Annotated in this window: 51 protein-coding genes, 1 tRNA gene and 1 other RNA gene; 20 read left to right on the top strand and 33 right to left on the bottom strand. The window is 51.3% G+C overall.

What is annotated here, in order from left to right:
• Nucleotides 1–144: 144 nt before the first annotated feature.
• The 14 genes from cyuA to garP all read right to left on the bottom strand — a co-directional run bounded on the left by cyuA (nt 145) and on the right by garP (nt 17327).
• Nucleotides 145–1455: a cysteine desulfidase gene (cyuA, locus tag BEA93_RS19645; RefSeq protein ID WP_000483437.1), complete on the bottom strand. Its 1311-nt coding sequence runs from the start codon at nt 1453–1455 to the stop codon at nt 145–147.
• Between the two features lie 27 nt (nt 1456–1482).
• Nucleotides 1483–2814 carry an amino acid permease gene (locus BEA93_RS19640; RefSeq protein ID WP_000401606.1) on the bottom strand — a complete coding sequence of 444 codons (1332 nt, stop codon included), beginning with the start codon at nt 2812–2814 and terminating at the stop codon, nt 1483–1485.
• A 278-nt stretch (nt 2815–3092) separates the two neighbouring features.
• Nucleotides 3093–4457 carry an L-serine ammonia-lyase gene (gene tdcG / locus BEA93_RS19635; RefSeq protein WP_000622150.1) on the bottom strand — a complete coding sequence of 455 codons (1365 nt, stop codon included), beginning with the start codon at nt 4455–4457 and terminating at the stop codon, nt 3093–3095.
• A 69-nt stretch (nt 4458–4526) separates the two neighbouring features.
• Nucleotides 4527–4916 carry an enamine/imine deaminase gene (locus BEA93_RS19630; protein WP_000719985.1) on the bottom strand — a complete coding sequence of 130 codons (390 nt, stop codon included), beginning with the start codon at nt 4914–4916 and terminating at the stop codon, nt 4527–4529.
• A gap of 13 nt (nt 4917–4929) precedes the next feature.
• The gene (gene tdcE / locus BEA93_RS19625; protein WP_001517141.1) at nt 4930–7224 is read right to left on the bottom strand and encodes a 2-ketobutyrate formate-lyase/pyruvate formate-lyase; all 2295 of its coding nucleotides are present in this window, start codon (nt 7222–7224) and stop codon (nt 4930–4932) included.
• 33 nt (nt 7225–7257) lie between these two features.
• A complete protein-coding gene (gene tdcD / locus BEA93_RS19620) occupies nt 7258–8466 on the bottom strand; it encodes a propionate kinase (RefSeq protein WP_010379154.1) in 1209 nt (402 codons plus the stop codon).
• Between the two features lie 25 nt (nt 8467–8491).
• Nucleotides 8492–9823, bottom strand: coding sequence for a threonine/serine transporter TdcC (tdcC, locus tag BEA93_RS19615; RefSeq protein ID WP_000107717.1), 1332 nt, complete (start codon nt 9821–9823; stop codon nt 8492–8494).
• Nucleotides 9824–9844: 21 nt separating this feature from the next.
• On the bottom strand, nt 9845–10834 hold the full coding sequence (gene tdcB / locus BEA93_RS19610; RefSeq protein WP_000548354.1) for a bifunctional threonine ammonia-lyase/L-serine ammonia-lyase TdcB: 990 nt from the start codon (nt 10832–10834) through the stop codon (nt 9845–9847).
• A gap of 98 nt (nt 10835–10932) precedes the next feature.
• Nucleotides 10933–11871: a transcriptional regulator TdcA gene (gene tdcA / locus BEA93_RS19605; protein ID WP_000104220.1), complete on the bottom strand. Its 939-nt coding sequence runs from the start codon at nt 11869–11871 to the stop codon at nt 10933–10935.
• A gap of 765 nt (nt 11872–12636) precedes the next feature.
• Nucleotides 12637–13013: RNase P RNA component class A (gene rnpB / locus BEA93_RS19595), an RNA gene on the bottom strand.
• Nucleotides 13014–13045: 32 nt separating this feature from the next.
• On the bottom strand, nt 13046–14191 hold the full coding sequence (gene garK / locus BEA93_RS19590) for a glycerate 2-kinase (RefSeq protein WP_105224984.1): 1146 nt from the start codon (nt 14189–14191) through the stop codon (nt 13046–13048).
• Between the two features lie 92 nt (nt 14192–14283).
• Nucleotides 14284–15177, bottom strand: a complete 894-nt coding sequence (gene garR / locus BEA93_RS19585) for a 2-hydroxy-3-oxopropionate reductase (protein WP_000178109.1) — start codon at nt 15175–15177, stop codon at nt 14284–14286.
• A gap of 29 nt (nt 15178–15206) precedes the next feature.
• Nucleotides 15207–15977: a 2-dehydro-3-deoxyglucarate aldolase gene (gene garL / locus BEA93_RS19580; RefSeq protein WP_105224983.1), complete on the bottom strand. Its 771-nt coding sequence runs from the start codon at nt 15975–15977 to the stop codon at nt 15207–15209.
• Between the two features lie 15 nt (nt 15978–15992).
• A complete protein-coding gene (garP, locus tag BEA93_RS19575) occupies nt 15993–17327 on the bottom strand; it encodes a galactarate/glucarate/glycerate transporter GarP (protein WP_000599621.1) in 1335 nt (444 codons plus the stop codon).
• A gap of 372 nt (nt 17328–17699) precedes the next feature.
• On the opposite strand from garP, the gene garD reads away from it, so the two are divergent.
• A complete protein-coding gene (gene garD, locus BEA93_RS19570) occupies nt 17700–19271 on the top strand; it encodes a galactarate dehydratase (RefSeq protein WP_001273732.1) in 1572 nt (523 codons plus the stop codon).
• A 51-nt stretch (nt 19272–19322) separates the two neighbouring features.
• Here the strand turns inward: garD and agaR are convergent, their stop codons facing one another.
• Nucleotides 19323–20147: an aga operon transcriptional regulator AgaR gene (gene agaR / locus BEA93_RS19565; RefSeq protein ID WP_000072182.1), complete on the bottom strand. Its 825-nt coding sequence runs from the start codon at nt 20145–20147 to the stop codon at nt 19323–19325.
• A 248-nt stretch (nt 20148–20395) separates the two neighbouring features.
• Here agaR and kbaZ point away from each other — a divergent pair, with 248 nt between their 5' ends.
• The 11 genes from kbaZ to BEA93_RS19505 all read left to right on the top strand — a co-directional run bounded on the left by kbaZ (nt 20396) and on the right by BEA93_RS19505 (nt 29987).
• Complete coding sequence (gene kbaZ / locus BEA93_RS19555) at nt 20396–21676, top strand: tagatose-bisphosphate aldolase subunit KbaZ (RefSeq protein WP_016262581.1); 1281 nt, start codon at nt 20396–20398, stop codon at nt 21674–21676.
• Between the two features lie 26 nt (nt 21677–21702).
• The gene (agaV, locus tag BEA93_RS19550) at nt 21703–22176 is read left to right on the top strand and encodes a PTS N-acetylgalactosamine transporter subunit IIB (RefSeq protein WP_016249235.1); all 474 of its coding nucleotides are present in this window, start codon (nt 21703–21705) and stop codon (nt 22174–22176) included.
• Nucleotides 22177–22186: 10 nt separating this feature from the next.
• Nucleotides 22187–22966 carry a PTS N-acetylgalactosamine transporter subunit IIC gene (gene agaW / locus BEA93_RS19545; RefSeq protein ID WP_000406200.1) on the top strand — a complete coding sequence of 260 codons (780 nt, stop codon included), beginning with the start codon at nt 22187–22189 and terminating at the stop codon, nt 22964–22966.
• Nucleotides 22956–23834, top strand: coding sequence for a PTS N-acetylgalactosamine transporter subunit IID (gene agaE, locus BEA93_RS19540; protein WP_016249236.1), 879 nt, complete (start codon nt 22956–22958; stop codon nt 23832–23834). Before agaW ends, agaE begins: the two co-directional genes overlap by 11 nt.
• A 17-nt stretch (nt 23835–23851) precedes the next feature.
• Complete coding sequence (gene agaF / locus BEA93_RS19535) at nt 23852–24286, top strand: PTS galactosamine/N-acetylgalactosamine transporter subunit IIA (protein ID WP_000948828.1); 435 nt, start codon at nt 23852–23854, stop codon at nt 24284–24286.
• Nucleotides 24287–24750: 464 nt separating this feature from the next.
• Entirely contained in the window at nt 24751–25905 is a 1155-nt protein-coding gene (locus BEA93_RS19530) for an AgaS family sugar isomerase (RefSeq protein WP_001114899.1), read from the top strand.
• A gap of 12 nt (nt 25906–25917) precedes the next feature.
• The gene (gene kbaY / locus BEA93_RS19525) at nt 25918–26778 is read left to right on the top strand and encodes a tagatose-bisphosphate aldolase subunit KbaY (RefSeq protein ID WP_105224981.1); all 861 of its coding nucleotides are present in this window, start codon (nt 25918–25920) and stop codon (nt 26776–26778) included.
• A 167-nt stretch (nt 26779–26945) separates the two neighbouring features.
• Entirely contained in the window at nt 26946–27422 is a 477-nt protein-coding gene (agaB, locus tag BEA93_RS19520) for a PTS galactosamine transporter subunit IIB (RefSeq protein ID WP_000098037.1), read from the top strand.
• Between the two features lie 38 nt (nt 27423–27460).
• A complete protein-coding gene (gene agaC, locus BEA93_RS19515) occupies nt 27461–28264 on the top strand; it encodes a PTS galactosamine transporter subunit IIC (RefSeq protein ID WP_000544465.1) in 804 nt (267 codons plus the stop codon).
• Nucleotides 28254–29045, top strand: coding sequence for a PTS galactosamine transporter subunit IID (agaD, locus tag BEA93_RS19510; RefSeq protein WP_000534352.1), 792 nt, complete (start codon nt 28254–28256; stop codon nt 29043–29045). Before agaC ends, agaD begins: the two co-directional genes overlap by 11 nt.
• A 228-nt stretch (nt 29046–29273) precedes the next feature.
• Nucleotides 29274–29987: a galactosamine-6-phosphate isomerase gene (locus BEA93_RS19505; protein WP_001194135.1), complete on the top strand. Its 714-nt coding sequence runs from the start codon at nt 29274–29276 to the stop codon at nt 29985–29987.
• Between the two features lie 65 nt (nt 29988–30052).
• Here BEA93_RS19505 and rsmI read toward each other — a convergent pair whose 3' ends face one another.
• Complete coding sequence (gene rsmI / locus BEA93_RS19500) at nt 30053–30916, bottom strand: 16S rRNA (cytidine(1402)-2'-O)-methyltransferase (protein WP_000809251.1); 864 nt, start codon at nt 30914–30916, stop codon at nt 30053–30055.
• Between the two features lie 64 nt (nt 30917–30980).
• On the opposite strand from rsmI, the gene lpoA reads away from it, so the two are divergent.
• The 4 genes from lpoA to dolP are packed head-to-tail and all read left to right on the top strand — an operon-like array spanning nt 30981 to nt 34565.
• The gene (gene lpoA, locus BEA93_RS19495) at nt 30981–33017 is read left to right on the top strand and encodes a penicillin-binding protein activator LpoA (protein ID WP_105224980.1); all 2037 of its coding nucleotides are present in this window, start codon (nt 30981–30983) and stop codon (nt 33015–33017) included.
• Nucleotides 32975–33370, top strand: coding sequence for a YraN family protein (locus tag BEA93_RS19490; protein WP_000246845.1), 396 nt, complete (start codon nt 32975–32977; stop codon nt 33368–33370). The genes lpoA and BEA93_RS19490 overlap by 43 nt, the downstream gene beginning before the upstream one ends.
• A gap of 19 nt (nt 33371–33389) precedes the next feature.
• Nucleotides 33390–33980 (top strand): DnaA initiator-associating protein DiaA, encoded by a 591-nt coding sequence (diaA, locus tag BEA93_RS19485; protein WP_000893477.1) that lies wholly within the window; start codon nt 33390–33392, stop codon nt 33978–33980.
• A gap of 9 nt (nt 33981–33989) precedes the next feature.
• Nucleotides 33990–34565 (top strand): division/outer membrane stress-associated lipid-binding lipoprotein, encoded by a 576-nt coding sequence (dolP, locus tag BEA93_RS19480; RefSeq protein WP_000646038.1) that lies wholly within the window; start codon nt 33990–33992, stop codon nt 34563–34565.
• Nucleotides 34566–34677: 112 nt separating this feature from the next.
• Here the strand turns inward: dolP and BEA93_RS19475 are convergent, their stop codons facing one another.
• From BEA93_RS19475 to BEA93_RS19465, 3 genes are all read right to left on the bottom strand, one after another.
• A complete protein-coding gene (locus BEA93_RS19475) occupies nt 34678–35718 on the bottom strand; it encodes a permease (protein ID WP_105224979.1) in 1041 nt (346 codons plus the stop codon).
• 72 nt (nt 35719–35790) lie between these two features.
• Entirely contained in the window at nt 35791–36426 is a 636-nt protein-coding gene (locus BEA93_RS19470; RefSeq protein WP_105224978.1) for an NAD(P)H-binding protein, read from the bottom strand.
• Between the two features lie 42 nt (nt 36427–36468).
• Complete coding sequence (locus tag BEA93_RS19465; protein ID WP_000449448.1) at nt 36469–36891, bottom strand: YhbP family protein; 423 nt, start codon at nt 36889–36891, stop codon at nt 36469–36471.
• A gap of 50 nt (nt 36892–36941) precedes the next feature.
• Here BEA93_RS19465 and yhbQ point away from each other — a divergent pair, with 50 nt between their 5' ends.
• A complete protein-coding gene (gene yhbQ, locus BEA93_RS19460; RefSeq protein WP_000189335.1) occupies nt 36942–37244 on the top strand; it encodes a DNA damage response exodeoxyribonuclease YhbQ in 303 nt (100 codons plus the stop codon).
• Here yhbQ and BEA93_RS19455 read toward each other — a convergent pair.
• Nucleotides 37231–37734 (bottom strand): GNAT family N-acetyltransferase, encoded by a 504-nt coding sequence (locus BEA93_RS19455; RefSeq protein ID WP_105224977.1) that lies wholly within the window; start codon nt 37732–37734, stop codon nt 37231–37233. The two genes, yhbQ and BEA93_RS19455, sit on opposite strands and share 14 nt — an antisense overlap.
• A complete protein-coding gene (ubiT, locus tag BEA93_RS19450) occupies nt 37728–38252 on the bottom strand; it encodes a ubiquinone anaerobic biosynthesis accessory factor UbiT (protein WP_001517154.1) in 525 nt (174 codons plus the stop codon). Before ubiT ends, BEA93_RS19455 begins: the two co-directional genes overlap by 7 nt.
• 208 nt (nt 38253–38460) lie before the next feature.
• Here ubiT and ubiU point away from each other — a divergent pair, with 208 nt between their 5' ends.
• From ubiU to BEA93_RS19435, 3 genes are all read left to right on the top strand, one after another.
• Complete coding sequence (gene ubiU / locus BEA93_RS19445) at nt 38461–39456, top strand: ubiquinone anaerobic biosynthesis protein UbiU (RefSeq protein ID WP_001517155.1); 996 nt, start codon at nt 38461–38463, stop codon at nt 39454–39456.
• An 8-nt stretch (nt 39457–39464) separates the two neighbouring features.
• Nucleotides 39465–40343 (top strand): U32 family peptidase, encoded by an 879-nt coding sequence (locus tag BEA93_RS19440; protein ID WP_001517156.1) that lies wholly within the window; start codon nt 39465–39467, stop codon nt 40341–40343.
• 80 nt (nt 40344–40423) lie between these two features.
• Complete coding sequence (locus BEA93_RS19435; protein WP_016262586.1) at nt 40424–41431, top strand: luciferase-like monooxygenase; 1008 nt, start codon at nt 40424–40426, stop codon at nt 41429–41431.
• A gap of 129 nt (nt 41432–41560) precedes the next feature.
• Here BEA93_RS19435 and mtr read toward each other — a convergent pair whose 3' ends face one another.
• The 12 genes from mtr to BEA93_RS19375 form a co-directional block, all read right to left on the bottom strand.
• Nucleotides 41561–42805, bottom strand: a complete 1245-nt coding sequence (gene mtr, locus BEA93_RS19430; RefSeq protein WP_001517158.1) for a tryptophan permease — start codon at nt 42803–42805, stop codon at nt 41561–41563.
• A 154-nt stretch (nt 42806–42959) separates the two neighbouring features.
• Nucleotides 42960–44843 carry an ATP-dependent RNA helicase DeaD gene (gene deaD, locus BEA93_RS19425; RefSeq protein ID WP_010379192.1) on the bottom strand — a complete coding sequence of 628 codons (1884 nt, stop codon included), beginning with the start codon at nt 44841–44843 and terminating at the stop codon, nt 42960–42962.
• Entirely contained in the window at nt 44836–44916 is an 81-nt protein-coding gene (gene yrbN / locus BEA93_RS19420) for a protein YrbN (protein WP_010723222.1), read from the bottom strand. The genes deaD and yrbN overlap by 8 nt, the downstream gene beginning before the upstream one ends.
• Nucleotides 44917–45022: 106 nt before the next feature.
• Nucleotides 45023–45907 carry a lipoprotein NlpI gene (nlpI, locus tag BEA93_RS19415; protein ID WP_000802080.1) on the bottom strand — a complete coding sequence of 295 codons (885 nt, stop codon included), beginning with the start codon at nt 45905–45907 and terminating at the stop codon, nt 45023–45025.
• A gap of 108 nt (nt 45908–46015) precedes the next feature.
• A complete protein-coding gene (gene pnp, locus BEA93_RS19410) occupies nt 46016–48151 on the bottom strand; it encodes a polyribonucleotide nucleotidyltransferase (RefSeq protein WP_000933928.1) in 2136 nt (711 codons plus the stop codon).
• A gap of 247 nt (nt 48152–48398) precedes the next feature.
• Entirely contained in the window at nt 48399–48668 is a 270-nt protein-coding gene (gene rpsO, locus BEA93_RS19405) for a 30S ribosomal protein S15 (protein WP_000059469.1), read from the bottom strand.
• A gap of 148 nt (nt 48669–48816) precedes the next feature.
• On the bottom strand, nt 48817–49761 hold the full coding sequence (gene truB, locus BEA93_RS19400; RefSeq protein WP_000089692.1) for a tRNA pseudouridine(55) synthase TruB: 945 nt from the start codon (nt 49759–49761) through the stop codon (nt 48817–48819).
• Entirely contained in the window at nt 49761–50162 is a 402-nt protein-coding gene (gene rbfA, locus BEA93_RS19395) for a 30S ribosome-binding factor RbfA (protein ID WP_001040205.1), read from the bottom strand. The genes truB and rbfA overlap by 1 nt, the downstream gene beginning before the upstream one ends.
• Before the next feature lie 162 nt (nt 50163–50324).
• Nucleotides 50325–53021 carry a translation initiation factor IF-2 gene (gene infB, locus BEA93_RS19390; RefSeq protein ID WP_105224976.1) on the bottom strand — a complete coding sequence of 899 codons (2697 nt, stop codon included), beginning with the start codon at nt 53019–53021 and terminating at the stop codon, nt 50325–50327.
• Nucleotides 53022–53045: 24 nt separating this feature from the next.
• Nucleotides 53046–54533: a transcription termination factor NusA gene (gene nusA, locus BEA93_RS19385; RefSeq protein WP_001031045.1), complete on the bottom strand. Its 1488-nt coding sequence runs from the start codon at nt 54531–54533 to the stop codon at nt 53046–53048.
• 27 nt (nt 54534–54560) lie between these two features.
• On the bottom strand, nt 54561–55013 hold the full coding sequence (gene rimP / locus BEA93_RS19380; protein ID WP_001300397.1) for a ribosome maturation factor RimP: 453 nt from the start codon (nt 55011–55013) through the stop codon (nt 54561–54563).
• 206 nt (nt 55014–55219) lie between these two features.
• Nucleotides 55220–55296, bottom strand: a tRNA-Met gene (locus BEA93_RS19375).

The raw sequence follows: 55296 nt of genomic DNA, 5'->3' as shown, positions 1-55296 counted from the left end.
CCGCAGGCCGGATAAGATGCGCCAGCATCGCATCCGGCACCGGGTACAAAACCCAACAAAACCAACAAATTGCACAACCCGTAGGCCGGATAAGATGCGCCAGCATCGCATCCGGCATCAGGTATGACATCCGAAATCCGGCGCTTATCTGGCCTTGCTCGCCATAATCTCGATAATCTGCCGATCCGTTTGCTGCATCGAATGGCTTGCCAGCGCACACAGATTGGCAATCGACTGCTCAACATCATGCGCCACAATGCCTTCATTGCCGGTCACGGCGGTATCATCCAGCGCCATTAACACCGCTTTCCATGCTGCCGAAGCACTGGTCGAAACCTTCATAGCACAACTGTTCGATGCGCCATCGCAAATCATACCGCTAACATCACCGATCATACTGCTGATCGCCATTGAGATCGTTTCATAACGCCCATCCACCAGCCATGCCATCCCGGCGGCGGCCCCCATTGCAGCCGTCGTTGCAGCACACAGCGCAGACAATCGCGGCAACTGGTTATGGATGTAAATCGCGCTCAAATGCGAAAGCATCAACGCGCGCGCCAGACGCTCATCATCAGCACCGAAGTGTTCCGCTACCACTACCACAGGCATTGTCGCGGTGATCCCCTGATTACCAGAACCCGAGTTACTCATCGCCGGAAGCGTTGCGCCGCCCATACGCGCATCAGATGCCGCGCTGGTACGAATCACAATTGACGAAGAGAGATCTTTCGCCAGCAAACCGCGTGCACACTGTTTTTCCAGCGTCGCGCCAATATGCAACCCCCAGTTACCGCTTAAACCTTCCTGCGATAATGCGCAATTTAACTTCGCAGAATCGAGAATAAAGCGAATCGCCTCAAACGGCACTTCATTGACGAACTTCAGGATCTCTGCCAGCGTCGTATTAGACAGCACCGCCAGCGGCGACTCTTGCTCGCCCTCGGCCACACACGCCTGCTGAGTAAACACCACGCCATTGTGCGTCTCAATATGCACAATGTTGGTATGTCCGCCGACGATGGTGACACAAGCCCACTTCTCACCACTCCAGACTTTGGCGCGAGAGAAGAGGATTTCATCGCAAGGCTCCTGGATCTTAACCGACACTTTTCCCGCCGCCAGCAACGCTTTGGCATCGGCAATCGCCTGTGCTGTCGCATCTTTCAGCACTTCCAGCCCAGCTTTGGCATTTCCGCCTAACGCTCCCAGCGCCGCTGCAATCGGCAGCCCCACCATTCCCGTACCGGGAACGGTGACCCCCAGACCGTTCTTCATCAGATTTGGCGAAACCCAGGCTTCTACACGTTCAACCGGACCTTCCAGTTCTGCCGCAGCAACCGCCGCTGCCAGCGCCAGTGAAATAGGTTCAGTACATCCCAGCGCCGGTTTTACCTCCTCCTGTACTGCGAGGATGTAACGCTGCCATAACGGATTTAAAGTCGAATTAAACATAATAAAAACCTTAAAATTTCAGGTAAATCAAGAAAATGCCAGGAACGGTGAAACACAGAGCAACAAACCGGTGACGATAATCAGGTACAGAGAGGCACCTTTGTATTTGTGCAATGCCGGTACTTTGTAAACCAGCCACGCCGGGATCAGGCACCCCACCATGCCGAAAATCGGGCTACAGATAGAGGTGAAGCTCAACACCGGCGCGTTCAGTACGATGGCGCTCCAGGCCAGTAAAATAGCGAAAATCATGATGCCGCGCTGGACGAGATTTTCGTTAATCTTCTCGGCTGGTATCTTGCGGCGCAGGATGTTCATTACTATCCCTTGCGTGGCTTCGCGAAAGCCTAAATAGACGCCAAAGAACGCGGTCATTACGGCAAAGATATTGAGAATGACGCTGACCACTTTTACCCACGCTGCGCCATCACCGCTAATAAACTGCGCGGCAATCGCCAGGGCAGAAATATTCTGCTCATAGGCTTTTACCGCTTCGTCATGTCCCATCGCCAGGGTGAACGACACGGCATAGAAAAAGACAGTGACGAACAAAATGCCAAATGCAATGTTCATTGCCCGTAGCGCTTTATGTCGCGCCACTTCAATCGATTTTTCCCGCGAGCGATAGGAAATCACCATCGGGCTTAAAGTCTGAATAAACAGGATTGAGGTCAGAGTAAACGGCAGCGTAATAATCGCGTTTTTCACCAGCAGCCCCAGCGGCGGCAGCGAACCCACGTTATACAGATGCCACATTCCGACCATCGACACGCCTAATGCCGCGACTACCAACAGTTTGGTCAGCACCATGCCGGTTGAAATTTTGAATAACAGTTTCTCGCCGCGTGAGGAGATCGCCACCAGAATACAAATCAGTACCAGTCCATAAAACGGATTGTCTGACAGCACGCTTTCGGTCACGCCAAAAGTATGCAGATAGGAGGCACTATCGTTGGTGATGGCGGTGGAATAGACGAACATCCAGATCACCAGCATCACGAAATAAAGTGCACCTAACAGGATGCCCCAGTTTTTGCCTAAATAGCCACTGATGACGCTCGGATAATCTTTACACTCCGGCGATTCGGCCAGCGTATTAATAAACAACCGCTGAAACAGATACATTGCCGGGTAACCAATCACTGATGAGAGCAAAAATACCCACAATCCCATCAAACCGACCTGCACCGGGAGAAAAACAATCCCCGCGCCAATCGCCATCCCAATACTCATAATCACCCAACCGGTGTCGGTACTGTCGAATTTGATTGCTTCACGCCACTCACTTTCGCTCATTCCAGCACGACCCGCCGGGGTCGAAGCGTCTGCAATAACGCCTTTATTCGATGCAATTTCCATAATTTCTCGCTCAATATTTTGTAGGGCTTATTATTTTTTTCCGAGCCGCATCAAGGCGATATGCGGTCTACGTTTTTTGCAGGCGAGTTATTAGAATAAAGAAATGATACGCGTGAGGTCAGAGAAAATCTTCACAATCAAGACTTTGAAATAACGGTGATGGATAATAATTTTCTACCAAATCGATAAATAGGAAATGGTTATTCTCTATTTGCGGTAGATCACAATAAAAAAGGGTGCACATTTTGTGCACCCAAGGATGAAAGCTGACAACAATGTCAGCCGCAGACCACTTTAATAGCCAGTCCTCCGCGTGAAGTTTCGCGGTATTTATCGTTCATATCTTTGCCAGTCTCATACATCGTCTCGATCACTTTATCGAGCGAAACACGTGGTGCAGAGGTACGCTGCATCGCCATCCGCGCTGCGTTCACCGCTTTCACGGCATTAATCGCATTCCGCTCAATACACGGAATTTGCACCTGCCCGGCTACCGGATCGCAGGTCAGCCCAAGGTTATGCTCCATGGCGATTTCCGCCGCATTACACACCTGAGCCGGGCTACCGCCCAGCAGTTCGGTTAGCCCTGCCGCTGCCATCGAACAGGCCACGCCAATTTCCCCCTGACACCCCACTTCCGCACCGGAAATGGAGGCATTCATTTTATATAGCGCGCCGATAGCACCAGCCGCCAGTAGAAAACGAGCGATAGAGCGCTCATTGAGCGGACGGCGGAATTTATCGTAATAGGCCAGCACCGCCGGAATAATACCGCAAGCGCCGTTAGTGGGTGCCGTCACTACACGTCCACCAGCGGCGTTTTCTTCACTGACCGCCAGAGCAAACATATTGATCCAGTCGATCACATTCATTGGATCGTTAGAGATATTGTCACTAGAAAGCAGCAAGCGGCGCAGCGCCACCGACCGGCGTGGGACATTGAGCGGGCCAGGCAATACGCCTTCGGTATTCATGCCGCGTTCAATACCGTCAGACATCACCTGCCAGATACGCGCAAAACCAGCGTCAATTTCCGCTTTGCTGCGCAACGCCAGTTCGTTTTGCATCATCAGACCAGAAATAGACAGCCCATTGTAATCACACATTTTCAGCAGTTCGCCTGCCGAATGGAAGTCATAAGGTACTGGCATTTCGACATCATGCGTCAGGCCGAAGTGTTCGTCTTCAACAATAAAACCGCCGCCGACAGAATAATAGGTTTTGCTTAAGAGTTCTTTCTGCCCTTTCCAGGCAGTAATCCGCATTCCGTTCTCATGACGCGGCAACATTTCCGGATGAAAAATAATGTTTTTTGCTACAGGAAAATCAACCACATGTGCGCCTGCCGCCACCGGGAGTCGACTACTGCGCGTCACAAGTTCAATAAATGCAGGGATCTCATCAATAACAACATCCTGCGGACTGTTCCCTGCCAGTCCCATGATGATAGCGATATCCGTGGCATGGCCTTTGCCCGTCAGTGACAACGACCCGTAAAGATCGACCACAATGTGGCTCGTTGCGGTTAATAAACCACTACTTACCAGCCGATCGATAAAACTTTTTCCAGCATTCATTGGCCCCACGGTATGCGAACTGGAGGGACCAATACCAATTTTGAAAATATCGAATGCACTAATCATAACCACACTCTCGGATTGCCACTCTGTGAAGAGGAGTGGGACGACTCTGCGGCCGCCCCACTCCGGGCTTTACACGCTACGTACTGCGATAGCTTCGATTTCCAGCTTCACATCTTTCGGCAAACGCGCGACCTGCACGCAGCTACGGGTCGGGTAGGTCGCCTGATGCTCATCAAAGAACTGCTTATAGACTTCATTGATGGTGGCGAAGTCGTTCAGATCGGTGATAAATACCGTCATCTTGACGATATCGCCCACGGACAAACCGGCAGCGACAACAATCTCTTTGACGTTTTGCAGGCTTAAACGTGCCTGATCTTTCACATCAGCCGGGATCTCGCCGCTCTGCGGGCAAACCGGAATTTGCCCGGAAGTGAAGACCATGCTGCCTAAATCCACACCCTGAACATAAGGGCCGATTGCCCCCGGGGCACGTTGCGTTTCGATAATTTTTTTCATACATCCTCCGGCGTCAGAGCGCCTGGGTAAAGGTACGTGAAATCACATCCTGTTGCTGTTCACGGGTCAGCGCGTTGAAGCGCACAGCGTAGCCAGAGACACGGATTGTCAGGTTAGGGTATTTTTCCGGGTGCTCGATGGCATCCAACAACATTTCCCGGTTCATAACGTTGACGTTGAGATGTTGACCGCCTTCGATATCCGCTTCGTGGTGGAAATAGCCATCCAGCAGACCGACAAGGTTGGTTTTGCGTACCGGATCTTCTTTGCCCAACGCCGCAGGGACAATTGAGAAGGTGTACGAAATACCGTCTTTGGCGTAGGTGAACGGCAGTTTCGCCACAGAGGTCAGCGAAGCCACGGCCCCTTTGCGGTCACGACCGTGCATCGGGTTAGCGCCAGGGGCAAACGGAGTACCCGCACGACGACCGTCCGGCGTGTTACCGGTCTTCTGTCCATACACGACGTTTGAGGTGATCGTCAGAATCGACTGGGTCGGCACGGCGTTACGATAGGTTGGTAGCGCTTTAATTTTCTTCATAAAGCGTTCAACCAGGTCGCAGGCAATACTGTCTACGCGCTCGTCGTTGTTGCCGTACTGCGGATATTCACCGTCAATTTCGAAGTCCACCGCCAGACCGTTTTCGTCACGAATCGGTTTCACGCGAGCATATTTAATTGCGGACAAGGAGTCCGTCGCCACCGACAAGCCAGCAATCCCGCATGCCATCGTGCGATAAACATCACGATCGTGCAGTGCCATCAGCGAGGCTTCGTAGCTGTACTTGTCATGCATGTAGTGGATGAGGTTCAGCGCGCTGATGTACTGCACCGCCAGCCAGTCCATGAAGTGGTCGAGGTTATCCATCACTTTGTCGTAGTCCAGCACGTCGTCCATCAGCGGAGCCATTTTCGGGCCCACCTGAATCTTCAGCTTCTCGTCCATCCCGCCGTTGATTGCATACAGCAATGTTTTCGCCAGGTTAGCGCGTGCGCCGAAGAACTGCATCTGCTTACCAATCACCATTGGGCTGACGCAGCAGGCAATCGCGTAATCATCGCTGTTGAAGTCAGTGCGCATCAGATCGTCGTTTTCATACTGCAAGGAAGAGGTGACGATAGACACTTGCGCCGCATATTTTTTGAAGGCAATCGGCAGCGCTTCCGACCACAGAATAGTCAGGTTAGGTTCCGGTGCTGGCCCCATAGTGTGCAGGGTATGCAGATAACGGAAGGAGTTTTTGGTCACCAGTGTGCGGCCATCCAGCCCCATCCCGCCAATCACTTCCGTAGCCCAGATTGGATCGCCGGAGAACAGCGAATCAAATTCTGGTGTACGCAAGAAGCGCACCATGCGGATCTTCATGATGAAGTGGTCGATCAGTTCCTGCGCCTGCTGCTCATTGAGCACACCGGCTTTAAAGTCGCGTTCAATGTAGATATCGAGGAACGACGCGGTACGACCAAGAGACATCGCACCACCGTTTTGCGATTTCACCGCCGCTAGGTAGGCGAAATAGAGCCATTGCACCGCTTCCTGCGCATTTTGCGCCGGACGGGAAATGTCAAAGCCATATTTCGCTGCCATTTCCTGAATCTGTAACAGCGCACGACGATGTTCTGCTAGTTCTTCACGCAGACGGATAGTGGCTTCCAGATCTTCGCCTTTTTCCAGACGAGACTGAAGATCGGCAAATTGCAGTTCGCGTTCACGCACCAGATAGCTGATGCCGTACAACGCCACGCGGCGATAGTCTCCGATAATACGTCCGCGACCATAACCGTCCGGCAAACCGGTCAGTACCCCAGATTTACGGCAGCGCAGCATATCCGGTGAATAAACATCAAATACACCCTGGTTATGGGTTTTACGCAGATCGGTAAAGATGTACTCAAATTCGCTGTCCATTTCACGGCCATACGCGTGGAATGAACTTTTAATCATATTAATGCCACCGAACGGATGCAGCGCGCGTTTTAACGGCGCATCCGTTTGCAGACCCACTATTTTTTCCAGCGGCTGATCAATATATCCCGCATCATGAGCGGTAATGGTGGTGGCAATATTGGTATCGAAATCTAACGGCGCGTGGGTCGCGTTTTCGATACGAATGCCCTCCATTACTTTTTCCCACAACGCCGTGGTTGCAGGCGTTGCTTCGGCAAGGAAAGATTCATCCCCTTCATAAGGTGTATAGTTGTGTTGAATAAAATCGCGGACATTAATTTCGTTTTTCCAGTCCGTACCTTTAAAGCCAAGCCATGCGTCGGCGTACAGCTTATCGCTGGTATCGATATCTACCTTCATGAAAAATAATCTCTCTACAATACTTCAACTAAATTATGCAAATTCTGCGGGGGCGTTTACTTTGCCTAAATGAATCGCATCTAAGGCAATCATTTTTTCTTCGTTGGTCGGAATAACGGCGCAAATTACGCTCGCATTTTCACTGGAAATAATTCGTTCACCGTAAGAGTTAGATCGATTATTCATTTCTGTATCAATCTCTACTCCTAATACAGCTAAATGTTCCATAACCAAACGACGAATTAAACTTGAGTTCTCCCCTATTCCACCGGTGAATATAATTCCATCCAGGCGATGTAATGAGGCAGCGTGTCCGGCAATATGGCGGGCAATTCGGTGAACAAAGGTTTTAATTGCCAGTTGTGCACGCTCATGGCCTTCATGCCAGGCTTTTTCCAGTACGCGCAAGTCGGAAGAAAGACCGGAAATACCTAATAATCCCGACTCTTTATTTACCACGCGTTCCAGGTCGCCCAGGCTCTGGTTGGTTTGACTCGCCACCCAGGACATCGCACCGAAGTCAACATCACCACTGCGCGTGCCCATCATCAACCCTTCCAGCGGCGTCATTCCCATTGAGGTATCCACGCTCTGACCATTGCGAACTGCACAGATAGATGCACCATTGCCAAGATGCGCGACCACCAGACCGGAGTCATCTTCCGCCAGATCCAGCAGCGAATAGGCGCGCTGAGAAACGTAGCGGTGCGAGGTTCCGTGGAAGCCATAACGACGCACGCCAAGCTCTTCGTAATATTTCCACGGCAGGCCATATAAATAAGCCTCTGGAGCCATTGTCTGATGGAAGCTGGTATCAAATACCGCCACCTGAGTTACACCTGGAAATAATTGCTGTGCCGATTCAATACCACTTAAATTGGCGTAATTATGCAGCGGCGCAAGCGGGGAAACACGGCGGATATTATCAATGACCTCATCGGTAATAATGGCGGACTCGGTAAAAATACTGCCGCCGTGGGCGATACGGTGGCCAATTAAGGCCACTCTGTCATTTAAATTCCGTTTTTCCAGTTCAAATGCAATTGCCTTCAATGCACCTTCGTAGCTGTGGTGAGCCAGCGGTGCTGGCTCTCCTCCATTTACGGATAAGAATGCATTTTCCGAGTTAATACCATCGGCAATACCTGACATTAATACTTCACAGTCTGAGGTATCCAGCACAGAAAACTTAATTGAAGACGAACCACAGTTAATAACTAAAACAACCGGATATTCATTCATCTCTTTTCTCATCCTGAGTTACAGATTAAAACAGTTTGTATACGATGTTCAGGATGGTCAGCAGACCAATCACGGTGACAAACACGTTATCCAGACGACCACGGTATTTCGCCAGAGACGGCGCTTTACGAATGGCGTACATCGGCAACAGGCACAGCAGTGAGGCAATAATCGGCGCACCCATCGCTTCAATCAGGTCCAGAATGTTCGGGTTGGCGTAGGCGACAACCCAGGTAGAGCCCATGATGAAGATCATACTGATAGTATTCAGTTTACCCAGCGACACTTTGGTTTTGTCACCTTTATAACCGAACTTCAGAATCAGACCGTTCAGACCTTCCAGCGTCCCCAAATAGTGACCGAAGAAAGATTTGAAGATAGCCACCAGTGCGATGATGGAAGCCGCATATTCCAGCGTAATAGCGAACGTCGTTTTGGTGCCGGTCATGGACGCAAAGTGGTTAGCCAGATAAGAAAGTACCGGAATATTCTGCGCTTTCGCTTCCGCCATATTCGCCGGAGAAAGTGTAAACAGGCAGCTAAAGGCGAAGAACATCACTACCGCAACCATCAACATGCTGGCACGAGAGATAATTTGTGAACATTTACGCTCGGTGAAGTCGCGTCCAAAATCTTTCTCATACTCTTCACGTTTAGAAACCACGAAGGAAGAGACGATTGGCGAGAAGTTAAAGGAGAAGACCATAATGGAAATCCCCAACCAGACGGTGATCAGAATGCCATCATGACCCGTTAACGACAGCGCACCGAGATCAACTTGATCGATAACCGCAGAGTTCCAGTAAGGGATCAGCGACAGAGAAATCAGCACCAGGCTGGCGATAAACGGCCATACCAGGTAGCTCATTACTTTAACCATCAGATCCTTACCAAACCAGATGACGAAGGCCATCAACAGCAGCAGGAACAGCGCCACAAAGCCGCGATTCAGTGGCGCAAAGCCGAGCTGGTTTTCCCAGAAAGTCATAAAGGTGTTGGTAATGGTAACGCCATAAATCCACAGCAGTGGGCAAATCGCGAAGAAATACAGGAACGTAATGACCACGCCGCCGGTTTTACCAAAATGCTCTTCCACCGTTTCCGTAATGTTGCCGGAAGGGTTAGAGCCGGAAAGGCACAGACGCGCCAGCGCCCGGTGACAATAAAACGCGATTGGGTATGCCAATACCAACATCAGCAGAATCGGAATTAGTCCGCCAAAACCTGCGCGGATAGGGAAGAACAGCACCCCGGCGCCGATTGCCGTGCCAAACAAACCTAACGTCCATGTGGTATCTGATTTACGCCATGACGATTGTTTTGTCTGGCTGGATACAATGCTATCTGAAGTACTCATATCCTATCCTCAACGAATTAATTAAGCGCCAACGAAACCGGTGATTTGAGAGACGCGGGAAAGATCGATATTACCGCCGGAAATAATACTGACGGTTTTTCTGTTTTGAATATATTGGTCTAATTTACCGCTTAATAATGCAGCACATGCCAGAGCGCCCGCGCCTTCGGTGACGACTTTATTGCGCTGAATTAAGGCAATCATACTGTTTCTGATTTCGTCTTCGCTAACCAGCACGATATCATCGACTAATTCACGAACGATTTCGTAAGTTAAATTACCCGGGCGAGCGACATCACAACCATCCGCCAGGGTGCCGGTAGTTCGGTGCGTGGTTATTTCTCCCGAGTGGAAAGAAGCCGCCATACCGTGAACGTTTTCTGACTGCACACCAATAACACGGATAGTTGGGTTAATAGATTTAATCGCCACTGCAATACCGGCAATTAAACCACCACCGCCAATTGGTACAATTACGTTATCGACATCATAGAGATCTTCCATAATTTCCAGACCAATCGTTCCCTGGCCGGCAATGACTTTCGGATCATCATAAGGGGGAATAAAGATGCGACCTTCCGTTTCGACAATTTCACTTACTTTGGCGATGGTATCGTTGAAGTTATCGCCATGCAGTACGACTTCAGCGGAGTAGTCACACGTTGCCGCAACTTTGGATTTTGGCGCGCCTTTCGGCATCACGACTTTACCATCAATCCCCAGCATCGCACAGGAAAGCGAAACCCCTTGTGCATGGTTGCCCGCCGAACAGGCCACTACCCCCTTGCGTTTCTCGGCATCGGTTAAGGAGCTTAATTTATTAAATGCACCTCGAATTTTAAATGAACCAGTACGCTGCATGTTTTCAAACTTCAGGAATATTTCACCTTTGCAACGTTCACTAAAGTAGTTAGAGCGAGGCATGCCTGTTTTATAAATTCGCCCAGCCAGACGTTGTTTTGCTTCAATAATGTCATCAATAGCAACCGGCAGATCGTATGTAATATGCATTATAAAACCTCTTCGCCTGAATTAAATTTGTAGGTAACCGTAACCAACACCTGTAAAAATACAGGTGGATTATTCATGTTTAAATAAAAAACAAATAACTAACCAACTTCTATTAATTGCCTTCGTCGACACCCATTATAAGATGAATACTCTTTAGCTAATTCCACCAAAACTGATGCTGCTTTTTTGATACGATAATTTTTTGACCATACTGCGGCATATCGTGCCACCGGCAACGTTTCCTCAACCGGAATAGTAATAAATTGATTAGAACCAAAAGGTGAAGTCATATCGCAGGGTATAACGGTTAAGAAATCAGCATTGAGAACAAGATTATAAATGGTGACGACCGAGTCGGTTTTAACGATGTTTTCAATACTGATGCCATTTCTTTGTAGCGTGGTGAGTAGCTCGCTGTAGTATCCCATATTCGTTTGTGGCAACACCCACTGTTCGTTCTTCAAAGACTCCAGCGTGGTGGTGCCGGTGCATGTTCGGGACTTACCGGCAACCAGCACGAATTCTGATTCGAACAGCGGCTCAACATGCAAATCCTGAAGCTTCATTTCTGCACTTAACGTACCTATCGCAAAATCCAGGCGCCCATCGCGGATAGCCGGTAAGAACGAAGACAGTTGCGCTTCATACATTGAGACCTGCGCTTTCGGGAACACCTCTTTGAATTTGTTGATCATCCCGGACATAAAGGTAAAGCCAATCAGCGATGGAAAACCAAATGAGACTTCCACTACAGCCTCAGTGGACATACCGCTAATCTCATTAACCATATTTTTCATTTCGCGGGTAATGGATTCGGAACGAGAGAGCAACAATTGACCAGCAGGTGTCAGCGTTACGCCGGTATTTTTCCGAACGACTAATTCAACGCCAAAATAATCTTCAATATCGTTAATGATTTTACTTACCGCTGGTTGAGTTAACCCTAATTCTTTTGCAGCCGATCCAATAGAGCCACTTCTGATGACTTCCTGAAAGACTACCAGGTGTTGCGTTTTAGGAAGAAGAATAGTGCTCATAACAACCTGCGTTAATTACCTCATTGACGGAATGAATTGTATCAAAATGGAATGAACAGGATATGTGCGACCACTCACAAATTAACTTTCAATAGTTTTCCAGGTAAATCCTTAAAGCGATATATCCATTTAATATCAATGAGTTAGACAATAAAAATCAACACAAAGCCTGACTTTTATCAAAAAAACAAGGGGGGATAACCATATTTTATGGCGATAACAACACGCTTGATTTTTCTTATTAGAAAATGTGCTTAGACGATATTTCAATCAATTACCGTGTATTTCGCAGACGAATTTTAAGTTAAATTTAATGAGCAAGTTATCAAATTTTATTATAAACAAATCGTTTTCATAGATAAATAATGCGGCACATCACATTTTTTTGCGCCATTTGTTGAAGATGAAACATTGATTATAGCAAAAGCTTAAAACCTAACAAACATATATTAAACAAACAAAACAATTGATTAACGTCATTTTTCCTCTCAATGGCAGGACGTCATTTTGTGAACGCAATCGTTTCCCATGATTTATTCTTGTTTTACGGTTACCGAATAGCATTTTGTGTTGAGGATCACAAAACTAATAATTGCTATTCGAAGTAAGTTATCAGCATAGACCACAGGATGGCTAAAAAGAGTGTTTATATTAAACCAACAGGCCGCGTTCTTTTGGGTATAGCGTCGTGGACAGTCATTCATCTTCCCGCCCGCCCCAAAAAGCAAAAACCCGCCAGCTTGCACTGACGGGCTTTGTTAAATCAGGTGAAACTGACCGATAAGCCGGGTTCTGTCGTGGACAGTCATTCATCTAGGCCAGCAATCGCTCACTGGCTCAAGCAGCCTACCCGGGTTCAGTACGGGCCGTACCTTATGAACCCCTATTTGGCCTTGCTCCGGGTGGAGTTTACCGTGCCACGGACTGTTACCAGCCGCGCGGTGCGCTCTTACCGCACCCTTTCACCCTTACCTGATCCCACTTGCGTGGGCCATCGGCGGTTTGCTCTCTGTTGCACTGGTCGTGGGTTTCCCCCCCAGGCGTTACCTGGCACCCTGCCCTATGGAGCCCGGACTTTCCTCCCCTCCGCCCGTCTCCCCCGAAGAGGACGACGACGAAGCGGCGACTGTCTGGTCAGCTTCGGCGCGAAGTATAGAGGGTTTGCACGCCCTTGTCACCCCGCACTGCGCATTCCAATCGCCAGTGTGGCGGCGATATTGCGTGAAGCGCGGTAAATATTGTCATAAGCCCCGCTGAAAGCTTCATCCAGGGTAACAATGCTGTTCAACACGCTGAATACGGCATCGATGCCGTGCTGATGCACAACGCCGACATCCTTCGTCAGACTCCCTGCAATACCAATTACCGGTTTATGATATTTCTTCGCGACATTCGCTACGCCAATCGGTACTTTGCCGTGGATACTCTGGCTATCAATGCGCCCTTCTCCGGTGATCACCAACGTACAATCGTGAATATGTTCTTCCAGATTCAACGCCGTAGTCACAATCTCAATGCCGCTCTTTAGCTCTGCACCAAGAAACGCCATTAGCGCCGCCCCCATACCGCCCGCAGCACCAGATCCGGGGACGTCTTTCACATCAACATACAGCGATTTTTTGATGACATCAGCATAGTGAGAGAGATTCTTGTCCAGCTCAACAATCGTGGCTTCATTAGCCCCTTTCTGCGGGCCAAAGATACGTGAAGCGCCGCTGTCACCCACCAGCGGATTGGTGACATCGCAGGCGACGCGAATCGTACAATCCTTTAAGCGTGGATCAAGGCCAGAGATATCAATGGTATTCAGGGTATTGAGGCTGCCGCCACCAAAGCCGATTTCATTACCACTGGCATCGCTTAACTTCGCTCCCAGCGCCTGCACCATTCCCGCGCCGCCATCATTGGTAGCACTGCCGCCAATGCCGATAATAATAGTGGTTGCGCCGCTCTCCAGCGCCTGCAAGATTAACTCACCCGTACCACGAGAAGTGGTCACCAATGGATCACGCTTTTCCGCTGGAACCAACGCCAGCCCACTGGCCGCCGCCATTTCAATAAACGCGGTTTTACCGTCGCCAGAGATCCCCCAACAGGCATTCACCTTCTCACCCAGCGGCCCCGTAACCCAGGCTTGACGTTCGGCCCCCTGAGTGGCAGCAATCATCGCTTCCACCGTTCCTTCACCGCCATCAGCAACGGGAACAGAAACATAGTGTGCATCAGGAAAAATTTCCCGAAATCCCTTTTCTATCGCCTGCGCAACCTCGCTGGCAGATAAACTTTCTTTGTAAGAGTCTGGGGCGATTACGATTTTCATATCTTTGCCTGTTACCACATGACGCCGGAGGGCGTTTCTCTTATTCGGCCTGGCTCCCAGCCCGGATTGCACCACGCCATCCGGGCACGAAGTCACTCGCGAGTGACTTCGACTTTCGCCAGTTTTTCGTAGTAGCACGCCAGAGCGCTGTGGTCTGCTGTTCCCAGCCCATCGGCACGCAGCGCCTGCATCATCTCCATGACCACTGCGGTCAGCGGCAATTGCGCACCAACGTCATGGGAGGTATCCAGCGCATTTGCCAGATCCTTAATATGCAGATCGATACGGAAGCCCGGCTTGAAATTCCTGTCCATCACCATCGGCGCTTTTGCATCGAGTACAGTACTTCCCGCCAGCCCACCACGAATCGCCTGATAAACCAGATCAGGATTAACGCCCGCTTTGGTTGCCAGCGTTAACGCTTCTGACATCGCCGCAATATTCAGCGCTACAATGACCTGGTTTGCCAGTTTGGTGACGTTGCCTGCACCGATTTCTCCGGTATATACAACGGATCCCGCCATCGCTTTCATCAAGTCATAGTATTTGTCGAAAATAGCTTTGTCGCCACCCACCATCACTGACAGGGTGCCATCGATGGCTTTCGGTTCACCGCCGCTCACCGGGGCGTCCAGCATATCAATACCTTTCGCTTTCAGTGCTTCGCTGATTTCACGGCTTGCCAGCGGAGCGATTGAACTCATATCGATTAATACCGTCCCTGGTTTTGCACCTTCAATGATGCCATTTTCCCCCAGCGCCACCTCTTTCACGTGCGGAGAGTTTGGCAGCATGGTAATGATGACATCGCACTGTTCAGCGATGGCTTTAGCCGTAGACGCGGTTTCTGCACCTGCGGTAATCACGTCAGCGATAGCTTCTGGATTACGGTCAGAAACCACCAGCGAGTAACCTGCTTTCAGAAGGTTTTTACTCATTGGTTTACCCATAATACCCAGGCCAATAAAACCAACTTTCATAGTCATATCAATCATCTCTCTTGTTGCGGTGGTCGTTATTTTTTAAAGGCATCTGCCAGTTTCTGTGTGGCGGAGCGGAAAATACCGAGGTCGCTGCCGACAGCGACAAATGTGGCACCCCATTCCAGATAACGGCGTGCATCGGCTTCAACTGGCGCGAGGATGCCACTGGGTTTACCGTAAGCGCTGGCGCGGTTGAAAATATGTTGAATCGCTTTTTGTACCTCCGGATGTGACGCATTGCCGAGATGATCTAATGCCGCCGCCAGATCGCTGGGGCCAACGAAAATGCCATCAACGCCTTCGGTCGCAGCGATGGCGTCAACGTTATCGACGCCCTGCTGGCTTTCGATTTGCGCCAGAATGGCGATGTTCTTATTCGACCGGGCGAAATAGTCCGGTACGGTGCCAAACATATTGGCGCGATGAGAAACGGAGACGCCGCGAATACCTTCTGGTGGATAACGCGTTGATGCTACCGCCTGTACCGCGTCTTCTTCCGTTTCGACAAAGGGGATCAGGAAGTTGTAAAAACCGATATCTAACAGGCGCTTAATAATCACCGGTTCGTTGGTCGGCACCCGCACTACTGGCGCACTGGCGCTACCTTTCAACGCCATCAACTGCGGGATGAACGTGGAAATATCGTTTGGCGCATGTTCGCCATCCAGCACCAGCCAGTCAAAGCCAGCCAAACCAAGAACTTCAGTGCTGATCGGGTTAGAAAGTGCTGACCAGCAGCCAATCTGTACCTGTTTCGCAGCCAACGCGGCTTTGAACTTATTGGGGAAAATATCGTTATTCATCGCTTATACCTTTGCTTATTTCTGCAATTCCATACGTTTAATGTCACCAACCACGAAGAGGTAGCAGACCATTGCCATCAGCGCCGAACATCCCACAAATACCAGCGCCGCATTGAAGGAATGCAGTTCACTAACCAGGTAACCAATCACCAGTGGAGTGACAATGGAGGCGACATTGCCAAAGACGTTAAAGACGCCGCCGCAGAGGCCAACAATCTCTTTCGGTGCGGTATCGGAAACCACCGGCCAGCCCAGTGCGCCAAATCCTTTGCCAAAGAAGGCTAACGCCATCAGCATGACCACCAGCGTGGTGTTGTTGGTGTAGTTACATAAGATGATGGTGGAAGCCAGCAACATTCCCAGCACAATTGGTAGCTTACGTGCCAGAGTCAGTGACAAACCGCGTTTGATCAGATAATCCGAGAAGACACCCCCAAGCACGCCGCCAGCAAATCCACACAATGCCGGAATCGACGCAACCAGGCCGACTTTCAGAATCGACATCCCCTTTTCCTGTACCAGATAAATCGGGAACCAGGTGAGGAAGAACCAGGTGATGGTGTTGATAAAATATTGCCCGAAAAATACCCCCAGCATCATGCGGTTAGAGAGCAATTGCTTGATGTAATGCAGCTTAGGACCGCTTGCTGTCGCACCGCCTGGCTTTTTGTGATCCATATCGACCACCGCACCATTTTCGGAGATAAACTTCAACTCTTCCGCAGACATGCGCGGATGGTCTGTCGGGTTATGAATCAACTTAATCCACAGCGCCGTTAGTACAAAACCAATCCCCCCCATAACGGTAAAAACGTGCTCCCAGCCCCAGGCGAAAGTCAGCCAGCCAAGCAGCGGCGAAAAGAGCGCCAGCGAGAAATATTGCGCCGAGTTAAAGATGGCGGAAGCTGTTCCACGTTCTTTAGTCGGGAACCAGGCGGCAACAATACGGGCGTTCGCCGGGAATGACGGCGCTTCCGAGAAGCCCAACATAAAGCGCATGAAGAACATGGAGATCCCTGCCCAGGCAATAGGGAACATATCGACAAAGCCTTGCAGGAAGGTAAACAGCGACCAGAAAAAGAGGCTGTAAGTGTAAACTTTCTTCGATCCAAACTTATCCAGCAGCCAGCCGCCAGGGATTTGCATTAGCAGATAGGCCCAGCCAAAAGCGGAGAAAATGTACCCCATCGAAACCGTGCTTAATTGCAGTTCTTTTGCTACTTCAGTACCGGCAATCGACAGCGTTGCACGGTCGGCATAGTTAACGGCTGTCACAATAAAAATAATAAATAATATTAAATAGCGGGTATGCACGCTTTTCTTTTTTTCTTCAATGGTGTCCAGAATCATTTTATTTACCTCGGGTACTTATGTTGATTTTTATTATTGGGAAGGTATTATTTATGAGTTCCATTCATATAGTTATGACAATGGCCTCGTGAATTAGTATAAGCAGCGGGGTAATAATAATCATTGTGCAAATGCGAACTTAAATAATGTAATTTAAATATTATTTTGAGCATATGCACATAACATTGCGCGCTAAAGCACAGATTTACGCTTTGCCTTGCCGGGTAGCGTCGCAATCCCTGAAATGATTGACATTGATCACATTTCTACCGTTAAACTCCTGACATTCTTATTTCACCTAATGAAGTTATTTATTTTTAAATGAGATCTAATGCTCATTTTAATATCCCCCTGGCTGGAGAATATTGAACAATGGCCAATATCGAAATAAGACAAGAAACGCCGACTGCGTTTTATATAAAAGTTCATGACACAGATAATGTGGCAATTATTGTTAATGATAATGGCCTGAAAGCAGGAACGCGTTTTCCGGACGGCCTGGAATTAATTGAGCATATTCCCCAGGGGCATAAAGTCGCATTGATCGACATTCCTGCTGATGGCGAAATTATTCGTTATGGCGAAGTGATTGGTTACGCCATGCGCGCCATCCCACGTGGAAGCTGGATCGATGAATCGATGGTGGTTCTGCCTGAAGCGCCCCCCTTACATACTTTGCCTCTGGCAACCAAAGTGCCGGAACCTTTACCGCCGCTGGAAGGTTATACCTTTGAAGGCTATCGCAATGCCGATGGCAGTGTGGGCACCAAGAACCTGCTCGGCATCACGACCAGCGTGCATTGTGTGGCTGGCGTCGTCGATTACGTGGTGAAAATTATTGAGCGCGACCTGCTGCCGAAATACCCGAACGTCGATGGTGTGGTGGGGCTGAATCACCTGTACGGCTGTGGCGTGGCGATTAATGCCCCAGCGGCGGTGGTGCCTATTCGAACCATTCACAACATTTCGCTGAACCCAAACTTTGGCGGCGAGGTGATGGTGATTGGCCTCGGATGCGAGAAATTGCAACCAGAGCGCCTGCTGGTCGGTACGGACGATGTGCAGGCTATTCCACTGGAAAGCGCCAGTATTGTCAGCTTGCAGGATGAAAAGCATGTCGGTTTTCAGTCAATGGTTGAGGATATTTTGCAGGTTGCCGAACGCCATCTGCACAAGCTGAATCAACGTCAGCGAGAAACCTGCCCGGCTTCAGAACTGGTTGTTGGTATGCAGTGCGGCGGCAGCGATGCGTTTTCTGGCGTAACAGCCAATCCGGCGGTTGGCTATGCGTCTGATCTGCTGGTGCGTTGTGGTGCAACGGTGATGTTCTCGGAAGTGACGGAAGTACGCGACGCCATTCATCTGCTGACGCCGCGCGCCGTTAACGAAGAGGTCGGTAAGCGTCTGCTGGAAGAGATGGAATGGTACGACAACTATCTCAATATGGGGAAAACCGACCGCAGCGCCAACCCTTCGCCGGGAAACAAAAAAGGCGGTCTGGCAAACGTCGTGGAGAAGGCTCTCGGCTCCATTGCCAAATCAGGTAAAAGCGCGATTGTAGAAGTGCTGTCGCCAGGGCAGCGTCCGACCAAACGTGGATTAATTTACGCCGCGACGCCAGCCAGCGACTTTGTCTGTGGCACCCAACAGGTGGCTTCAGGAATTACCGTTCAAGTATTTACGACCGGTCGCGGCACACCTTACGGCCTGATGGCAGTGCCGGTCATTAAAATGGCAACCCGCACTGAACTGGCGAACCGTTGGTTTGATTTGATGGATATTAATGCGGGCACCATCGCCACCGGCGAAGAGACGATTGAAGAGGTGGGCTGGAAACTGTTCCACTTTATTCTCGACGTTGCCAGCGGGAAGAAGAAAACCTTCTCAGACCAATGGGGACTGCATAACCAACTGGCGGTGTTTAACCCGGCACCGGTGACTTGATAACTCAATTTGTATTATGCCCGATGGCACACGTTTATCGGGCATAGTAAGTCATAGCGAAGACGCGTTCTCCCCGACCAGAATCACCTCAACCCCGGCCTTTCGTAGCCCTTCCAGACTATCCGCAGGAATGCCTTCATCGACAATGATCATATCGATCCGCTGGGTATCAATGATCTTATGTAAACTGGAGCGATTGAACTTACTGGAATCTGTGACCACGATGATCCGTTCCGCAACTTCGCACATCCGGCGGTTCAAACGGGCTTCATCTTCATTGTGCGTACTGACGCCGCGCTCCAGATCGATAGCATCTACACCGAGAAACAGCATGTCGAAGTGGTAATTTTGCAGCGATTGTTCAGCCTGATCGCCATAAAAAGATTGTGACTGACGGCGCAAATGCCCGCCGGTCATCAGTAGCTCAACGCCTTCAGCTTCCAGCAAAGCATTAGCCACGTTCATACCGTTGGTCATCGCAATCACGTCAGTATGCTTGCGCATCAGACGGGCAATCTCAAAGGTTGTGGTTCCGGAGTCGAGGATCACGCGATGGCCAGGCTTAATCAGCTCAACAGCAGCTTTCGCAACGCTGCGTTTCATCGCAGTGTTGAGCGCACTTTTATCTTCCACCGAAGGTTCGACTGACGGTGTCGTGCTATCGCAGATCAACGCGCCACCATAAGCACGCACGGCGATCCCCTGCTTTTCCAGAAATGCCAGATCGTTACGGATCGTCACCGTAGAAACGCCGTACAATGCCGATAGATCATTAACTTGCACACTTCCTTGCTGCCGCAGGCGCTGAATGATCTGTTCTCGTCTCTCACTGGTGCCTGTTACTCGCTTCTCGCCTGAAGCGTCGGTATTACTCATAGTAAGTCCTTTCGTAAAACTTTCGTTTCATTTCGTTTTGCTTATTAACGCCTTTCTATTAACCAAATGCAAGCCCACATTGCCCATTGACGCAAGCGCCCCTCGTTTCAGAAGCTTTCATTATGTTTCTTTTGTGAATCAGATCAGAAAACCATTATCTTTCGTTTTATTTTTATCTCACCATGACGCAGTATCAATTGAAACAAAACGAAAGATCAAGGTTGCAGTAATCTAAACTGGAGAGGAAAGTGAAACATCTGACAGAAATGGTGAGGCAGCACAAAGGGGGCAAAACAAATGGGATTTATGCCGTTTGTTCCGCACATCCGCTGGTGCTGGAAGCTGCCATCCGCTACGCCTTCTCAAACCAAACGCCACTACTGATTGAAGCAACGTCCAATCAGGTGGATCAGTTCGGCGGTTATACCGGAATGACGCCTGCCGATTTTCGCGGCTTTGTTTGCCAGCTTGCCGACTCGCTGAATTTCCCACAAGACATGCTAATTCTCGGTGGCGATCATCTGGGACCTAACCGCTGGCAAAACCTGCCCGCAACCCAGGCGATGGCTAATGCCGATGATTTGATAAAAAGCTACGTCACGGCGGGATTCAAAAAAATTCACCTTGATTGCAGCATGTCCTGTCAGGGCGATCCGATCCCCTTAACCGATGACATCGTTGCTGAACGCGCCGCTCGCCTGGCGAAAGTGGCGGAAGAAACCTGCCGTGAACACTTTGGCGAGGCCGATCTGGTGTATGTCATTGGAACTGAAGTTCCGGTTCCTGGCGGCGCACATGAAACCTTAAGCGAACTGGCAGTGACTACACCGGATGCCGCCCGCACCACGCTGGAAGCCCATCGTCATGCTTTTGAAAAGCAAGGTCTGAATGCCATCTGGCCACGTATTATTGCGCTGGTGGTACAACCCGGCGTCGAATTCGATCACACCAACGTTATTGATTATCAGCCTGCAAAAGCGATCGCCTTAAGTCAGATGGTCGAAAACTACGAAACACTGATTTTCGAAGCTCATTCTACCGATTATCAAACACCGCAATCGCTGCGCCAGTTGGTCATTGACCACTTTGCCATTCTGAAAGTTGGCCCGGCGCTGACCTTCGCCCTACGTGAAGCACTGTTTTCTCTGGCGGCTATCGAAGAAGAACTGGTGCCAGCAAAAGCCTGTTCTGGTCTGCGTCAGGTACTGGAAAACGTGATGCTCGACCGTCCGGAATACTGGCAAAGCCATTACCACGGGGACGGGAACGCGCGTCGTCTGGCACGCGGCTACAGTTACTCGGATCGCGTGCGTTATTACTGGCCAGACCGGCAGATTGATGATGCTTTCGCCCACCTGGTCCGCAACCTGGCAGATGCGCCAATTCCGCAGCCACTCATCAGCCAGTACCTGCCGCTGCAATACGTAAAAGTTCGCTCCGGTGAGCTACAGCCAACGCCACGGGCACTCATTATTAACCATATTCAGGACATCCTGGCGCAGTACCACGCTGCCTGTGAAGGCCAGTAAGCCATAACAAAAACGAGGAACACGCTATGCCAAATATTGTTTTAAGCCGGATTGATGAACGCTTGATTCACGGTCAGGTCGGCGTTCAGTGGGTTGGATTTGCGGGGGCAAATCTGGTTCTGGTAGCCAATGATGAGGTTGCCGAAGATCCGGTACAACAAAACCTGATGGAAATGGTGCTGGCAGAAGGGATCGCCGTGCGTTTCTGGGCACTACAAAAAGTGATCGACAACATCCACCGCGCTGCTGATCGGCAGAAAATCTTGCTGGTTTGTAAAACACCAGCCGATTTCCTGACGCTGGTTAAAGGTGGCGTTCCGGTTAACCGCATTAACGTTGGCAATATGCACTACGCCAATGGTAAACAGCAAATCGCCAAAACGGTTTCTGTGGATGCGGGCGATATCGCGGCATTTAACGACCTGAAATCCGCAGGGGTGGAATGCTTCGTTCAGGGCGTCCCGACAGAACCTGCTGTGGACCTCTTTAAATTACTTTGAGGGATTCATCATGGAAATCAGTCTGTTGCAGGCATTCGCGTTGGGCATTATCGCCTTTATCGCAGGCCTGGATATGTTTAACGGCTTAACCCATATACACCGCCCGGTGGTTCTCGGGCCGTTGGTCGGGCTGGTACTTGGCGATCTGCATACCGGTATTTTAACTGGCGGTACACTGGAACTGGTGTGGATGGGGCTGGCTCCACTGGCGGGCGCACAGCCACCTAACGTGATTATCGGCACTATCGTCGGCACGGCATTTGCCATCACTACCGGCGTGAAACCGGATGTCGCGGTCGGCGTCGCCGTACCTTTCGCGGTCGCGGTACAAATGGGGATTACCTTCCTGTTCTCGGTGATGTCTGGTGTGATGTCCCGCTGCGACCGAATGGCGGAGAATGCCGATACGCGCGGTATTGAGCGCGTAAACTATCTGGCGCTACTGGCGCTCGGCACCTTCTATTTTCTCTGCGCTTTCCTGCCAATTTACTTCGGTGCGGAACATGCCAAAACCATCATTGATGTCCTGCCGCAACGGTTAATCGACGGCCTCGGCGTCGCGGGCGGCATCATGCCAGCAATCGGTTTTGCCGTACTACTGAAAATCATGATGAAAAACGTCTATATCCCTTACTTCATCCTGGGGTTCGTTGCCGCCGCCTGGCTCAAGTTACCGGTGTTGGCTATTGCCGCCGCCGCGCTGGCGATGGCGCTGATCGACCTGCTGCGTAAATCTCCTGAACCGACTCAACCTGCGGCACAGAAAGAGGAATTTGAAGATGGCATCTAATCAAACGACCCTGCCGAACGTCAGCGAAAATGAAGAAACACTGCTGAACGGCGTCAATGAAAACGTATATGAAGATCAGAGCATTGGCGCAGAGCTAACGAAAAAAGATATCAATCGCGTCGCATGGCGTTCCATGCTGTTACAGGCTTCTTTCAACTACGAACGTATGCAGGCTTCCGGTTGGCTGTACGGTCTGTTACCTGCACTGAAAAAGATCCACACCAATAAACGCGACCTGGCGCGCGCCATGAAAGGGCATATGGGTTTCTTCAATACTCACCCGTTTCTGGTGACGTTTGTTATTGGCATTATCCTCGCGATGGAGCGTTCCAAGCAGGACGTTAACAGTATTCAGAGCACCAAGATTGCTGTCGGTGCGCCGCTGGGCGGGATTGGCGATGCGATGTTCTGGCTGACGTTGCTACCAATTTGTGGCGGGATTGGTGCCAGTCTCGCGTTGCAAGGATCTATTCTCGGCGCTGTCGTATTTATTGTTCTGTTCAACGTGGTGCATCTCGGTCTGCGTTTTGGCCTTGCGCATTACGCTTATCGCATGGGCGTCGCGGCGATCCCGCTGATTAAAGCGAATACCAAAAAAGTCGGCCATGCGGCGTCTATCGTCGGGATGACGGTAATCGGCGCGCTGGTTGCAACCTATGTCCGTTTAAGCACCACTCTGGAAATCACGGCGGGCGACGCAGTGGTTAAGTTGCAGGCTGACGTTATCGACAAACTGATGCCTGCCTTCTTACCGCTGGTCTATACCCTGACCATGTTCTGGCTGGTACGTCGCGGCTGGAGTCCGTTGCGCCTGATTGCAATCACGGTGGTTCTCGGCATCGTCGGTAAATTTTGCCATTTCCTTTAAATACAATGAGGTAATAGATGTTAAGTATTATTTTGACAGGGCATGGCGGATTTGCCAGCGGCATGGAAAAAGCGATGAAACAAATTCTCGGTGAGCAATCGCAGTTTATCGCCATCGATTTTCCGGAAACCTCAAGCACCGCGCTGCTTACATCGCAGCTTGAAGAAGCCATCGCCCAACTGGATTGTGAAGACGGCATTGTTTTTCTAACGGATTTGCTCGGCGGCACGCCGTTTCGCGTGGCTTCAACGCTGGCGATGCAAAAACCGGGCTGTGAAGTGATCACCGGCACCAATTTGCAACTGTTACTGGAGATGGTGCTGGAACGTGAAGGGTTAAGTAGCGAAGAGTTTCGCGTGCAGGCGTTGGAGTGCGGACACCGTGGGCTGACCAGTCTGGTGGACGAGCTGGATCGCTGCCATGAAGAATGTCCGGTCGAGGAAGGGATATAAGGTAAGCGCCCCGCCGCTGTTAGTAAAAGACAGTGGGTGACGTTTTACACTTTCGTTTCTTTTCTGGCTTTCACTTTCCCCCGCAAGGTCTTTCTTTTGTTTTGACCTTTGCACCGGTGTCGGATGCGACGCTGACGCGTCTTATCCGACCTACGGAGCGTCGTTGCGGCGTAAATGTCGGATGTCTTATCCGACCTACGGCTGGTGACAGCCAGGCGGATAAGGCGTTTACGCCGCATCCGGCAATCAGTGCTGATATTTACACCATCATGCAATCCCTTTCACTTCCCTTATCTTTTCTTTCAACGATCACAAATTTCGTTTTATTTCTTTTTTCACCATTGAACTTTCAGTTTCTTTTATATAAATTTTAATCAACGAAAGAAATAACCAAGTGAAATGAAACGAAAGGCAAGCGAAAGCTACCCGCCTGAAGTCAAGTTCATCAGACTAAGGATTGCGTTATGCCAGAAAATTACACCCCTGCTGCTGCAACCACCGGCACATGGACTGAAGAAGAGATCCGCCATCAGCCTCGCGCATGGATCCGTTCGCTCACCAACATCGACACGTTACGTTCTGCGCTCGATAACTTCCTTGAACCGTTACTGCGCAAAGAGGATCTGCGGATCATCCTGACCGGAGCCGGAACCTCGGCATTTATCGGTGACATCATCGCGCCATGGCTCGCCAGCCAGACTGGAAAAAACTTCAGCGCCGTACCGACCACCGATCTGGTCACTAATCCAATGGATTACCTGAATCCAGCTCATCCTCTGCTGCTGATCTCCTTCGGTCGTTCCGGCAACAGCCCGGAAAGCGTCGCTGCCGTGGAACTGGCGAATCAGTTTGTGCCGGAGTGCTACCACTTGCCGATCACTTGTAACGAAGCGGGCGATCTCTATCAAAACGCGATTAACAGCGACAACGCGTTTGCCCTGCTGATGCCAGCAGAAACGCACGATCGCGGCTTTGCGATGACCAGCAGCATTACCACCATGATGGCCAGTTGCCTCGCGGTTTTCGCGCCAGAGACGATCAACAGCCAGACCTTCCGTGACGTGGCGGATCGTTGCCAGGTAATCCTGACCTCGCTGGGCGATTTCAGCGAAGGTGTGTTTGGTTACGCGCCGTGGAAACGGATCGTTTATCTCGGCAGCGGTGGCTTACAAGGCGCGGCACGCGAGTCGGCGTTGAAGGTACTGGAACTGACTGCGGGTAAGCTGGCGGCCTTTTATGATTCCCCAACTGGATTCCGTCATGGCCCGAAATCGCTGGTCAATGACGAAACGCTGGTGGTGGTGTTTGTCTCCAGCCACCCTTATACCCGTCAGTATGATCTTGATCTGCTGGCAGAATTACGCCGCGATAACCAGGCAATGCGCGTGATCGCCATCGCCGCTGAAAGCAACGACATTATCACCGCGGGTCCGCATATCATCCTGCCGCCGTCCCGTCACTTTATCGACGTTGAGCAGGCATTTTGCTTCCTGATATACGCTCAGACGTTTGCACTGATGCAGTCGCTGCATATGGGCAATACGCCGGATACCCCATCAGCCAGCGGCACCGTTAACCGTGTGGTGCAAGGTGTCATTATTCATCCGTGGCAGGCATAAGAGGATCGCATTATGAGCATTATCTCCACCAAATATCTGTTACAGGATGCCCTGGCCAATGGTTACGCAGTGCCTGCCTTTAACATTCATAACGCCGAGACGATCCAGGCGATCCTCGAAGTATGTAGTGAAATGCGATCGCCGGTGATCCTCGCCGGGACGCCGGGCACCTTTAAACATATCGCCCTGGAAGAGATCTACGCCCTGTGTAGCGCCTATTCCACGACCTACAACATGCCGCTGGCGCTGCATCTCGACCACCACGAATCGCTGGATGATATTCGCCGTAAAGTCCACGCCGGCGTGCGCAGTGCGATGATCGACGGCAGTCACTTCCCGTTTGTCGAGAACGTGAAGCTGGTGAAATCGGTTGTCGACTTCTGCCACTCGCAGGATTGCAGCGTGGAAGCGGAACTGGGTCGCCTGGGCGGTGTGGAAGATGATATGAGCGTTGACGCCGAAAGCGCGTTCCTTACCGACCCACAAGAAGCTAAACGCTTTGTCGAACTAACGGGCGTCGACAGCCTGGCGGTGGCGATTGGTACGGCGCACGGGTTATACAGCAAAACGCCGAAGATTGATTTCCAGCGACTGGCGGAAATTCGTGAAGTGGTGGATATTCCACTGGTGCTGCATGGTGCCAGCGATGTCCCGGATGAATTTGTCCGTCGCACTATTGAACTTGGCGTCACAAAAGTGAACGTTGCCACGGAATTAAAAATAGCCTTCGCTGGCGCAGTAAAAGCCTGGTTTGCGGAAAATCCGCAAGGTAATGATCCTCGTTATTATATGCGCGTCGGCATGGATGCAATGAAAGAAGTTGTCAGAAACAAAATTAATGTCTGTGGTTCAGAAAATAGAATTCCCGCGTAATTATTGATTTTTTTACGATTTATTTGAGTGTGCTGCCCGGTTAATATCGGGTAGTGCCTTAATGGTAAAGGAGATTATTAAAATTTAATAAATACACCAATATAATATCGCAACAGTAATATATTTAAATAAATTATATTATTCAACTTTTATGGTGAGGATTAAAAATGAGCAGTCCAAATATTCTCTTAACCCGTATTGATAATCGTCTGGTTCATGGCCAGGTTGGCGTTACCTGGACATCCACCATCGGCGCAAATTTGCTGGTGGTCGTGGATGATGTTGTCGCTAATGATGATATTCAACAGAAATTAATGGGCATTACCGCGGAAACTTACGGTTTTGGCATTCGTTTCTTTACTGTCGAAAAAACCATTAACGTCATCGGCAAAGCTGCACCACATCAGAAGATATTCCTGATTTGCCGTACACCGCAAACAGTACGTAAATTGGTGGAAGGGGGAATAGAACTGAAAGACGTTAACGTCGGCAATATGCATTTCTCGGAAGGGAAAAAGCAAATCAGCAGTAAAGTTTATGTCGATTTTCAGGATCTCGCTGATTTACGTTTTATTAAGCAACGTGGCGTGAATGTTTTTATTCAGGACGTCCCCGGTGATCAAAAAGAACAAATACCTGACTAAATCTAAAATCGCCTTAATATTGGTTTGAGGTAATAAAAATGCATGAAATAACCCTAATTCAGGGGCTATCCCTGGCGGCATTAGTTTTCGTTCTGGGGATTGATTTTTGGCTGGAAGCCTTGTTTTTATTCCGTCCGATAATCGTTTGTACCCTTACTGGAGCAATACTCGGTGATATTCAGACCGGCTTAATTACCGGTGGTCTGACAGAACTGGCGTTCGCCGGATTAACCCCTGCCGGTGGTGTTCAACCGCCCAACCCTATCATGGCGGGTCTGATGACTACCGTCATTGCGTGGTCTACGGGGGTGGATGCCAAAACGGCAATTGGTCTTGGCCTGCCGTTTAGTTTGTTAATGCAGTACGTCATTCTGTTTTTCTATTCCGCTTTCTCATTATTTATGACCAAAGCGGATAAATGCGCGAAAGAGGCGGATACGGCCGCGTTTTCCCGACTTAACTGGATAACGATGCTGATTGTTGCCTCTTCATATGCAGTGATTGCGTTTCTTTGTACCTACCTGGCGCAAGGCGCGATGCAGGCGCTGGTAAAGGCGATGCCAGCCTGGTTGACTCATGGTTTTGAAGTGGCCGGCGGTATTTTACCTGCCGTTGGTTTTGGTCTGCTGCTGCGCGTGATGTTCAAAGCGCAATACATCCCTTACCTGATCGCCGGTTTCCTGTTTGTTTGCTACATCCAGGTCAGCAACCTGTTACCGGTCGCCGTACTGGGGGCAGGTTTTGCGGTGTATGAATTTTTCAATGCGAAATCCCGGCAGCAAGCGCAACCGCAGCCCGTTGCCAGTAAAAATGAAGAAGAGGACTACAGCAATGGGATCTGAAATCAGTAAAAAAGATATCACCCGTCTGGGCTTTCGTTCATCGCTGCTGCAAGCGAGCTTTAACTACGAAAGGATGCAGGCGGGGGGATTTACCTGGGCGATGTTGCCGATCCTGAAAAAGATTTATAAGGACGACAAACCGGGCTTAAGCGCGGCGATGAAAGATAACCTCGAATTTATTAACACCCACCCGAATCTGGTCGGATTCCTGATGGGATTACTCATTTCGATGGAAGAGAAAGGGGAAAATCGCGACACCATTAAAGGCCTCAAAGTGGCGCTGTTTGGCCCAATCGCCGGGATTGGCGATGCGATTTTCTGGTTTACCTTATTGCCGATTATGGCGGGGATTTGCTCATCGTTTGCCAGCCAGGGAAACCTGTTGGGGCCGATTCTGTTTTTCGCCGTTTACCTGCTTATCTTTTTCCTGCGCGTTGGCTGGACTCACGTTGGTTATTCGGTCGGTGTGAAGGCGATTGATAAAGTGCGAGAGAACTCGCAGATGATCGCCCGTTCGGCAACTATCCTCGGGATCACGGTAATCGGCGGGCTGATCGCTTCGTATGTACATATTAACGTCGTGACGTCGTTTGCTATCGACAGTACTCACAGCGTCGCGCTGCAACAGGATTTCTTCGATAAAGTCTTCCCGAATATTTTGCCGATGGCTTACACCCTGTTGATGTATTACTTATTACGGGTGAAAAAAGCGCATCCGGTGCTGTTAATCGCCGTCACGTTCGTGCTTTCCATCGTTTGTTCCGCATTCGGTATTTTGTAAATGGAATGAGGCACTGCGCCTGACGGTGCCTCAGATTGTTGACAAAGTGCGCTTTGTTCATGCCGGATGCGGCGTGAACACCTTGTCCGGCCTACAAAAGCACACAAATTCAATATATTGCAGAGATCACGTAGGCCTGATAAGCGTAGCGCATCAGGCAATTTAGCGTTTGTCATCGGTCTTCGCATCGCGCCTGACGGTGCCTCTCTACACAAGGAATTTCTCCTCATGCAAACCTTACAGCACTTCGATGACTACACTGCGCTCAGTGAACACGCCAGCGAACATTTGCTGACGTTAATCCGCAACACCCCCAATGCAGTCATCTGCCTCGCGACCGGCGCAACCCCCGTGCTTACCTACAGTTATCTGGTGGAAAAAATCCACCAGCAGCACGTTGATGCCAGCCAACTGACCTTCGTGAAGCTCGACGAATGGGTAGATCTGCCATTAACCGCGCCCGGCACCTGCGAAACCTTCCTTCAGCAACATATCGTGCAGCCGCTGGGGTTACGTGAAGACCAGCTCATCAGCTTTCGTTCCGAAGGGATAAACGAGACAGAGTGCGAGCGGGTAACGGATTTAATTGCGCGCAAAGGTGGTCTCGATTTGTGCGTTCTCGGATTGGGGAAAAACGGTCATCTGGGACTGAACGAACCGGGAGAAAGCCTGCAACCGGCCTGCCATATCAGCCAACTTGATGTGAAAACCCAGCAACATGAGATGTTAAAAACCGCTGGTCACCCCGTGACCCGGGGGATCACCTTAGGCTTGAAGGATATTCTCAATGCCCGCGAAGTTTTGCTACTGGTGACTGGCGAAGGAAAGCAGGATGCGACAGAACGTTTTCTCACAGCCACAGTCTCCACCACTATCCCCGCTTCGTTTTTATGGCTACATAACCATTTCACATGTTTGATTGATGGGATGCGTCATCGTTAACATCCCCCTAAGCCAGGCAAAAGCAAGTGGCCCCTGGGTTCTTCAAACGGGGCCCCGGAGATATATCACTCCCCTTGCTGCTCCAGCGCATACTTATACAGCGCGTTTTTCTTCACGCCGTGAATTTCTGCTGCCAGCGCCGCCGCTTTTTTCAGCGGCAGTTCTGCCTGCAACAGCGCCAGCGTGCGCAGCGCATCGGCGGGCAAATCATCCTCCTGTGCTTTATGCCCTTCGACAATCAGCACCATTTCACCTTTGCGGCGATTTTCATCTTCTTTTACCCACGCCAGCAGTTCGCCTACGGGCGCGCCGTGAATGTTTTCCCAGGTTTTGGTCAGTTCGCGAGCCAGCACTACGTAGCGCGATTCGCCCAGCACCGCGACAATATCTTCCAGGCTGTCTAACAGACGGTGGGTGGATTCATAAAAAATCAGCGTGCGCGGTTCCGTTTCAATGGCTTTTAGCGCATCACGGCGACCTTTTGATTTAGCAGGCAGGAAACCTTCATAACAAAAACGATCTGATGGCAAACCCGCGGCGCTTAATGCTGTAATGGCAGCACACGGCCCCGGTAGCGGCACCACACGAATATCCGCTTCACGGCAGGTGCGCACCAGATGGTAGCCAGGGTCGTTAATCAGCGGCGTTCCGGCATCGGACACCAGCGCAATGTTTTGCCCCTCTTGCAGTTTCGCCAGCAGTGTTTCTGCTTTCTGTTGTTCGTTATGGTCGTGCAAGGCGAACAATCGGGCGTTAATCCCAAAATGTTGCAGCAGTAAACCGGTATGACGCGTATCCTCGGCGGCAATCAGATCAACGGCCTGCAATACCTCCAGCGCACGCTGGGTGATATCTGCCAGATTGCCGATTGGCGTCGGTACAATGTAGAGCTGACCTTGAGAATTATCCGCCGATTGGTGTTGTTTCATTGTGTCGTCCGTATTGCCGATTTAATATTGAGCATTGCGTAAAAAAAATATCACTGGATACATTATGGTACCCTCAACATTTTCTCGTTTGAAAGCCGCGCGTTGTCTGCCTGTTGTTCTGGCAGCCCTGATTTTCGCCGGTTGTGGCACCCATACCCCCGATCAGTCCACTGCCTATATGCAGGGCACGGCGCAGGCTGATTCTGCCTTTTATCTGCAGCAGATGCAGCAAAGCTCTGATGATACCAGGATCAACTGGCAATTACTCGCCATTCGTGCACTGGTGAAAGAAGGTAAAACCGGGCAAGCGGTAGAATTATTTAACCAACTGCCGCAGGAACTGAACGATACCCAGCGTCGCGAGAAAACTCTGCTGGCAGTAGAAATTAAACTGGCACAGAAAGATTTTACTGGCGCGCAAACCTTGCTGGTTAAAATTACTCCGGCAGATTTAGAGCCAAACCAGCAGGCACGTTACTGGCAGGCAAAAATCGATGCCAGCCAGGGGCGTCCTTCCATTGATTTATTGCGCGCTTTAATTGCTCAGGAACCGCTGCTCGGGGCGAAAGAAAAACAGCAAAATATTGACACTACCTGGCAGGCGCTCTCCTCCATGACTCAGGAGCAGGCGAATACGCTGGTGATCAACGCCGACGAAAATATCCTGCAAGGCTGGCTGGATCTGCAACGCGTCTGGTTTGATAACCGCAACGATCCCGACATGATGAAGGCCGGCATTGCCGACTGGCAGAAACGTTACCCGAACAATCCGGGCGCGAAAATGCTGCCAACGCAGTTGGTAAACGTAAAAGCGTTTAAACCAGCGTCAACCAATAAAATCGCCCTGCTGTTGCCGTTGAATGGTCAGGCCGCGGTGTTTGGTCGCACTATTCAGCAAGGATTTGAAGCGGCGAAAAATATCGGTACTCAACCAGTAGCAGCGCAGGTAGCTGCCGCACCTGTCGCGGACGTCACAGAACAGCCCCAACCGCAAACCGTGGATGGCGTTGCCAGCCCGGCACAGGCCTCTGTTAGCGATCTGACGGGTGAAGAAACCGAGGCACAGCCGGTGCCTGTAAACACCCCAACTGCAACCACCGCAGCAGTAAGCGCACCAGCAAATCCGTCAGCAGAACTGAAAATCTACGATACTTCTTCACAACCGCTTAGCCAGATCCTCAACCAGGTACAGCAGGACGGCGCGAGTATTGTGGTCGGCCCGCTGCTGAAAAATAACGTTGAAGAGTTGCTGAAGAGCAACACCCCGCTGAACGTGCTGGCGCTTAACCAGCCGGAAAATATCGAAAACCGTGCCAACATCTGTTATTTCGCGCTGTCGCCGGAAGATGAAGCGCGCGATGCAGCACGTCATATTCGTGACCTGGGCAAACAAGCGCCGCTGGTGCTGATCCCGCGCAGTTCGCTGGGTGATCGCGTAGCAAATGCGTTTGCGCAAGAGTGGCAGAAACTGGGCGGCGGCACCGTTCTACAACAAAAATTCGGCTCTACCAGCGAATTACGCGCGGGTGTCAACGGCGGTTCAGGTATCGCTTTAACGGGGAGTCCGATTACCCCCAGAACGACAACCGATTCCGGCATGACCACAAACAACCCAACGCTGCAAACCACGCCAACCGATGACCAGTTCACCAATAATGGCGGTCGTGTCGATGCGGTATACATTGTGGCAACGCCAGGCGAAATCGCCTTCATCAAGCCGATGATTACCATGCGTAACGGCAGCCAGAGCGGCGCAACGCTGTACGCCAGCTCCCGCAGCGCACAAGGCTCCGCGGGTCCTGATTTCCGCCTGGAGATGGAAGGTTTACAGTACAGTGAAATCCCAATGCTGGCAGGGAGTAACCTGTCATTAATGCAGCAGGCACTCAGTGCTGTGAACAACGATTATTCGCTGGCGCGAATGTATGCAATGGGTGTCGATGCCTGGTCACTGGCGAATCATTTCTCGCAAATGCGCCAGGTTCAGGGGTTTGAAATCAACGGTAATACCGGAGGTCTGACGGCTAACCCGGATTGCGTGATTAACAGGAAGTTATCATGGCTACAGTACCAACAAGGTCAGGTAGTCCCCGCCAGTTAACCACTAAACAGACCGGCGATGCGTGGGAAAAACAAGCGCGTCGCTGGCTGGAAGGCAAAGGACTGCAGTTTGTCGCCGCCAACGTGAACGAGCGTGGCGGCGAGATCGATTTGATAATGCGTGAAGGCCAGACCACCGTTTTTGTCGAGGTGCGTTACCGCCGCTCTGCACTCTACGGCGGCGCAGCAGCCAGTGTGACCCGTAGCAAACAACACAAATTATTACAGACTGCCCGCTTGTGGCTCGCGCGCCATAATGGGAGTTTTGATACTGTGGATTGCCGGTTCGATGTGGTAGCCTTCACCGGGAATGATGTTGAGTGGATTAAGGATGCCTTTAATGACCACTCATAATTAAGGTTTAAGGATTAGCGTGCTAGAAAGAATAAAAGCTTGCTTCACTGAAAGCATTCAAACTCAAATTGCGGCGGCAGAGGCGCTTCCGGATGCCATCTCCCGTGCAGCCATGACGCTGGTTCAGTCTCTGCTTAATGGCAACAAAATCCTCTGTTGTGGTAATGGGACTTCCGCTGCCAACGCACAGCATTTTGCTGCCAGCATGATCAACCGTTTCGAAACGGAGCGGCCCAGCTTACCTGCCATTGCACTAAATACTGATAATGTTGTCTTAACGGCGATTGCCAATGATCGCTTGCATGATGAAGTATATGCAAAACAGGTACGGGCGCTGGGACATGCGGGAGATGTGCTGTTAGCCATTTCTACTCGCGGTAACAGCCGCGATATCGTTAAAGCTGTTGAAGCCGCCGTTACGCGTGATATGACTATTGTGGCATTAACCGGCTATGACGGCGGTGAACTTGCAGGGTTGTTAGGGCCGCAAGACGTGGAGATCCGTATTCCTTCGCATCGTAGTGCTCGCATTCAAGAAATGCACATGCTGACGGTAAATTGCCTGTGCGATCTGATCGATAACACGCTTTTCCCTCACCAGGATGATTAAGGAGAATACATGAAGGCATTATCGCCAATCGCAGTCCTTATTTCCGCACTGCTGTTGCAAGGTTGTGTTGCTGCTGCCGTAGTGGGTACAGCCGCTGTGGGTACTAAAGCAGCGACCGATCCGCGCAGTGTCGGCACCCAGGTGGACGATGGCACCCTGGAAGTGCGCGTTAACAGCGCATTGTCGAAAGATGAACAAATTAAGAAAGAAGCGCGCATTAATGTAACGGCCTATCAGGGCAAAGTGCTGCTGGTTGGGCAGTCACCAAACACCGAACTTTCGGCTCGAGCAAAACAGATTGCGATGGGCGTAGACGGTGCCAACGAAGTGTATAACGAGATTCGTCAGGGCCAACCAATTGGTCTGGGCGAAGCGTCGAATGATACGTGGATCACCACTAAAGTTCGCTCGCAGTTGCTGGCAAGCGACCTGGTGAAATCGTCTAACGTGAAAGTAACCACCGAAAACGGCGAAGTGTTCCTGATGGGGCTGGTGACTGAGCGTGAGGCGAAAGCGGCGGCAGATATTGCCAGCCGGGTGAGTGGTGTGAAACGTGTGACCACGGCATTTACGTTTATTAAATAACAGCTCTTTGTAAAGCCTGATGCGACGCTGCCGCGTCTTATCAGGCCTACAATGGCACAAACCACAGGTCGGATAAGGCACTTGCGCCGCATCCGACATGTTTTCCCTCGAATCAGAACAACAGCGCCAGACTGCCGACAATAACACCCGATACCGCCACCATCGCTCCCGTCAGCCATAATGCCTTCGCCGGAAACGCTTTGCGCATCATAACTAACGACGGCAAACTCACCGCCGGAAGGGTCATCAATAATGCCAGCGCCGGAGCGGTTCCCATCCCTGCCAGCATCATCGTCTGCACAATCGGAATTTCTGCCGCCGTGGGAATGACAAACAAGCATCCCGCTACCGCCATCGCTATCACCCACATCAGGCTATTATCGACAGCGCCATCAGCATGGGGGAACAGCCAGACGCGAGCAGCCCCCAACGCCAGCACTGCCAGGATATAAACCGGGATCGTACTCCAGAAAAGCGTCCACAGCGCCCTGCCCCAGCGGCTAAAAAATCTGCCCTGCACTTCTGGCATGTCGATTTCGACCGGTGCCTGCGTTTGCGGTGTCTCACGCACCCATTTTTGTACCAGTGTTGCAATCAGCAACACCATCACCAGACCCGCCACCAGGCGAATCGCCGCAAAACCCCAGCCGAGAACAAAGCCCATAAACACCAGCGTTGCTGGGTTTAACAACGGATTCCCCATCCAGAATGCCAGCGCCCCTCCCATCGACACTTGTTGGCGGCGCATCCCCGCCGCGACCGGTGCCGCACAGCAGGTACACATCATTCCAGGCAGTGAAAACAGCGTTCCCAGTAACGTCCCGCGAAAGCGCGATTGTCCAAGCGTGCGCAACAACCAGTCACGAGGGATCAATACCTGAATCAACGATCCGAGGAGCACACCCAGCACCGCCGCTTTCCATACTGCAAGAAAGTAGATCATCGCGTAATCCAACGCTGCCTGCCACGGATTGGCATCCGCCTGTGCGAGGATTGATTTACCGATGCTGTGGGTTTCGGCGGCGGTAAAGGCCTTACCGTAGTAGGGTTGCCACTTCACATACCAGAGTCCGGCAATGACAACGAGAAAGAAAAGCGCGGGTTTCCACCACTGAATGGGCGTTGCCGCCTGAGATGAAGACTGACCAGCCATAGCATTCCCCAGGAAAAAGTTATGATAATTGAGCGCGAGAATATTACGCTCACCATCAATTATTGGGAATAATTATTCAGCTCTTTTGCGTAATTCTGAAGAGCTTAAAATGGTCACGCCTTCATGCTCTGGCCGCATCGCTTCTGCCAGCATTACCCGCGCCACGTCTCGCGCATCAATGGATTTCCAGTTCCCTGGTAGCAAACGGAACAGTGGCGCAAAAAGGGGTTCGTTCATCCGCTGTTTGTTACGATCGCCCAGCAACATCGACGGGCGAGCGATGGTCAGTTTCGGCCAGTTCTGAGCAATTAACGCCTCTTCCATCTCCCCTTTGACGCGGTTATAAAAAAATGGTGAATGCGCGTTTGCCCCCATCGCACTGACCACCAGCATATGCTGCGCGCCCAGCCGCCGTCCGGTTAATGCCGTATCCACCACCAGCGTGTAATCAGCGTGAATAAATGCCTCTTTACTGCCCGCCTCCCGCCGCGTGGTGCCAAGGCAACAAAAAACAATGTCTATCGGATCGGTGACCTGCGCCAGCGCGTCGGTCAATTGTGGATCGTGTGGGTTATAGACTCCCGGCATATCTGCTAATGGGCGTCGCGTCGGCGCGGCAATAGCCTGTACTTTCGGTTCATTAATCAACATCCGCAGTAGATGCCCACCCACCAGCCCCGTTGCGCCTGTAATTAAAACCTGACTCATATTGCCTCCGGCCCTGTATATGTACTCATGTTTAACTATAGGTTACCGTTGCCAGACCAGTTTTTTCCCAAAGCCCAGCGTGTTGTCGGTGAATTTTATCTCATCGAGGCGGATTTCCCACACCGGTGCCGACAGCGTCCGGGCAACCGGGAAGCGGCGATTATAGGCCTGACGTGCGAGGTCACTTTCCTCACCTTCCAGTCTGCGGATCTCACCTTTAAACTGCACGCCACGAATTAATGCCACCGTTTTCGGCTGACCATTTACCGTTCCGGCAACCGGAGCCTGCGGCCCGCTCATCTGCGCATGGCGCGTTTTTTCTTCCGTCAAAATGTAAAATGCAACTTTCTGCGCATCAAAAAGATAAAAGGCATTGGCGCACCACAGCTCCCCGTCCTGCTGCACGCACCAGGTGACAACATGTTGTTTTGCCAGCCAACGGCTAATTGCGGTGAGTGTTTCCATTTCTGTTCTCTTTTATACTGTTGGCCAGACCTTAACATGTGACACAGACGATGACACCCTGGTTCCTTTACTTGATTCGTACCGCCGACAATAAGCTTTATACCGGGATCACCACGGACGTCGAACGCCGCTATCAGCAGCATCAAAGCGGTAAAGGGGCGAAAGCACTGCGCGGGAAAGGCAAACTGACATTGGCATTTTCCGCACCGGTTGGCGACCGTTCGCTGGCATTACGGGCGGAATATCGCGTCAAGCAACTGACCAAACGACAGAAAGAATGCCTGGTTGCGGAAGGCGCTGGGTTTGCAGAGTTATTAAGTAGCTTGCAAACCCCGGAGGTTAAAAGCGATTGAAGTGATCGTGGTACTCAACCAGCCCGGTTACACCATTCAGCGCGTCATCCGCTAAACGATGTACCAGGAAGGCACTTTCTGTGCCCGGCCAGCGGCAACGCAGATCGTGATGCGCCGCCAGTTCAAAGCCAAAACGGCTGTACATCGCCGGATCGCCCAGCGTTACCACTGCGGCATAGCCGAACTCATTAAGCGAATCCAGTCCTTCATAGACCAGTTGGCGTGCCAGCCCTTGCCCGCGATATTTTTCATCTACCGCCAGCGGAGCCATGCCAACCCATTGCAGGTCTTCGCCCTGCACATCTACCGGACTGAATGCCACATAGCCAATGACCTGGCCTTCGTCATCTGTCGCCACCAGTCCCAGCGTCAGAAAGCCATCTTCACGCAGATCGTGAACCAGCTTCGCTTCCGCATCGCTTTCGAATGAACGACGCAGCAGGGCATCAATACCCGGCGCATCAATGGGAATTTCTACTCGAATTAGCATGGTTCACCTACCGATGTCTGTTTGGTTTCAGGCGTGGTTTTCATCCCCGCCTCAACAAAATCCGCCAGTTGCAGCAGCATCATGCGTAAGGCTTTTGGCATTTGCTCCAGTTCAATGGCGTCCATCAGGTTTTTCACATACAGCCCCAGCTCCGTATCACCTTCAATCACTAGCCGACGCTGGAAGAAAAGTGTATCCGGATCCTGTTTACGCGCTGCGATCATCAGCAAATCGCTGGCGTCGGCACTAAAACTCACGTCTGCTTGCGCGTTCTGGCTAACGACCAGTTTGCCATTCACCACCGAGGTAAACCATTGCAGGTCAATATCACGCACATGAATACTTAACCAGCGGCCTTCAAGGAACTCCAGCTCGCCATCGTCCAGCGCCTGGCGGAATTGCCAGCTTAAGACTTGCTCAAGAACCTGGCGTTTTAGCGCAAATGGCGTCAGTTTTACCGGTACACTCAACAGAGATGGCCCCAAATGCACAATACGGGAACGCAGTTTATCCAACACGAGTTTTACTCCCTGTTTCAACAATCATCCTATTTTGCCATATCAGGAAAATAACATAGCGGTATAAATCAACAATTCCATATGAAATTGCTGCTACCACCAATACAACTTTAACTGCCTTAAATCAAAAATTGTCGCAGCAAGGTTAACTAAAATCCCAGTTCGTTAACATTTTTGCGTTTTGATAGCGCAACCTTCAGGAAAAATTATGGAGCTGCTCTGCCCTGCCGGAAATCTCCCGGCGCTTAAGGCGGCCATCGAAAACGGCGCAGATGCTGTTTATATCGGGCTAAAAGATGATACCAATGCCCGTCACTTCGCCGGCCTTAACTTTACCGAGAAAAAATTGCAGGAAGCGGTGAGTTTTGTCCATCAACATCGCCGCAAACTTCACATCGCGATTAATACTTTTGCGCACCCGGACGGCTACGCCCGCTGGCAACGTGCCGTGGATATGGCGGCACAACTGGGTGCCGACGCGCTGATCCTTGCCGATCTTGCCATGCTGGAGTACGCCGCCGAGCGTTACCCACATATTGAGCGTCACGTGTCGGTGCAGGCTTCAGCGACCAATGAAGAGGCAATTAACTTTTATCATCGCCATTTTGATGTCGCCCGCGTGGTGCTACCACGCGTACTGTCGATTCACCAGGTGAAACAACTGGCACGGGTCACGCCAGTTCCGCTGGAGGTCTTTGCTTTCGGCAGCCTGTGCATTATGTCGGAAGGACGTTGCTATCTGTCGTCGTATCTGACCGGTGAGTCGCCCAACACCGTGGGTGCGTGTTCTCCTGCCCGCTTCGTGCGCTGGCAACAAACGCCGCAGGGGCTGGAATCCCGCCTTAACGAGGTGCTGATCGACCGTTATCAGGACGGCGAAAACGCAGGTTATCCGACGCTGTGTAAAGGGCGTTATCTGGTGGACGGCGAGCGCTATCACGCACTGGAAGAACCAACCAGTCTCAATACCCTGGAACTGCTGCCTGAGCTAATGGCGGCGAATATTGCTTCGGTGAAAATCGAAGGCCGCCAGCGTAGCCCGGCGTATGTCAGCCAGGTGGCGAAAGTTTGGCGTCAGGCTATCGACCGTTGTAAGGCCGATCCGCAAAACTTCGTGCCACAAAACGCGTGGATGGAGACGCTCGGGTCGATGTCCGAAGGCACGCAAACCACCCTTGGCGCATATCACCGTAAATGGCAGTGAGAAAAGCAATGAAATATTCCTTAGGGCCAGTGCTGTGGTACTGGCCAAAAGAGACGCTGGAAGAATTTTATCAGCAGGCCGCCACCAGCAGCGCCGACGTGATTTATCTTGGTGAAGCGGTATGCAGCAAGCGTCGGGCAACGAAAGTTGGCGACTGGCTGGAGATGGCAAAATCGCTCGCCGGAAGTGGCAAGCAGATTGTGCTCTCCACGCTGGCGCTGGTACAGGCCTCTTCCGAGCTGGGCGAACTGAAACGCTATGTTGAGAACGGCGAGTTTCTGATTGAAGCCAGCGATCTCGGCGTGGTGAATATGTGCGCCGAACGCAAACTTCCGTTCGTCGCCGGGCATGCGCTGAACTGCTACAACGCAGTGACGCTGAAAATATTGCTCAAACAGGGCATGATGCGCTGGTGTATGCCGGTAGAACTTTCCCGCGACTGGCTGGTGAATCTGCTCAATCAGTGTGATGAACTGGGTATTCGCAACCAGTTTGAAGTGGAAGTCTTGAGCTACGGCCATCTGCCGCTGGCGTACTCAGCCCGCTGCTTCACCGCACGCTCGGAGGATCGCCCGAAAGATGAGTGCGAAACCTGCTGCATTAAATATCCGAACGGGCGCAACGTGCTGTCACAGGAAGATCAGCAGGTGTTTGTGCTCAACGGCATTCAGACCATGAGCGGCTATGTTTACAACCTCGGTAACGAGCTGGCGTCAATGCAGGGGCTGGTCGATGTGGTTCGCCTGTCACCGCAGGGCACAGACACTTTTGCTATGCTCGACGCCTTCCGCGCCAATGAAAATGGCGCTGCGCCGCTGCCGTTAACGGCTAATAGCGACTGCAACGGTTACTGGAAACGGCTGGCAGGGCTGGAACTGCAAGCGTAAGTAAATAGCTCACTTTGTTAACAACTTTAACTACTCTTTAATGCAGTATTAAAGATTAATCGGTAACAAAGTGAGCTGTTATGACTGATAAAACCATTCCGTTTTCGCTACTCGATCTGGCCCCCATCCCCGAAGGTTCAACGGCGCGAGAAGCGTTCTCCCACTCTCTGGACCTGGCTCGTCTGGCTGAAAAGCGCGGCTATCATCGCTACTGGCTGGCGGAACATCACAATATGACCGGCATTGCCAGTGCGGCGACATCGGTGTTGATTGGCTATCTGGCAGCGAATACCACCACGCTGCATCTGGGTTCCGGCGGCGTGATGTTACCTAACCATTCACCGTTGGTAATTGCAGAACAGTTCGGCACACTCAATACGCTCTATCCGGGTCGAATCGATTTGGGGCTGGGTCGTGCTCCAGGTAGCGATCAGCGGACAATGATGGCGCTGCGTCGCCATATGAGTGGTGATATTGATAATTTCCCCCGCGATGTTGCTGAGCTGGTGGACTGGTTTGACGCTCGTGATCCCAATCCACATGTACGCCCGGTGCCAGGCTATGGCGAGAAAATCCCGGTGTGGTTATTAGGCTCCAGCCTTTACAGCGCACAACTGGCGGCGCAGCTCGGCCTGCCGTTTGCCTTTGCCTCACACTTCGCGCCGGATATGCTGTTCCAGGCACTACAACTTTATCGCAGCAACTTCAAACCCTCCGCACGACTGGAGAAACCGTACGTAATGGTGTGTATCAATATCATCGCCGCTGATAGCAACCGCGACGCTGAATTCCTGTTTACCTCGATGCAGCAAGCCTTTGTGAAGCTACGCCGCGGTGAAACCGGGCAACTGCCACCACCGATTCAGAATATGGATCAGTTCTGGTCGCCGTCCGAGCAGTATGGCGTGCAGCAGGCGCTGAGTATGTCGCTGGTGGGCGATAAAGCGAAAGTGCGTCACGGTTTACAGTCGATCCTGCGCGAAACCGACGCTGATGAGATTATGGTTAACGGGCAGATTTTCGACCACCAGGCGCGGCTGCATTCGTTTGAACTGGCGATGGATGTGAAGGAAGATTTACTGGGATAGTGTGTTTTATTTTGTCGGATACGGCGGGAAGCCTTATCCGACCTGGCAACGCCGCCCTACGTAGACCTGATAACCGAAGCGCATCAGGCATTGTGCAGGCAGCAGAAATGTCGGATAAGGCACAGATGATTACTGATACACCGGCAGCAAATTAAAGCTCGATAAAATATGGATCAATGCATTGCCAATACCAAATAGCAGAATCAGAACGATCATCGGTTTGCCGCCCCAGACGCGGAATTTCGGGCTGCCAAAGCGTTTACGCGATGCGCGGGCCAGCAGAGCCGGAACAATTGCCGCCCAGATGGTAGCAGCTAAACCAGCATAACCAATGGCGTAGAGAAATCCGTTAGGGAACAGCAGGCCACCAACGACAGGTGGCGCAAAGGTCAACAGTGCCGTTTTAAAGCGCCCCAATGCCGAATCATCAAAGCCAAACAGATCCGCCAGATAATCGAACAGGCCCAGCGTTACGCCGAGGAACGAACTCGCTACCGCAAAGTTTGAGAACACTACCAGCAGCAGATCCAGACTACGACTGTTCAGCACACCGCTTAATGCCTGCACCAGCACATCAATATTTCCGCCCTTCTCTGCAATGCCAATAAACTCCGGACGCGGAATGTTGCCCATCGTCGCCAGCAACCAGATGGTATACAGCGCCAGCGCCATCAACGTACCGTACACCAGACATTTCACAATGGTTTTCGGGTCTTTGCCGTAATACTTCATCAGGCTTGGTACGTTGCCGTGATAACCAAACGACGCCAGACAGAACGGTAGTGTCATCAGCAGATACGGTGCATAAGACGCATTGCTTTCCGCAACGTTGAACAATGTCGCAGGCTGCACATGCCCCAGCAAGCTACCGAAGGTGAGGAAGAATGTAATAACTTTCGCTCCCAACACAATCGCCGTCATACGGCTGACTGCTTTGGTGCTCAACCACACCACAAACGCCACCAACAGTGCAAAACCAAAACCTGCCGCTCTGGCCGGAACATTCAGCGACATCTCCGCGAAGGTGTGATGCAAAATAGAACCGCTGGCAGAAATATAGGCGTAGGTCAGAATGTAGAGCACAAAGGCAATAGAGATACCGTTGACGACATTCCAGCCTTTGCCCAGCAAATCTTTGGTGATGGTATCAAAGCTCGAACCGATTCGATAATTCAGGTTAGCTTCCAAAATCATCAATCCGGAATGCAGCATACAAAACCAGGTGAAGATTAGCGCCGCCATTGACCAGAAAAACCACGCCCCGGACATGACCACGGGCAAGGAGAACATCCCTGCGCCAATAATGGTGCCGCCGATAATCACCACGCCGCCAAGCAGCGACGGTGACGTTTGGGTGGTGGTTAGTGTTGCCATAAGGGCTTCTCTCCAGTGAAAAATAGTGCGACTGCGTTGTTATGTGTTGCACTGTACCAGTACGCGAGTACAAAAGAAATAAAAAAAAGCCCCAATCGATATGATTAGGGCTGTATATATTATTTTACAGAATGTATTCGCTGATCAGCGCGAATTACGCATCGCCACCGAAACGACGACGACCGGTAGACTCTTCACGACGCGGTGCACGGCCTTCGCGACGTTCGCCACTGAAGCGACGACCATCACCACGACCACCTTCACGGCGTTCACCGCTGAAGTTGCGACCGCCTTCACGACGCTCGCCACCGACACCACGACCACCACCACGACGTTCAGTTTGCGGCTGTGCATCGCCCAGCAGTTGCATGTTCATCGGCTTGTTGAGGATGCGGGTACGCGTAAAGTGTTGCAGCACTTCACCCGGCATACCTTTCGGCAATTCGATGGTGGAGTGAGAAGCAAACAGCTTGATGTTACCGATGTAACGGCTGCTGATGTCACCTTCGTTAGCAATTGCGCCAACGATATGACGAACTTCAACGCCATCATCACGACCCACCTCAATGCGGTACAACTGCATATCGCCAACATCGCGACGTTCACGACGCGGACGATCTTCACGGTCACCACGCGGGCCACGGTCGTTACGATCGCGCGGACCACGATCATCACGGTCACGGAACTCACGTTTCGGACGCATCGGCGCATCTGGCGGCACGATCAGAGTACGTTCGCCCTGTGCCATTTTCAGCAGTGCGGCAGCCAGAGTTTCGAGATCCAGCTCTTCACCTTCTGCAGTCGGCTGAATTTTGCTCAGCAGTGCACGGTATTGATCCAGATCGCTGCTTTCCAGTTGCTGCTGTACTTTAGCAGCAAATTTTTCCAGACGGCGTTTGCCCAGCAGTTCTGCGTTCGGCAGTTCTACTTCTGGAATGGTCAGCTTCATAGTACGTTCAATGTTGCGCAGCAGACGACGCTCGCGGTTCTCAACGAACAGCAGCGCACGACCCGCACGACCCGCACGACCGGTACGACCGATACGGTGAACGTAAGACTCGGAATCCATCGGGATATCGTAGTTAACCACCAGGCTGATACGCTCAACGTCCAGGCCTCGGGCCGCAACGTCGGTCGCGATCAGGATATCCAGACGACCATCTTTCAGACGTTCCAGAGTCTGCTCACGCAGTGCCTGGTTCATGTCACCGTTCAGGGCAGCACTATTGTAACCGCTGCGCTCAAGGGCTTCAGCCACTTCCAGAGTCGCGTTTTTGGTACGAACGAAGATAATCGCCGCATCAAAATCTTCCGCTTCCAGGAAACGTACCAGCGCTTCGTTTTTGCGCATACCCCAGACAGTCCAGTAGCTCTGGCTGATGTCAGGGCGGGTAGTCACGCTGGACTGAATGCGCACTTCCTGCGGCTCTTTCATAAAGCGGCGGGTAATGCGACGAATCGCTTCCGGCATGGTTGCAGAGAACAGAGCGGTCTGATGACCTTCCGGGATCTGCGCCATAATGGTTTCAACGTCTTCGATGAAGCCCATGCGCAGCATTTCGTCAGCTTCATCCAGAACCAGACCGCTCAGTTTAGAGAGATCCAGAGTGCCACGTTTCAGGTGGTCCAGCAGACGGCCCGGAGTACCGACAACGATCTGCGGCCCCTGACGCAGGGCACGTAATTGCACGTCATAACGCTGGCCGCCGTAAAGGGCAACCACGTTTACGCCGCGCATGTGTTTAGAGAAATCCGTCATTGCTTCAGCAACCTGTACCGCCAGTTCGCGGGTCGGTGCCAACACCAGAATCTGTGGTGCTTTCAGCTCAGGATCAAGATTTTGCAGCAGAGGTAAAGAGAATGCTGCAGTTTTTCCGCTCCCCGTCTGGGCCATACCCAGAACGTCGCGGCCATTCAGCAGATGTGGGATACACTCTGCCTGAATTGGAGATGGTTTTTCGTAACCCAGATCGTTAAGGGCTTCAAGGATAGGAGCCTTCAGGCCCAGATCTGCAAAAGTGGTTTCGAATTCAGCCATGTAGTACGTGTGCCTCAAAATTAATGGCGGCCAGTCTACATAACTCATCATGAAATTGATCAGCAATTTTCATTGAAAAGTGTGAACCGGCTCAAAGTAGGTGTATTAACGAACAACAACGCCCTCACCCGTTAAGGTGATGGCAATCAAATAAGATTACGGGCTGATGTGTACGTCAGCTATTGCTGGTCCGATTCTGCCAGGTCATCTTGGTCCTGGCCCAGGAGCGATAATTCCAACAATGCGTATCGGTGCTCAACAAAGTTATGAACGTTGTTGGCAACCGCCAGTTTGAACAGTGCCGTGGCGCTGTCCAAATCCCCCAGACTTAGGTAGTACTTACCTAAATAGAAGTTGGTTTCACTGAGATGCTCAGCGAGCGAGGTGTTATCCGTTGCGTCCGCCTTGAGCCTTTCCATTAACGTTTGTTCGCTAATGTTGCCCAGGTAGAACTCGACAATGTTCCATCCCCACTGTTCCTTGTCCGATTTTTCGAAGTGCTGTTTCAACACTTCTTTAGCCTGCTTCTCATCGAGCTTCTGCTCAGCGAGATAAAGCCACAGACTACGGAAAGGATCATTGGGATCGTCTTGATAAAACGCCAGCAGATCATCTTGCGCTAACTTGTCACGACCGCCGTAATATAATGCGATCCCGCGATTCAAGTGCGCGTAGTTGTAAGTTGGATCAAGCTCAAGTACAGAATCAAACGCTTCATAGGCAGCATCAAAATTGCCTGCCTGCGTTAAATATATGCCTAAGTAATTGAATACTTCAGGCATATCCGGTCGGATTGCCAGCGCTTGCGAAAAATCGTTACGCGCTAATGCCCTCAGACCGAGACTATCATACAACACTCCGCGCTCATATAAAAGCTGCGCGCGTTCGTCATCGGTTAAAGCCCGACTGGCAAGGATCTGTTCCATACGTGCCAGAATCACTTCCTGCTGTAAAGTCGGTTGCAATGGTACTGCGAGGACTTCACTTTTACGCCAGGAAGTATTACTGCATCCTGCAAGCGTAAGTGCTGTCGCAACGAAACACCAGCGCAAAAAAGGCTTCATTTCCCACTCCCGAAGACCACGGTTGAATGAACGTCCTGTTCCCGGTTGCTAACAAGGCGTCCTGCCCGGTTAAAAGCCCCCCGTCAACGCGGAGGGCAAATGGCAACCTTACTCGCCCTGTTCAGCAGCCGGAGCTTCCGGTGCTACAGCAGGTTGAGACTGCTCAGTCGCTTCTTTAATGCTCAGACGGATACGGCCCTGGCGATCAACTTCCAGAACTTTTACCGGAACTTCCTGACCCATCTGCAGGTAATCAGTCACTTTCTCAACACGCTTGTCAGCGATTTGAGAGATGTGTACCAGACCTTCTTTACCGCCGCCGATGGCAACAAATGCGCCAAAGTCAACGATACGGGTCACTTTACCATTGTAGACGCGACCCACTTCGATTTCTGCAGTGATCTCTTCGATACGACGAATAGCGTGTTTTGCTTTCTCGCCGTCGGTCGCGGCGATCTTCACAGTACCGTCATCTTCGATTTCGATAGTGGTGCCGGTTTCTTCAGTCAGAGCACGGATTACAGAACCGCCTTTACCGATAACGTCTTTAATCTTGTCCGGGTTAATCTTAATGGTATGGATACGCGGAGCGAACTCAGAGATATCGCCACGCGGCGCGTTGATCGCCTGTTCCATTACGCCCAGGATGTGCAGACGCGCACCTTTAGCCTGGTTCAGCGCAACCTGCATGATCTCTTTGGTAATACCTTCAATTTTGATATCCATCTGCAGTGCAGAGATACCGTCACGGGAACCCGCAACTTTGAAGTCCATATCGCCCAGGTGGTCTTCGTCACCCAGAATGTCAGACAGTACAACGTAGTTGTCGCCTTCTTTCACCAGCCCCATTGCGATACCCGCAACAGCGGCTTTGATTGGCACACCTGCGTCCATCAGCGCCAGAGACGCACCGCACACAGAAGCCATAGAAGAAGAACCGTTGGATTCGGTGATTTCAGACACAACACGTACGGTGTACGGGAATTTGTCCATATCCGGCATTACTGCCAGCACGCCGCGCTTCGCCAAACGACCGTGACCAATTTCACGACGCTTCGGAGAACCGACCATGCCGGTTTCGCCTACGGAGTACGGAGGGAAGTTGTAGTGGAACAGGAAGGTGTCAGTACGTTCGCCCATCAGTTCATCAAGAACCTGTGCGTCACGTGCAGTACCCAGTGTTGCGGTAACCAGCGCCTGAGTTTCACCACGGGTAAACAGCGCAGAACCGTGAGTACGCGGCAGCACGCCTGTGCGCACATCCAGACCACGGATCATATCTTTTTCACGACCGTCGATACGCGGTTCGCCTGCCAGTACGCGGCTACGAACAACGTTTTTCTCGATAGCGTGCAGAATTTCACCCAGTTCGTTTTCGTCCAGGGTTTCGTCTTCAGCAAGCAGCGTAGCGATGGTTTCAGATTTGATGACATCAACCTGTGCATAACGCTCTTGTTTGTCGGTGATGCGGTAAGCATCGCTCAGGCGAGCTTCAGCCAGTGCAGCAACGCGCGCGTTCAGCGCTTCGTTTACTGGCTCCGGCTGCCAGTCCCAACGCGGTTTACCGGCTTCTTTCACCAGTTCATTGATGTTCTGAATAACAACCTGCTGCTGTTCATGACCGAACACCACTGCGCCCAACATGACGTCTTCGCTCAGCAGTTCTGCTTCAGATTCAACCATCAGCACAGCGGCTTCAGTACCGGCAACAACCAGATCCAGTTTGCTCTCTTTCAGCTCATCCTGAGTTGGGTTCAGTACATACTGGTCATTGATGTAACCCACGCGAGCAGCACCAATCGGACCATTGAACGGGATACCAGACAGAGACAGTGCTGCGGAAGCACCAATCATCGCAACGATATCCGGGTTAACCTGCGGGTTAACAGAAACCACGGTGGCGATAACCTGAACTTCGTTGACGAAGCCTTCCGGGAACAGCGGGCGAATCGGGCGGTCAATCAGACGCGCGATCAGGGTTTCGCCTTCGCTTGGACGGCCTTCACGACGGAAGAAGCTACCCGGGATACGACCAGCAGCGTAGGTACGCTCCTGATAGTTAACGGTCAGAGGGAAGAAGTCCTGACCTGGTTTGGCTTTTTTCTGGCCAACAACGGTAACGAATACCGCGGTGTCATCCATGCTAACCATAACTGCGGCAGTGGCTTGACGCGCCATCATGCCAGTTTCCAGTGTAACGGTATGTTGGCCGTACTGGAATTTACGAACGATCGGATTAAGCAATGTAATATCCTTTCTCTTTCTTAGACAGCACCTTAACGGCACTGGTGTTAATACCCGATCTTCTGCGCATCCTCGCGACTAATGACAACCCTAACCCAGCCTGATGTGGGTAAAGCCTCTCATTAGCCGCGCGAACCTCTGCAACGGAAGATCATTCATAGCAACAATACATTAGTTTCCAGTGAATTGCTGCCATCAGCTTGAAAAAAGGGGCCACTCAGGCCCCCTTTTCTGAAACTCGCAAGAATTAGCGACGCAGACCCAGGCGCTCGATGAGCTGGGTGTAACGTGCTACGTCTTTACGTTTCAGGTAGTCGAGCAGTTTACGACGCTGAGAAACCATGCGCAGCAGACCACGACGGCTGTGGTGATCTTTTTTGTGCTCTGCAAAGTGGCCCTGCAGGTGGTTAATCTGTGCAGTCAGCAGTGCTACCTGAACTTCGGTAGAACCGGTGTCGTTTGCACCACGACCAAACTCAGAAACGATTTTAGCTGTTGCTTCAGTACTTAGAGACATTTTAAAACTCCAAAGTATATAGAATGAAAGGACGCCGATCTCTAATTCAGCGATCCCAGTGTACGTTACGTAAAGTGTTAAACAATTTACGCGACGTTAAGCGGCAGTATTCTACTCGTAGCGACCTGTTATCGCAAGATGGATAGCATTACGCCGGGTATTCAACCACCAGGCGACGAGGCGCAACGCGGCCTTCATCGTCAATTTCGCCCATACCGATAAACTTACCGTTTTCACCTTCTGTAACACGAACCAGCCCTTCCAGTGGCGCACCGGATGTACGAACCGGGTTACCATTTTTGAAGTAAACAGAAGACGTTAGCGGAAGATTCACCACCGGGTAGTCCGAAGCTGGACTGTCCATTGGCATCAGTAATGGATCAAGTAATTGTGCCGCCGAAATACCCTGCTGTTCGGCTTGCTCGACAAGTTCACGCAGATGTTCCAGAGTCACCATTCGTTCAACCGGATATTTGCTTACAGCCAGACGGCGCAGATAAATCACATGCGCGCCACAGCCAAGTTTTTCACCCAGGTCATCAATGATGGTGCGGATATAGGTGCCTTTTGAGCAATGAATTTCCAGCTCCAGTTCATTGCCTTCGTGACGAATAAACAGCAACTCATAAACGGTAATCGGTCGTGCTTCACGAGGCACTTCAATGCCCTGACGCGCGTACTCGTACAGTTTTTTACCCTGATATTTCAGCGCAGAATACATCGAAGGGATTTGTTCAATATCGCCACGGAATGAATCGAGTGCCGCCGCCAGTTGCTCTGCACTAAAGGTTACCGGGCGCTCCTCAACGATTTGTCCGTCTGCGTCAGAAGTATCAGTACGCTGTCCAAGACGCGCAATCACCCGATAACGTTTATCAGAGTCCAGCAGGTACTGGGAAAACTTCGTCGCTTCCCCGAGACAAATCGGCAACATGCCGGTCGCCAGCGGGTCCAGCGCGCCGGTATGTCCAGCACGATTGGCGTTATAAATGCGTTTCACTTTTTGCAGCGCATCGTTGCTGGACATACCCTGCGGTTTATCCAGCAACAAAACGCCGTTAATGTCGCGGCCGCGACGACGAGGACGACTCATTAGTCCTCCTTGCTGTCGTCCGGATTAACACGACGTTCTTCGTCATGCTTAACCACACTGGTCACCAGGTTTGACATACGCATCCCTTCAACCAGTGAGTTGTCGTAGAAGAAGGTCAGTTCCGGCACGATACGCAGGCGCATCGCTTTACCAAGCAGGCTGCGGATAAAGCCGGAGGCTTCCTGCAACGCTTTGATGCCCGCTTTTACCGCATCTTCATCTTTGTCGTTGAGGAAAGTTACATACACTTTGGCATAGGCCAGGTCACGAGACATCTCGACACCGGAAACGGTGGTCATCATGCCCAGACGAGGATCTTTAATTTCGCGTTGCAGGATGAGAGCGATCTCTTTTTGCATTTCCTGCGCTACGCGCTGCGGGCGACCAAATTCTTTCGCCATAATAAATTCTCCTGACAAAAAAGGGGCCATAAGCCCCTTTTTAAAATTAATTTCAGGTGGAAGGGCTGTTCACGTAGGCCTGATAAGACGCACGAGCGTCGCGTCAGGCAACGGCTGCCGGATGCGGCGCAAACGCCTTATCCGGCCTACACCCAATCAACCTTAGGCAATCGTACGCTGAATCTCGATGATTTCGAACACTTCGATCACATCGCCAGTGCGCACGTCGTTGTAGTTCTTAACGCCGATACCACACTCCATACCGTTACGGACTTCGTTAACGTCATCTTTGAAGCGGCGCAGGGACTCCAGCTCGCCTTCGTAGATAACCACGTTGTCGCGCAGAACGCGGATCGGGTTGTGACGTTTAACCACACCTTCGGTAACCATACAACCTGCGATGGCACCAAATTTCGGTGATTTGAACACATCGCGAACTTCCGCCAGACCGATGATCTGTTGTTTCAGTTCCGGAGAGAGCATACCGCTCATCGCCGCTTTCACTTCATCGATCAGGTTATAGATGACGGAGTAGTAACGCAGATCCAGGCTTTCAGCCTCAATCACTTTACGCGCAGAGGCATCAGCACGGACGTTGAAGCCAACCAGAATCGCGTTGGATGCAGCCGCCAGGGTCGCGTCGGTTTCGGTGATACCACCTACACCAGAACCGATGATCTTCACTTTTACTTCGTCAGTAGACAGTTTCAGCAAGGAGTCGGAAATCGCTTCTACAGAACCCTGTACGTCAGCCTTCAGAACGATGTTCACTTCATGAACTTCGCCTTCAGTCATGTTGGCGAACATGTTCTCCAGTTTAGATTTCTGCTGACGCGCCAGTTTAACTTCACGGAATTTGCCCTGACGATACAGTGCAACTTCACGTGCTTTCTTCTCGTCACGTACAACGGTAACTTCATCACCCGCTGCCGGAACACCGGACAAGCCGAGGATTTCCACCGGAATGGACGGACCTGCTTCCAGTACTTCCTGACCCAGTTCGTTACGCATTGCACGAACACGACCGTATTCGAAGCCACACAGAACGATGTCACCCTTGTGCAGAGTACCTTCACGTACCAGTACAGTTGCAACCGGACCACGACCTTTATCGAGGAAAGATTCGATGACCGCACCGCTCGCCATCCCGTTACGTACGGCTTTCAGTTCCAGGACTTCGGCCTGCAGCAGGATCGCATCCAGCAGTTCGTCGATACCCGTACCCGCTTTTGCAGATACGTGTACGAACTGGCTTTCACCGCCCCACTCTTCCGGCAGGATGCCGTACTGAGACAGTTCGTTTTTAACGCGATCCGGATCGGCTTCTGGCTTATCGATTTTGTTCACTGCAACCACCACAGGCACACCTGCCGCTTTCGCGTGCTGGATTGCTTCGATGGTCTGCGGCATTACGCCGTCATCTGCAGCAACAACCAGAACTACGATGTCAGTTGCCTGCGCACCACGTGCACGCATTGAAGTAAACGCGGCGTGCCCCGGGGTGTCCAGGAAGGTGATCATGCCGTTTTCAGTTTCAACGTGGTATGCACCGATGTGCTGGGTAATGCCACCCGCTTCACCAGAAGCCACTTTCGTTGAACGAATATAGTCCAGCAGAGAAGTTTTACCGTGGTCAACGTGTCCCATGATGGTCACAACCGGTGCACGCGGTTCAGCCGCAGCACCTGTATCACGGTCACTCATTACCGCTTCTTCCAGTTCGTTTTCACGACGCAGGATAACTTTGTGGCCCATCTCTTCGGCAACTAACTGTGCGGTTTCCTGGTCAATGACCTGGTTGATGGTTGCCATTGCACCCAGCTTCATCATCGCTTTGATGACCTGAGAGCCTTTAACCGCCATCTTGTTAGCCAGTTCGCCAACAGTGATGGTTTCACCAATCACGACGTCACGGTTAACAGCCTGAGCTGGTTTCTGGAAGCTCTGCTGCAGCGAAGAACCTTTACGTTTTCCGCCTTTACCACCACGTACTGCTGCGCGCGCTTCTTCGCGATCAGCTTTAGATTCAGAATGTTTATTGCCTTTCTTCGGACGTGCTGCTTTCGCGTTACGGCCACGGCCACGACCGCCTTCGACTTCACGATCGCTTTCGTCTTCTGCCTGGCGAGCATGTTGAGAGGTGGTAACGTGATAATCACTGGAATCTTCAGTCGGTTCCGCGTTATCAGTCCATTTGTTTTCTTCCGCCATACGACGTGCTTCTTCAGCAACGCGACGTGCTTCTTCTTCGAGTTTACGACGTGCTTCTTCTTCAGCTTTGCGCTTAAGCTCTGCAGCTTCCTGCTCACGGCGGGCTTTTTCAGCCTGGGCGGTTTTAGTCATATCGTCTTGTTGATTGCTCACTTTGTCTTTTTCCGCAGCTTCACGTTTTGCTTGTTCAGCGATTTCACGTTTCGCTTGTTCTGCGGCCTCACGTTCAGCTTTTTGTTGCGCCTCGCGTTTGGCCGATTCTTCTGCCTCACGACGGGCTTGCTCTTCCGCTTCACGCTGCGCTTGCTCTTCCGCTTCACGCTGCGCTTGCTCTTCCGCTGCAAGGCGTTCAGCCTCTTGCGGATCGCGTTTCACAAAGGTGCGTTTCTTGCGGACTTCGATTTGTACCGATTTACTTTTTCCACCGGTACCAGGAATGTTAAGGGTGCTACGTGTTTTACGTTGCAGCGTTAATTTGTCCGGCCCTGAATTTTTCTGATTCAGGTGGTCAATTAAAGCCTGTTTCTCTTGTGCGGTCACAGAGTCGTCAGCAGACTTCCGGATACCTGCATCAGCAAATTGCTGTACCAGGCGTTCCACGGAGGTCTGTCGCTCTGCGGCCAGCGTTTTAATCGTCACATCTGTCATGCTGTTCCTTCCTGCTACAGTTTATTACGCTTCGTCACCGAACCAGCAAATATTACGGGCAGCCATAATCAGTGCTCCGGCTTTTTCGTCGGTCAACCCTTCGATATCAGCCAGATCATCAATGCCCTGTTCGGCGAGATCTTCCAGCGTACAAACGCCACGGGCGGCCAGTTTGAATGCTAAATCACGATCCATCCCTTCAAGATTCAGCAGATCGTCAGCCGGTTTGTTATCACCGAGGCTTTCTTCCTGGGCCTGTGCAATGGTGGCCAGTGCATTTTTAGCACGCTCGCGCAGTGCTTCAACAGTCGGCTCATCAAGGCCTTCAATTTCCAGCAGCTCTTTCATCGGCACGTAGGCCAGTTCTTCCAGAGTCGAGAAGCCTTCTTCTACCAGGACAGTGGCGAAGTCTTCGTCAATGTCGAGATAACGGGTGAAGGTGTCGATCGCTGCGTGCGCTTCCGCCTGATGTTTAGCTTGCAGGTCGTCAACGGTCATTACGTTAAGTTCCCAACCACTCAACTGCGAAGCCAGACGCACGTTCTGACCATTACGCCCAATCGCCTGCGCCAGGTTACCGGCTTCAACAGCGATATCCATGGTGTGTTTATCTTCATCCACTACGATAGAAGCAACGTCTGCCGGTGCCATCGCGTTAATAACGAATTGCGCCGGATTATCATCCCACAGGACGATATCGATACGCTCGCCGCCAAGCTCAGTGGAAACAGCCTGAACACGTGCACCACGCATACCCACGCAAGCACCTACCGGATCGATACGTTTATCGTTGGTTTTCACCGCGATTTTCGCACGAGATCCCGGATCGCGAGCCGCTGCTTTAATTTCAATAACTTCTTCGCCAATTTCCGGCACTTCAATGCGGAACAGTTCGATCAGCATTTCTGGCTTGGAACGGGTAACGAAAAGTTGCGCACCACGCGCTTCCGGGCGAACAGAATAGAGCACGCCACGAACGCGGTCACCTGGGCGGAAGTTCTCACGCGGCAGCATATCTTCACGCAGGATCACAGCTTCAGCATTGTTGCCCAGATCCAGAGAGATATTATCGCGGTTTACTTTTTTCACCACGCCGGTGATGATTTCACCTTCGTGTTCACGGAACTGATCAACAACCATCGCACGTTCGGCTTCACGAACTTTCTGCACGATAACCTGCTTTGCCGTCTGGGTCGTAATACGGTCAAAGGTGACAGACTCAATCTGATCTTCAACGTAATCGCCCAAGTTCAGGCTTTCATCTTCATAACGCGCGGCTTCAAGGGTGATTTCTTTAGTTGGCTGAGTGACTTCATCAACAATCAGCCAACGACGGAAGGTGTCAAAATCACCGCTTTTGCGATCGATCTGTACGCGGACGTCGATCTCTTGTTCATATTTTTTCTTGGTTGCTGTAGCCAGCGCGCTTTCCAACGCTTCGAAAATTTTCTCGCGAGGCAGCGCCTTTTCATTGGAGACGGCTTCAACTACAGCCAAAATTTCTTTGTTCATCGCGGGGTTTTCACCTCATCCAGACTATTAAAAGTGGGGAACCAGGTTCGCCTTCTGGATATTACTCAGCGCGAACACTTCATCTTTACCTTCGACGGTAACTGTGATCATTTCACCGTCTACCGCTTTGATAACGCCCTGCCATTTACGACGGTTTTGTACCGCCATACGGAGTACCAGAGTGACCTCTTCTCCGACAAAACGGGCGTAGTGTTCAGCCGTGAACAGTGGGCGATCGAGACCCGGTGAGGAGACTTCCAGGTTATAAGCAACGGTGATGGGATCTTCAACATCCAACACAGCACTTACCTGGTGGCTCACATCAGCACAATCATCAACATTGATGCCATCTTCACTATCAATATAGATGCGCAGTGTGGATGTGCGGCCGCGAATAAACTCGATGCCAACCAGTTCAAAACCCAGGGCCTCAACTGGCGCAGTAATCATCTCTGTTAATTTTTGCTCTAATGTGGACAAGCCCACCCCCAAGACATAAAAAAAGGGCCTAAAGCCCAGTTATTCTGTAGTCAGATAACAAAAAACCCCGATAAATCGGGGCTTTATATAACTGAACCCTATAACCGCAAATGCGGTCTGGAGCACTTTCCAGAAGGATTTTTTCAAATCCCACTACGAAGGCCGAAGTCTTCACAGTATATTTGAAAAAGAACTCTAAGGGAAAGTGGTTGCGGGGGCCGGATTTGAACCGACGACCTTCGGGTTATGAGCCCGACGAGCTACCAGGCTGCTCCACCCCGCG

The sequence above is a fragment of the Escherichia sp. MOD1-EC5950 genome (genome assembly GCF_002965345.1).
In the GTDB taxonomy this organism is placed as follows: Bacteria; Pseudomonadota; Gammaproteobacteria; order Enterobacterales; family Enterobacteriaceae; genus Escherichia; species Escherichia marmotae.
Note: the sequence above shows the minus strand (reverse complement) of the source record. Positions and strands in the feature narration are given on the sequence as shown.

Excerpts from the sequence above, each read along its gene's own strand:
- agaW (WP_000406200.1), top strand. The coding sequence starts at position 22,187 with ATGGAAATCAGTCTGTTGCAGGCATTCGCGTTGGGCATTATCGCCTTT.
- agaD (WP_000534352.1), top strand. The coding sequence starts at position 28,254 with ATGGGATCTGAAATCAGTAAAAAAGATATCACCCGTCTGGGCTTTCGT.
- dolP (WP_000646038.1), top strand. The coding sequence starts at position 33,990 with ATGAAGGCATTATCGCCAATCGCAGTCCTTATTTCCGCACTGCTGTTG.
- infB (WP_105224976.1), bottom strand. The coding sequence starts at position 53,021 with ATGACAGATGTGACGATTAAAACGCTGGCCGCAGAGCGACAGACCTCC.
- nlpI (WP_000802080.1), bottom strand. The coding sequence starts at position 45,907 with ATGAAGCCTTTTTTGCGCTGGTGTTTCGTTGCGACAGCACTTACGCTT.
- mtr (WP_001517158.1), bottom strand. The coding sequence starts at position 42,805 with ATGGCAACACTAACCACCACCCAAACGTCACCGTCGCTGCTTGGCGGC.
- garP (WP_000599621.1), bottom strand. The coding sequence starts at position 17,327 with ATGATTCTGGACACCATTGAAGAAAAAAAGAAAAGCGTGCATACCCGC.
- yhbQ (WP_000189335.1), top strand. The coding sequence starts at position 36,942 with ATGACACCCTGGTTCCTTTACTTGATTCGTACCGCCGACAATAAGCTT.
- BEA93_RS19640 (WP_000401606.1), bottom strand. The coding sequence starts at position 2,814 with ATGGAAATTGCATCGAATAAAGGCGTTATTGCAGACGCTTCGACCCCG.
- agaV (WP_016249235.1), top strand. The coding sequence starts at position 21,703 with ATGCCAAATATTGTTTTAAGCCGGATTGATGAACGCTTGATTCACGGT.
- truB (WP_000089692.1), bottom strand. The coding sequence starts at position 49,761 with ATGAGTCGTCCTCGTCGTCGCGGCCGCGACATTAACGGCGTTTTGTTG.
- tdcC (WP_000107717.1), bottom strand. The coding sequence starts at position 9,823 with ATGAGTACTTCAGATAGCATTGTATCCAGCCAGACAAAACAATCGTCA.
- yrbN (WP_010723222.1), bottom strand. The coding sequence starts at position 44,916 with ATGAAAATTGCTGATCAATTTCATGATGAGTTATGTAGACTGGCCGCC.
- BEA93_RS19435 (WP_016262586.1), top strand. The coding sequence starts at position 40,424 with ATGACTGATAAAACCATTCCGTTTTCGCTACTCGATCTGGCCCCCATC.
- tdcE (WP_001517141.1), bottom strand. The coding sequence starts at position 7,224 with ATGAAGGTAGATATCGATACCAGCGATAAGCTGTACGCCGACGCATGG.
- garK (WP_105224984.1), bottom strand. The coding sequence starts at position 14,191 with ATGAAAATCGTAATCGCCCCAGACTCTTACAAAGAAAGTTTATCTGCC.
- tdcG (WP_000622150.1), bottom strand. The coding sequence starts at position 4,457 with ATGATTAGTGCATTCGATATTTTCAAAATTGGTATTGGTCCCTCCAGT.
- BEA93_RS19455 (WP_105224977.1), bottom strand. The coding sequence starts at position 37,734 with ATGCTAATTCGAGTAGAAATTCCCATTGATGCGCCGGGTATTGATGCC.
- deaD (WP_010379192.1), bottom strand. The coding sequence starts at position 44,843 with ATGGCTGAATTCGAAACCACTTTTGCAGATCTGGGCCTGAAGGCTCCT.
- rsmI (WP_000809251.1), bottom strand. The coding sequence starts at position 30,916 with ATGAAACAACACCAATCGGCGGATAATTCTCAAGGTCAGCTCTACATT.
- BEA93_RS19465 (WP_000449448.1), bottom strand. The coding sequence starts at position 36,891 with ATGGAAACACTCACCGCAATTAGCCGTTGGCTGGCAAAACAACATGTT.
- BEA93_RS19630 (WP_000719985.1), bottom strand. The coding sequence starts at position 4,916 with ATGAAAAAAATTATCGAAACGCAACGTGCCCCGGGGGCAATCGGCCCT.
- agaB (WP_000098037.1), top strand. The coding sequence starts at position 26,946 with ATGAGCAGTCCAAATATTCTCTTAACCCGTATTGATAATCGTCTGGTT.
- tdcD (WP_010379154.1), bottom strand. The coding sequence starts at position 8,466 with ATGAATGAATATCCGGTTGTTTTAGTTATTAACTGTGGTTCGTCTTCA.
- agaC (WP_000544465.1), top strand. The coding sequence starts at position 27,461 with ATGCATGAAATAACCCTAATTCAGGGGCTATCCCTGGCGGCATTAGTT.
- tdcA (WP_000104220.1), bottom strand. The coding sequence starts at position 11,871 with ATGAGCACTATTCTTCTTCCTAAAACGCAACACCTGGTAGTCTTTCAG.
- BEA93_RS19470 (WP_105224978.1), bottom strand. The coding sequence starts at position 36,426 with ATGAGTCAGGTTTTAATTACAGGCGCAACGGGGCTGGTGGGTGGGCAT.
- nusA (WP_001031045.1), bottom strand. The coding sequence starts at position 54,533 with ATGAACAAAGAAATTTTGGCTGTAGTTGAAGCCGTCTCCAATGAAAAG.
- tdcB (WP_000548354.1), bottom strand. The coding sequence starts at position 10,834 with ATGCATATTACATACGATCTGCCGGTTGCTATTGATGACATTATTGAA.
- garR (WP_000178109.1), bottom strand. The coding sequence starts at position 15,177 with ATGACTATGAAAGTTGGTTTTATTGGCCTGGGTATTATGGGTAAACCA.
- BEA93_RS19475 (WP_105224979.1), bottom strand. The coding sequence starts at position 35,718 with ATGGCTGGTCAGTCTTCATCTCAGGCGGCAACGCCCATTCAGTGGTGG.
- agaF (WP_000948828.1), top strand. The coding sequence starts at position 23,852 with ATGTTAAGTATTATTTTGACAGGGCATGGCGGATTTGCCAGCGGCATG.
- BEA93_RS19490 (WP_000246845.1), top strand. The coding sequence starts at position 32,975 with ATGGCTACAGTACCAACAAGGTCAGGTAGTCCCCGCCAGTTAACCACT.
- BEA93_RS19505 (WP_001194135.1), top strand. The coding sequence starts at position 29,274 with ATGCAAACCTTACAGCACTTCGATGACTACACTGCGCTCAGTGAACAC.
- BEA93_RS19440 (WP_001517156.1), top strand. The coding sequence starts at position 39,465 with ATGAAATATTCCTTAGGGCCAGTGCTGTGGTACTGGCCAAAAGAGACG.
- lpoA (WP_105224980.1), top strand. The coding sequence starts at position 30,981 with ATGGTACCCTCAACATTTTCTCGTTTGAAAGCCGCGCGTTGTCTGCCT.
- agaR (WP_000072182.1), bottom strand. The coding sequence starts at position 20,147 with ATGAGTAATACCGACGCTTCAGGCGAGAAGCGAGTAACAGGCACCAGT.
- rpsO (WP_000059469.1), bottom strand. The coding sequence starts at position 48,668 with ATGTCTCTAAGTACTGAAGCAACAGCTAAAATCGTTTCTGAGTTTGGT.
- garL (WP_105224983.1), bottom strand. The coding sequence starts at position 15,977 with ATGAATAACGATATTTTCCCCAATAAGTTCAAAGCCGCGTTGGCTGCG.
- garD (WP_001273732.1), top strand. The coding sequence starts at position 17,700 with ATGGCCAATATCGAAATAAGACAAGAAACGCCGACTGCGTTTTATATA.
- ubiU (WP_001517155.1), top strand. The coding sequence starts at position 38,461 with ATGGAGCTGCTCTGCCCTGCCGGAAATCTCCCGGCGCTTAAGGCGGCC.
- kbaY (WP_105224981.1), top strand. The coding sequence starts at position 25,918 with ATGAGCATTATCTCCACCAAATATCTGTTACAGGATGCCCTGGCCAAT.
- rbfA (WP_001040205.1), bottom strand. The coding sequence starts at position 50,162 with ATGGCGAAAGAATTTGGTCGCCCGCAGCGCGTAGCGCAGGAAATGCAA.
- cyuA (WP_000483437.1), bottom strand. The coding sequence starts at position 1,455 with ATGTTTAATTCGACTTTAAATCCGTTATGGCAGCGTTACATCCTCGCA.
- BEA93_RS19530 (WP_001114899.1), top strand. The coding sequence starts at position 24,751 with ATGCCAGAAAATTACACCCCTGCTGCTGCAACCACCGGCACATGGACT.
- agaE (WP_016249236.1), top strand. The coding sequence starts at position 22,956 with ATGGCATCTAATCAAACGACCCTGCCGAACGTCAGCGAAAATGAAGAA.